Origin of the sequence: Variovorax sp. dw_954 (assembly GCF_018449755.1) — a bacterium.
Classification (GTDB): Bacteria; Pseudomonadota; Gammaproteobacteria; order Burkholderiales; family Burkholderiaceae_C; genus Variovorax.
In genome coordinates this window covers 1-56,162 of the sequence record NZ_JAAVVD010000037.1, presented here as the reverse complement: position 1 = coordinate 56,162, position 56,162 = coordinate 1, and the positions used below count along the sequence as shown (strand labels likewise).

General features: G+C 62.8%; 48 protein-coding genes and 7 pseudogenes. 21 read left to right on the top strand and 34 right to left on the bottom strand.

The window, feature by feature from the left end; genetic code table 11:
* Positions 1 to 728: 728 nt before the first annotated feature.
* Complete coding sequence (locus HB681_RS34870; RefSeq protein WP_213959465.1) at positions 729 to 1,628, bottom strand: LysR substrate-binding domain-containing protein; 900 nt, start codon at positions 1,626 to 1,628, stop codon at positions 729 to 731.
* Between the two features lie 100 nt (positions 1,629 to 1,728).
* Between HB681_RS34870 and HB681_RS34865 the strand changes: the two genes are divergently transcribed.
* Both HB681_RS34865 and HB681_RS34860 read left to right on the top strand, forming a co-directional pair.
* The gene (locus tag HB681_RS34865; protein WP_213959464.1) at positions 1,729 to 3,141 is read left to right on the top strand and encodes an MFS transporter; all 1,413 of its coding nucleotides are present in this window, start codon (positions 1,729 to 1,731) and stop codon (positions 3,139 to 3,141) included.
* Between the two features lie 20 nt (positions 3,142 to 3,161).
* Positions 3,162 to 4,265 carry a M14 family metallopeptidase gene (locus HB681_RS34860; RefSeq protein WP_213959463.1) on the top strand — a complete coding sequence of 368 codons (1,104 nt, stop codon included), beginning with the start codon at positions 3,162 to 3,164 and terminating at the stop codon, positions 4,263 to 4,265.
* A gap of 548 nt (positions 4,266 to 4,813) precedes the next feature.
* Here the strand turns inward: HB681_RS34860 and HB681_RS34855 are convergent.
* Both HB681_RS34855 and HB681_RS34850 read right to left on the bottom strand, forming a co-directional pair.
* Entirely contained in the window at positions 4,814 to 5,158 is a 345-nt protein-coding gene (locus tag HB681_RS34855) for a hypothetical protein (protein WP_213959462.1), read from the bottom strand.
* A gap of 258 nt (positions 5,159 to 5,416) precedes the next feature.
* Positions 5,417 to 5,581, bottom strand: a pseudogene (locus HB681_RS34850) (IS3 family transposase); the annotation flags it as partial.
* A gap of 137 nt (positions 5,582 to 5,718) precedes the next feature.
* On the opposite strand from HB681_RS34850, the gene HB681_RS38545 reads away from it, so the two are divergent.
* Positions 5,719 to 5,850: a hypothetical protein gene (locus tag HB681_RS38545; protein WP_256735223.1), complete on the top strand. Its 132-nt coding sequence runs from the start codon at positions 5,719 to 5,721 to the stop codon at positions 5,848 to 5,850.
* Positions 5,851 to 6,048: 198 nt separating this feature from the next.
* Here the strand turns inward: HB681_RS38545 and HB681_RS34845 are convergent.
* The 5 genes and pseudogenes from HB681_RS34845 to HB681_RS34825 form a co-directional block, all read right to left on the bottom strand.
* Positions 6,049 to 6,325 (bottom strand): annotated as a pseudogene (locus HB681_RS34845) (transglutaminase family protein); the annotation flags it as partial.
* 483 nt (positions 6,326 to 6,808) lie between these two features.
* Complete coding sequence (locus HB681_RS34840) at positions 6,809 to 7,360, bottom strand: pyridoxamine 5'-phosphate oxidase family protein (RefSeq protein ID WP_213959460.1); 552 nt, start codon at positions 7,358 to 7,360, stop codon at positions 6,809 to 6,811.
* A 1,065-nt stretch (positions 7,361 to 8,425) separates the two neighbouring features.
* Positions 8,426 to 9,391, bottom strand: coding sequence for a 2Fe-2S iron-sulfur cluster-binding protein (locus HB681_RS34835; RefSeq protein WP_213959459.1), 966 nt, complete (start codon positions 9,389 to 9,391; stop codon positions 8,426 to 8,428).
* 28 nt (positions 9,392 to 9,419) lie between these two features.
* Positions 9,420 to 10,496 (bottom strand): aromatic ring-hydroxylating dioxygenase subunit alpha, encoded by a 1,077-nt coding sequence (locus HB681_RS34830; RefSeq protein WP_213959458.1) that lies wholly within the window; start codon positions 10,494 to 10,496, stop codon positions 9,420 to 9,422.
* 63 nt (positions 10,497 to 10,559) lie between these two features.
* Complete coding sequence (locus HB681_RS34825; RefSeq protein ID WP_213959457.1) at positions 10,560 to 11,936, bottom strand: MFS transporter; 1,377 nt, start codon at positions 11,934 to 11,936, stop codon at positions 10,560 to 10,562.
* A 199-nt stretch (positions 11,937 to 12,135) separates the two neighbouring features.
* On the opposite strand from HB681_RS34825, the gene HB681_RS34820 reads away from it, so the two are divergent.
* Positions 12,136 to 12,798: a TetR/AcrR family transcriptional regulator gene (locus HB681_RS34820; RefSeq protein WP_213959456.1), complete on the top strand. Its 663-nt coding sequence runs from the start codon at positions 12,136 to 12,138 to the stop codon at positions 12,796 to 12,798.
* 526 nt (positions 12,799 to 13,324) lie between these two features.
* Here the strand turns inward: HB681_RS34820 and HB681_RS34815 are convergent.
* Positions 13,325 to 13,687: an SET domain-containing protein-lysine N-methyltransferase gene (locus tag HB681_RS34815; protein WP_213959455.1), complete on the bottom strand. Its 363-nt coding sequence runs from the start codon at positions 13,685 to 13,687 to the stop codon at positions 13,325 to 13,327.
* A gap of 55 nt (positions 13,688 to 13,742) precedes the next feature.
* Between HB681_RS34815 and HB681_RS34810 the strand changes: the two genes are divergently transcribed.
* From HB681_RS34810 to HB681_RS38540, 4 genes are all read left to right on the top strand, one after another.
* A complete protein-coding gene (locus HB681_RS34810) occupies positions 13,743 to 14,339 on the top strand; it encodes a ParB-like protein (protein WP_345944807.1) in 597 nt (198 codons plus the stop codon).
* Positions 14,340 to 14,496: 157 nt separating this feature from the next.
* A complete protein-coding gene (locus HB681_RS34805) occupies positions 14,497 to 15,318 on the top strand; it encodes a GyrI-like domain-containing protein (protein ID WP_213959453.1) in 822 nt (273 codons plus the stop codon).
* A complete protein-coding gene (locus HB681_RS34800; RefSeq protein WP_213959452.1) occupies positions 15,315 to 16,334 on the top strand; it encodes a dienelactone hydrolase in 1,020 nt (339 codons plus the stop codon). The genes HB681_RS34805 and HB681_RS34800 overlap by 4 nt, the downstream gene beginning before the upstream one ends.
* 143 nt (positions 16,335 to 16,477) lie before the next feature.
* A complete protein-coding gene (locus HB681_RS38540) occupies positions 16,478 to 16,768 on the top strand; it encodes a hypothetical protein (RefSeq protein WP_256735220.1) in 291 nt (96 codons plus the stop codon).
* Between the two features lie 283 nt (positions 16,769 to 17,051).
* On the opposite strand, the pseudogene HB681_RS34790 reads toward HB681_RS38540, so the two are convergent.
* Both HB681_RS34790 and HB681_RS34785 read right to left on the bottom strand, forming a co-directional pair.
* Positions 17,052 to 17,870 (bottom strand): annotated as a pseudogene (locus HB681_RS34790) (IS630 family transposase); the annotation flags it as partial.
* A 384-nt stretch (positions 17,871 to 18,254) separates the two neighbouring features.
* Positions 18,255 to 19,043: an alpha/beta fold hydrolase gene (locus HB681_RS34785; protein ID WP_213959450.1), complete on the bottom strand. Its 789-nt coding sequence runs from the start codon at positions 19,041 to 19,043 to the stop codon at positions 18,255 to 18,257.
* A gap of 302 nt (positions 19,044 to 19,345) precedes the next feature.
* Here HB681_RS34785 and HB681_RS34780 point away from each other — a divergent pair, with 302 nt between their 5' ends.
* The 3 genes from HB681_RS34780 (at position 19,346) to HB681_RS34770 (ending at position 21,617) form a co-directional block, all read left to right on the top strand.
* Complete coding sequence (locus HB681_RS34780; RefSeq protein WP_218628388.1) at positions 19,346 to 20,317, top strand: hypothetical protein; 972 nt, start codon at positions 19,346 to 19,348, stop codon at positions 20,315 to 20,317.
* A gap of 207 nt (positions 20,318 to 20,524) precedes the next feature.
* On the top strand, positions 20,525 to 21,037 hold the full coding sequence (locus HB681_RS34775; protein ID WP_345944806.1) for a glycosyltransferase: 513 nt from the start codon (positions 20,525 to 20,527) through the stop codon (positions 21,035 to 21,037).
* 136 nt (positions 21,038 to 21,173) lie between these two features.
* Positions 21,174 to 21,617, top strand: a complete 444-nt coding sequence (locus HB681_RS34770) for a DUF3597 domain-containing protein (RefSeq protein WP_213959449.1) — start codon at positions 21,174 to 21,176, stop codon at positions 21,615 to 21,617.
* 28 nt (positions 21,618 to 21,645) lie between these two features.
* Here the strand turns inward: HB681_RS34770 and HB681_RS38535 are convergent, their stop codons facing one another.
* Together HB681_RS38535 and HB681_RS34760 are read right to left on the bottom strand one after the other, a co-directional pair.
* Positions 21,646 to 21,990, bottom strand: coding sequence for a ferritin-like domain-containing protein (locus HB681_RS38535; RefSeq protein WP_256735219.1), 345 nt, complete (start codon positions 21,988 to 21,990; stop codon positions 21,646 to 21,648).
* A 394-nt stretch (positions 21,991 to 22,384) separates the two neighbouring features.
* Entirely contained in the window at positions 22,385 to 23,101 is a 717-nt protein-coding gene (locus HB681_RS34760; RefSeq protein ID WP_213959447.1) for an alpha/beta fold hydrolase, read from the bottom strand.
* 138 nt (positions 23,102 to 23,239) lie between these two features.
* Here HB681_RS34760 and HB681_RS34755 point away from each other — a divergent pair, with 138 nt between their 5' ends.
* Positions 23,240 to 23,698: a hypothetical protein gene (locus HB681_RS34755; protein ID WP_213959446.1), complete on the top strand. Its 459-nt coding sequence runs from the start codon at positions 23,240 to 23,242 to the stop codon at positions 23,696 to 23,698.
* Between the two features lie 1,057 nt (positions 23,699 to 24,755).
* On the opposite strand, the pseudogene HB681_RS34750 reads toward HB681_RS34755, so the two are convergent.
* Positions 24,756 to 25,748 (bottom strand): annotated as a pseudogene (locus HB681_RS34750) (IS110 family transposase); the annotation flags it as partial.
* A gap of 194 nt (positions 25,749 to 25,942) precedes the next feature.
* On the opposite strand from HB681_RS34750, the gene HB681_RS34745 reads away from it, so the two are divergent.
* The 5 genes and pseudogenes from HB681_RS34745 (at position 25,943) to HB681_RS34725 (ending at position 29,202) form a co-directional block, all read left to right on the top strand.
* Positions 25,943 to 26,338 (top strand): Ig-like domain-containing protein, encoded by a 396-nt coding sequence (locus HB681_RS34745; protein ID WP_213959445.1) that lies wholly within the window; start codon positions 25,943 to 25,945, stop codon positions 26,336 to 26,338.
* A gap of 85 nt (positions 26,339 to 26,423) precedes the next feature.
* Positions 26,424 to 26,678 (top strand): hypothetical protein, encoded by a 255-nt coding sequence (locus HB681_RS34740; RefSeq protein ID WP_213959444.1) that lies wholly within the window; start codon positions 26,424 to 26,426, stop codon positions 26,676 to 26,678.
* A gap of 481 nt (positions 26,679 to 27,159) precedes the next feature.
* Positions 27,160 to 27,429, top strand: coding sequence for a hypothetical protein (locus HB681_RS34735; protein WP_213959469.1), 270 nt, complete (start codon positions 27,160 to 27,162; stop codon positions 27,427 to 27,429).
* Positions 27,430 to 27,446: 17 nt separating this feature from the next.
* Positions 27,447 to 27,765: pseudogene (locus tag HB681_RS34730) on the top strand (IS30 family transposase); the annotation flags it as partial.
* Between the two features lie 753 nt (positions 27,766 to 28,518).
* On the top strand, positions 28,519 to 29,202 hold the full coding sequence (locus HB681_RS34725; protein ID WP_213959443.1) for a M48 family metalloprotease: 684 nt from the start codon (positions 28,519 to 28,521) through the stop codon (positions 29,200 to 29,202).
* 98 nt (positions 29,203 to 29,300) lie between these two features.
* Here the strand turns inward: HB681_RS34725 and HB681_RS34720 are convergent, their stop codons facing one another.
* The 14 genes from HB681_RS34720 to HB681_RS34655 form a co-directional block, all read right to left on the bottom strand.
* On the bottom strand, positions 29,301 to 30,044 hold the full coding sequence (locus HB681_RS34720) for a hypothetical protein (protein ID WP_213959442.1): 744 nt from the start codon (positions 30,042 to 30,044) through the stop codon (positions 29,301 to 29,303).
* Between the two features lie 32 nt (positions 30,045 to 30,076).
* Positions 30,077 to 30,808 carry a tetratricopeptide repeat protein gene (locus HB681_RS34715; protein WP_213959441.1) on the bottom strand — a complete coding sequence of 244 codons (732 nt, stop codon included), beginning with the start codon at positions 30,806 to 30,808 and terminating at the stop codon, positions 30,077 to 30,079.
* A gap of 29 nt (positions 30,809 to 30,837) precedes the next feature.
* Positions 30,838 to 33,855, bottom strand: a complete 3,018-nt coding sequence (locus tag HB681_RS34710; RefSeq protein ID WP_213959440.1) for a tubulin-like doman-containing protein — start codon at positions 33,853 to 33,855, stop codon at positions 30,838 to 30,840.
* Between the two features lie 73 nt (positions 33,856 to 33,928).
* Positions 33,929 to 34,888 (bottom strand): DUF4384 domain-containing protein, encoded by a 960-nt coding sequence (locus HB681_RS34705; RefSeq protein WP_213959439.1) that lies wholly within the window; start codon positions 34,886 to 34,888, stop codon positions 33,929 to 33,931.
* Positions 34,889 to 34,904: 16 nt separating this feature from the next.
* Positions 34,905 to 36,239, bottom strand: a complete 1,335-nt coding sequence (locus HB681_RS34700) for a caspase family protein (protein ID WP_213959438.1) — start codon at positions 36,237 to 36,239, stop codon at positions 34,905 to 34,907.
* A gap of 2 nt (positions 36,240 to 36,241) precedes the next feature.
* Complete coding sequence (locus HB681_RS34695; RefSeq protein ID WP_213959437.1) at positions 36,242 to 37,210, bottom strand: hypothetical protein; 969 nt, start codon at positions 37,208 to 37,210, stop codon at positions 36,242 to 36,244.
* Between the two features lie 301 nt (positions 37,211 to 37,511).
* Positions 37,512 to 38,051, bottom strand: coding sequence for a hypothetical protein (locus HB681_RS34690; protein WP_213959436.1), 540 nt, complete (start codon positions 38,049 to 38,051; stop codon positions 37,512 to 37,514).
* Positions 38,052 to 38,058: 7 nt separating this feature from the next.
* Positions 38,059 to 38,433, bottom strand: a complete 375-nt coding sequence (locus tag HB681_RS34685; RefSeq protein WP_213959435.1) for a winged helix-turn-helix domain-containing protein — start codon at positions 38,431 to 38,433, stop codon at positions 38,059 to 38,061.
* A gap of 283 nt (positions 38,434 to 38,716) precedes the next feature.
* On the bottom strand, positions 38,717 to 38,857 hold the full coding sequence (locus HB681_RS34680) for a hypothetical protein (RefSeq protein ID WP_213959434.1): 141 nt from the start codon (positions 38,855 to 38,857) through the stop codon (positions 38,717 to 38,719).
* Positions 38,858 to 39,047: 190 nt separating this feature from the next.
* A complete protein-coding gene (locus tag HB681_RS34675) occupies positions 39,048 to 41,012 on the bottom strand; it encodes a phage integrase family protein (protein ID WP_213959433.1) in 1,965 nt (654 codons plus the stop codon).
* A complete protein-coding gene (locus tag HB681_RS34670) occupies positions 41,009 to 41,287 on the bottom strand; it encodes a hypothetical protein (protein WP_256735218.1) in 279 nt (92 codons plus the stop codon). Before HB681_RS34670 ends, HB681_RS34675 begins: the two co-directional genes overlap by 4 nt.
* Positions 41,288 to 42,161: 874 nt before the next feature.
* Positions 42,162 to 42,569, bottom strand: coding sequence for a DUF2384 domain-containing protein (locus HB681_RS34665; protein ID WP_213959432.1), 408 nt, complete (start codon positions 42,567 to 42,569; stop codon positions 42,162 to 42,164).
* Positions 42,570 to 43,145: 576 nt separating this feature from the next.
* Positions 43,146 to 44,264, bottom strand: a complete 1,119-nt coding sequence (locus HB681_RS34660; protein ID WP_213959431.1) for a ParB/RepB/Spo0J family partition protein — start codon at positions 44,262 to 44,264, stop codon at positions 43,146 to 43,148.
* A gap of 233 nt (positions 44,265 to 44,497) precedes the next feature.
* Positions 44,498 to 45,739 (bottom strand): AAA family ATPase, encoded by a 1,242-nt coding sequence (locus HB681_RS34655; protein ID WP_213959430.1) that lies wholly within the window; start codon positions 45,737 to 45,739, stop codon positions 44,498 to 44,500.
* A gap of 514 nt (positions 45,740 to 46,253) precedes the next feature.
* On the opposite strand from HB681_RS34655, the gene HB681_RS34650 reads away from it, so the two are divergent.
* Both HB681_RS34650 and HB681_RS34645 read left to right on the top strand, forming a co-directional pair.
* Positions 46,254 to 47,597, top strand: a complete 1,344-nt coding sequence (locus tag HB681_RS34650) for a replication initiation protein (protein ID WP_213959429.1) — start codon at positions 46,254 to 46,256, stop codon at positions 47,595 to 47,597.
* A gap of 112 nt (positions 47,598 to 47,709) precedes the next feature.
* Positions 47,710 to 48,686 (top strand): annotated as a pseudogene (locus HB681_RS34645) (IS3 family transposase); the annotation flags it as partial.
* 32 nt (positions 48,687 to 48,718) lie between these two features.
* Here the strand turns inward: HB681_RS34645 and HB681_RS34640 are convergent.
* The 4 genes from HB681_RS34640 to HB681_RS34625 are packed head-to-tail and all read right to left on the bottom strand — an operon-like array spanning position 48,719 to position 51,547.
* A complete protein-coding gene (locus HB681_RS34640; RefSeq protein ID WP_256735217.1) occupies positions 48,719 to 49,756 on the bottom strand; it encodes a hypothetical protein in 1,038 nt (345 codons plus the stop codon).
* Positions 49,753 to 50,784, bottom strand: a complete 1,032-nt coding sequence (locus tag HB681_RS34635; protein ID WP_213959427.1) for a recombinase family protein — start codon at positions 50,782 to 50,784, stop codon at positions 49,753 to 49,755. Before HB681_RS34635 ends, HB681_RS34640 begins: the two co-directional genes overlap by 4 nt.
* A complete protein-coding gene (locus tag HB681_RS34630) occupies positions 50,781 to 51,038 on the bottom strand; it encodes a hypothetical protein (protein WP_213959426.1) in 258 nt (85 codons plus the stop codon). Before HB681_RS34630 ends, HB681_RS34635 begins: the two co-directional genes overlap by 4 nt.
* Before the next feature lie 44 nt (positions 51,039 to 51,082).
* A complete protein-coding gene (locus tag HB681_RS34625) occupies positions 51,083 to 51,547 on the bottom strand; it encodes a helix-turn-helix domain-containing protein (protein ID WP_213959425.1) in 465 nt (154 codons plus the stop codon).
* Positions 51,548 to 51,778: 231 nt separating this feature from the next.
* Here HB681_RS34625 and HB681_RS38530 point away from each other — a divergent pair, with 231 nt between their 5' ends.
* Together HB681_RS38530 and HB681_RS34615 are read left to right on the top strand one after the other, a co-directional pair.
* Positions 51,779 to 52,036, top strand: coding sequence for a hypothetical protein (locus HB681_RS38530; RefSeq protein WP_256735216.1), 258 nt, complete (start codon positions 51,779 to 51,781; stop codon positions 52,034 to 52,036).
* A gap of 11 nt (positions 52,037 to 52,047) precedes the next feature.
* Positions 52,048 to 52,257: pseudogene (locus tag HB681_RS34615) on the top strand (IS3 family transposase); the annotation flags it as partial.
* Positions 52,258 to 53,131: 874 nt separating this feature from the next.
* Here HB681_RS34615 and HB681_RS34610 read toward each other — a convergent pair.
* Both HB681_RS34610 and HB681_RS34605 read right to left on the bottom strand, forming a co-directional pair.
* Entirely contained in the window at positions 53,132 to 53,602 is a 471-nt protein-coding gene (locus tag HB681_RS34610) for a VOC family protein (RefSeq protein ID WP_213959424.1), read from the bottom strand.
* Positions 53,603 to 53,941: 339 nt separating this feature from the next.
* On the bottom strand, positions 53,942 to 56,162 hold a 2,221-nt coding region (locus tag HB681_RS34605; protein ID WP_213959423.1), incomplete at its 5' end, for an error-prone DNA polymerase.

Below are 56,162 nucleotides of genomic sequence, written 5' to 3'. Positions count from 1 at the left end.
CCAACCGCGACGTTTGATTCCGTGCCCATCTCCGCCCAGCTACCCTTGCACGGGCAGCCGGGCGGGCGACGCCACGCCCATCGTGTCGATGCCATCCATCCGCGCAGCGTCGCGGTGGTGGTGGGCGGCCGTCGCCGTGGCAAAGGGTCCTAGCGCGAGCACAGCCCGCCTGCGGAGAAGTTGGCCGGTATACGCCTTGTCATCGCCGAGAGCATCGCGCGCATCTACCGCCAGACGCCAGGCAACATCGGCCTCTTAACCTCGACCGATTCAGTCTGGTTGAGCGCATCCAGCCGGGCGAGTCGTCCGCTGCAGACGCTGGTCGCTGGCCGCGATGACCTGGCCTCCAGTATCCTGGCAAGCGGTGGATTGCTGCCATTCGGCCAGCGCTTCATACCGGACATCCGCGTTGCACCCTAGGCGATAGATGCGCCCCCGCGCAACCGGGTTCGAGATGATCGTGGGCCGACATGCGCTGGCGACCCGCACTGACCGAAGCGCATCCCGCGCCGGGCAGCGGCGCTTTCGCGCGAGCCGACTGACGCTTCATCCACGAGTCCCAGTCCGGCATGCCGCGCACCTGCTGCATGCGGCCTTCGACCGGTCCCTAGACTTGCACGACCTGGGCTCCATCATCGTGTTTGAGCTTTGGTCGGGGCACAGCGCGAGTTCACGGCCTCCTGTGGCCTGCGCCGAAATCGCGCGAAATTGTTCAGTCCCCCGGAATGCTACGCCTGCCGCTGCGCCGCGGCACGCTGGATGCATTCCATGAACTGGTGCGCCGCCGGCACGAGCCGCTGATTCCGGCGCTTGATGACGCACATGCTCAGGGCCGGCAGGTGCTCCGTCACGTCAATGCGCCGGATGCCATGGCGCTTGAACGACAGATCGACCAACGGCTCGACGAAGAGCCCCACGAGGTCCATCTCCCCCACCAACCCCAGCGCCACCGTGACCGAAGCGCCGAAGATCACGCGGGCTGGTGGTGCCAGCCCCATCAGAGAAAACAGCGGCGCTACGGATTCGAGGCCCACTTCGCTTTCGCCGGGCAGCATCCATTCGGCCGTGTGCAGCTCGCGCAAGGAGCGGCATTTGCGCATTGGATGAGCGGCACGCATCCCGACAGTCAGTTGAACCTGAAACAGCTCGATGCTCTCGAACTCCGCGTCCAGCCATTGCGGCATCACGTGCGCCACGGCGAAATCGAGGTCGCCGTTGCGCATGCGCGAAAGCATCCAGGGAAGGACCGCCTCGCTGAAGTGCACGTCGACCGCGGGCAGGCGGGTGTGGAATTCCTTGAACGCCGGCGCGAGCACGGTGAGCGCGGCCGACGGGCTCACGGCCACCGCAATCTTGCCGGTCGCGCCATCGCGGAGCTGGACGATCTCGTCGCGTGCACGGCGTATGTCGGCCAGCAGCAGCCGCGCGCGCGGCGCAAACGCCTCGCCGCAAGTGGTGAGTTGCACGCCCTTGACGCTGCGCTCGACCAGCGGCGCGCCCAGCTCGCGCTCCAGTTCACGCACGATCTTCGTGACCGCGGGCTGGGAAATACCCAGGACCCGGGCCGCGCCGCGAATGCTCGTCTGCTCGGCCACGGCCACGAAGGCCGTCAATTGGTTGGGCTTCATGTGAAAACCAAAAGTTATCTTTGAAGATCAATTATTGTCTTTTCACGATCAGCTCATTTCCCTAGTATCCGGCCGCGACAACTACTGAGACAAACACCCCATGACCAACGCATCAAGCGGCGCGCCCGTGAGCCGCCGGGCCGCTCCCCAGGCGAATACCGCAGCCCGCCAGGGCGAAGGCACTCCAGTGAGCCGGCGCCGGACGATCGTTGCCACCACCATCGGCAACGCACTGGAATTCTTCGACTTCACCGTGTACGGCTTCCTCGCCCTGGTGATCGGCAAGGTCTTCTTCCCGACCTTCAACTCCTACGGCCAGCTGCTGCTGACGGTGGCGAGCTTCGGTGTCGGCTTCGTGATGCGCCCGCTGGGCGGCATCGTGATCGGTGCCTATGCCGATCGAGCGGGGCGCAAGAAGGCAATGACGCTGACGATCTTCCTGATGGCGCTGGGCTGCGCGACGATCGCCTTCACGCCCGCCTACGCGCAGATCGGCGTGGCGGCGCCGCTGCTGATTGTGCTGGCGCGGCTGATCCAGGGCTTCTCGGCAGGCGGCGAGGTCGGCGCGTCGACCACGCTGCTGGTGGAACACGCGACGCCGGCCAACCGCGGCTACATGGCGAGCTGGCAGTTCGCGAGCCAGGGGCTGGGCATCCTGCTCGGCGCGCTGGTCGTCGGCGTGCTGACGGCCGCGCTATCGCCGCAGGCCATGGAAAGCTGGGGTTGGCGGGTGCCGTTCCTCATAGGAATGCTGATCGCGCCGGTCGGCATGTACATCCGCCGTCATCTCGAGGAATCGCTCGAGATCACCGAGGTGCCGCTCCACGCACCGCCACGCCGCAGCAGCCTGGCAGAGGTGTGCAGCCAACACGGCAAGGTCGTGCTCGCCGCCACCCTGAGCGTCATCGGCGGCACCGCGGCGGCCTACGTCGTCACCTTCTACATGCCCACCTATGCGATCCGCGAACTGGGCCTGCCGCCGCCGGTCGCGCTCTTCGGCGCCGCGCTCACGGGGCTGCTGTCCTTCGGGCTCGCGCCGTTTGTCGGCCGCTGGTCGGACCGCGTCGGACGCAAGAGGCTGATCGTCTGGAGCCGCGTCGCCCTCTCGTTGATGATCTATCCGGGATTCCTGTGGCTCAATGCGTCGCCGACACCGGCCGTGCTGCTCATTGTGGTCGGCCTGCTGAGCGCCACACTGGTCATCCAGACCGTGCCCGGCATCACGATGCTGCCTGAGATGTTTCCCAAGCGCGTGCGGGCCAGCGGCATGTCGCTGGTGTACAGCGTGGGCGTGGCGCTCTTCGGCGGCTTCTCGCCCCTCATCAGTGCCTGGCTCGTGAATGCCACAGGCAACAAGCTGGCGCCCGCCTGGTACCTGCTGGTGGTTTCGCTGGTCTCGATGCTCGGCTTGTTGTGGATGAAGGATTTCACCGGCAAGGACATCGACGCAGCGAGTGCCCATGAACCTGCAGGCAAGGACTTACACGCAGCCGATGCCCGTCAGGCTGCCTAGGATCGCATTCAAGGACTCTCATGACGATGTACAACAGCGCAGCCACCCGCCATTTCTCCGGCACATACGCCGAGGCACGGCGCAAATTCCTCGATGCGGCGGCACAGTGCTGCGCAACTATCGAATCGTTCGAACTCGAAGCACATCGCGGCCCATCGGGCGAAGCACTGGTCACCGATGTGGCCTGGCTCGGCAAGCCAGGTGCTGCCAGGTTGCTGATCATCAGTTCCGGAACGCATGGCCCCGAAGGGTTCTGCGGCTCCGGCTGTCAGGTCGCGACGCTGAATGACGCCGATCTGCTCGCGCGCATCGAACAGGCCGGCATCGGCCTGCTGATGGTGCACGCGGTCAATCCACACGGCTTCGCGCACCTGCATCGCACGAATGAAGACAACGTCGACCTGAATCGCAACCACATCGACTTCAATGCGCCGTTGCCGGTGAACGCCGCCTACGCTGAGGTCGAGCCTCTCGTGCTGCCGGCCGCTTGGCCGCCCACCGCTGCTGACAACGCGGCGATGGCAGCCTACATTGACAAGCATGGCAAGTGGGCCTTCCGCACCGCCGTCTCGGCGGGACAATACACCTCGCCCAGCGGCGTGTTCTACGGCGGAACGGCGCCATCGTGGAGCAATCGTACGATGCGCGGCATCCTGCGCAAGTACGGCGCGTCGGCGACGCACATCGGGTGGATCGATGTGCACACAGGCCTCGGCCCGTACGGGCACGGCGAGAAGATCTACGGCGGCAGGAACGACGCGGCCGAACTCGCCCGCGCCCGCGCCTGGTGGGGCGCCGACGTGTTCGCGCCTTTCGAGGCCCAGTCGGCGTCGGCCGACGTGTCGGGTCCGGTCGTGTCCGCGTTGTACGACGAATGCCCGCAGGCCAGCCCGGCATTGATGGGACTGGAATTCGGCACCCTGCCCCACGAGGAAGTCATGACACGCCTGTGCGCCGACAGTTGGCTGCGCTGCCATCCCGACGCCCCGGCGCAACTGCAGCGCACCATCCGCCAGGAACTGCGCGACGCCTTCTACTGCGACAACGACGAGTGGAAAGGCATGGTGCTCGGCCAGGCGCGCGCGGTACTGCTGCAGACCGTGTTGGGCCTCAAGACCGCGTAGGGGATGGCATCAAGAAACAGAGGTTTCGTGCGCTCGTCGATTTCGCGGCGCGGCTGGGCTGGAATCCGCCCTTCTGGCAACACCCCTGTCGGCAAGCGGCACTTATTCGCCCGCAATGCAAGCGTGGATCCGACTTCGCTGCGCCGACTGGCATCCTTGCGCGGGCGTTCATCCGCCGCGGCTGAAGTTCGAGCTTCGCGGACGAAGTGGCAGCGACAACTCGAGACTGATTGCTGCCGATGGAAATTGTTCGCCGAACGACAGCGACCATCGAAAGCTCACTTCCGCGCTTCTCCTCGCGAATTACCGGTGTGCCCTTAGTAACTGACCTTCGCCGACATCGTTGAGGAAATTCGAATCAAGGACAGTGCTGCGATCCGCTGGCGGCAACGGACGACCAAGTCTCGTCGCGCGTCGGCGGCCGCTTGCAAGTGTCGCAAACGGTGTTCGGGGCCCACTGCTTCCGGTGGGCACCGTGGGATGTTGGGATGCCCCGATTGCGGGCAGCCGGCCACGATGCCTGCTGCGGCGGGTTACGGGTGGTTCAGTCAGGGTTTTTTCGACATCGAGAATTCTTTGGCGCACCGCTCCCCTGCTTCTTTCTGACAGTTCCCGTTGACCCATGCGGCATCTTGCTCTCGCGGCGCGTTCCAATAGGAGCGCGCCATCCGACACGCCCAAGCAAGGCCGAAGTGCCCGCAGGTCTCTTCAATGTAGGCAATCATGTCGGTTGCAACCTTCGCACAGGTCGCTTGTGCGGCATCGATGCATCGTTCGACCTCGGATCCGGGAACAGAACGATTCTTGTCGACTTGGGCGTCTACGTCTTTAGGGAGTGCAATCACGAGCACAAAAACCAAAATGGAACCGAATCGCTGCAACGTAGTAGCCATAGCACGCACAGTCCCTCGCGACCGATCACGGATATTCAGCGATGCGGCTCTAAGCGCCAGCGCCGCTCCATCGGCCATTGCTTGACCCGACATTCGTTCGAACGCCCAGCCCGGCCGGCAACAACTTCTGGCGCCTCTACCCATGAGCGCGTCACCGGCTAAGCCTGCCCTTGAAAGAGCTCACAGGTTACCTTGGAATCGGGCACGCTCGAAATGCTCGTCGTGTTCTGATCTTGCCCCCGTATCTCAGGACACGGCCTATGCGCAATGTACCGCCGGTTGTTCAAGTTGAGCGCGGCGTGTCTGCTCAACCCGTTGCCGCCTGAACTCGCGCGGCGATTTCATCTTCAAGCTCGAGTGTGGATGGATCTCGTTGAAGTGCTCGAACGTAGCTGGCAATTGCGCCAGGACGGTCGGGGCGTCGCGAAGGCCCAACGCGCCACCTTCGATGCTCAATCCAGCGAGATGGAGGCCAAGTTCACGGCTGCCGTCAACGGTGCCATGAAGGCGGGCCTGGCACCGACCAAATCCTGGCCCTGGCGAAGTCAATTGTCGCTGCCGTGAACAACGCCTACGATGGCGCGAAGGAGGCGGCCAGGCAAGTCTCCGGCGCCCTGAGCGCCAACGTCGCAATGGTCACCGATGCCGCAGCGAAGAACTCGCATGCCGCACGCGCGACGGTCGGAGTCTGACCTGGGAATCGCGCGTACGGACGCCGGGTCCGACCGACCGGTCGGACCCCGACGTCGGCACTGGGAATGGGCAGCCGCCGCGAGACGGCACAAAAGCGAAACTGCCTGGTACTTGCTGAACTTTGCTTTGGCCGCAAGTGCAGCGCCAGTTCGGGCCGCCACAACCTCGTCAGTCAAGACCTTGAAGGCTTCCCGCGTGGTCGCGCCGAATGCGGGTGGATAGCGCAGCATCGCAGGCGTCGCGGCCGCGCGCAATCAACACCCGACCGATGCGCAGCCTGTTGTTGCGCGCATCGAAGGTGTACCAACGCTCGCCCAGATAAGCCTCGAACCACGCCGCAAAATAGCCTGGCGCGTAAGGCGGCTGCGTGCCGACGTCGCCAAGATAGCCGGTGCAATAGCGCGCCGGAATGTTCAGGCAGCGACAAAGCGCGATCGCCAGGTGCGCGTAGTCGCGGCACACGCCCTGGCCTTCGTTGTGGGCGCCCCGCGCGCGTAAGAACGTGGCGTTCTTCCACTTCGGGTGGGCAGCTTCAACTAAAGATCAGGAACCTACCCTAACCCTGCCCTAGCCTGTCTGAATGGCCAGCGGCGGCGCTCAGGCAACAGGCCGGCTCTCAAACGAATCAAGTCTCGCAGACGCCGCGTCCAGCCTTCCGCCGCTCCGGACGCTCGTCGAGGAAAAGGCTTGTCGGGCGTTTCGGCTTCCGTCCTTTGTCTGTGAAGCACTGACGATGTGGCCGCGAGGATTGGCTCTGGACTGCGCCTGCGGCGACGCCGTGATGTTCACCGGCCGCGTCGCCGCACCGTCGCCGCCAGCGTCATCCCCTGGACCTACTCGCCCTTCAAGCTCCAGGCAAAATGGGGATTCAGCTGACCTGAATCTCCGTCCGGAACACGGTCGGCGCGCTCGTGCTCATCACAGCCCTGTCGCGCGTGCTATTGAACCATAAGGCCTTCAAGAGGGTGAGGCTTCGGGCGACTTGGTGTGATCAGCAACCGGCCATTGCATCTCAGTTGCAGGGAGAACTTGATGTTTCCCTGTAATGCGCTCGACGGTCAGCGCGTACACCGTGACCCCGTCCAGGCGGGGATAGAAACTCTTCGGACGCGTTGAGTCGTTGCCGCGATACTTGAACATGAGCGCATCGAAAAACAAGGATTTACTCGGATCGTCATCGATGACGGCTGCGCGGCCGAAAAGCACGATGCTCTGATACTCGATGGACGTGTCGCACTCATAGCGACCATACGCAAACACTTGGCCAGGGAGTGAGACTTCGAAGCAAACCCGCGGATCGTGGCGAACGTTGTCCTGCAAGTGGCCACGCGCCCTCGTGTTGTGCAGCCAAATCTTGCCGTCGAGCCACACGTACAGCAAGGGGCAAACATATGGAAATCCGTCTTCGCCGACGGTTGCCAGATGACCACAGTAGCCCGTAGTCAGCAATTCGTCGACCATTGCTTGGGACATCAGCTTGTCGGCGCGGCGCACCGTCGGACTACTCATGGGCTTTCTCCTATGCCTCCCCGGTTAAAGACCGGTCGCGGACAGAAATCGTCGGCCAATCTTAGGCTAATCTTTGGCGCAGCACCTCGCAACAATCCGATCATTGCGATGCGCCACCGGCCTCCGGCGGAACGAGTGCACGGGAGGCGATGTCAATCCCGCGGTACCACTGATCAAGTCGTGGCGGGGCAATTTACACCCTGTCTCGCGTAGGACTGCGGTGCCGTTGTGAAGCGCTCGTCCAAGTGGCCGACGACAACGAGCGGCTAGGGAGCAGGCACGCCTCGCATTGTTGGTAGACGGACGATTCTTGTCTGCGCGAGCCCTGCGATCAGTCCTGCACTGCGATTGCGGCCAGCGCGAGAGGGCTGCGTCGGAGCGCTGTTATGGCCTTTTCCACCGCCGCGGCATCGCGGGTGGAGGACACCAATCCGGATCCCACTGCCGCCCTTGATTAACGGCTGAACGCCTTCTCCAAAGCGGGCGTGCCACACCGCGCGGCGATCACCCGATAGTCCGCTTCCCGCTCTGAATGTTGTCGAGCGGCACGATCGTCTGCGCGACCGCGTCAACGAGAGTTTTCCTTACTTCTGCGGCAGCCTCATCTTCAACGACGCGCAGATCCCCGAACGGCTTTCGGCAACACCGGTTGGTGCCTTGAATGCGGCCAGCACTTGGTCTGGATCGCCGTGGGCAGCCTGCTTCCGACTTGCACCGCGGGCCCTGCGACCGTGTCGTTAATCGACGTGCTACACCCGGGCATCGCGTGGCGAAATCCTTGAGAATCCTCGGCACCCCCAGAGCGAACAGCGAAGGCTCGCTTGAGGACAGCGCCGACGTCGGACTGAAAGACGCAACGCTTTCGGCTCCCGCTGGGCAGCAGGCTTTCAAAAGAGCGTCAAGGCGACATGCTGAAGTCCTTCTTTTTCGCGAATGGCAACGGCTCAACTATGCGATAACGGACCGAAAGTTCCTGATTTTCGTCCCGCGCAATGGACAGACTGCAGCCACAGTCACTGCTTGGGCGGCAACCATGATCCACTCGTTAGCGCATCGCCGCGCGCCTCAGAGGTCCAGTACCAGCATGTGCGACTTGGAGCGCGAGCAGCAGGGCGTGAACTGGTCGTTGGCGCCCTGCTCTTCCGGCGTCAGGTACATGTCCTTGTGGTCGGGTTCTCCTTCCAGCACGCGCGTCAGGCAGGTGCCACATACGCCTTGCTCGCAGGACGTGGCGACCTCGATACCGGCGGCGGCCAGTGCTTCGACCACCGTCTTGTCCTTCGGCACCGCGATGATCCGCCCGGAGCTCGCCAGCTTGACCTGGAAGCTCTCGTCGCTGTCGGACTTGGCGATCTCGGCACCGAAGAACTCGTAGTGCAGTTGTTCTTCGGGCCAGCCGGCCGCACGGGCCGTGCCCAGTACCCAGTCCATGAAGCCCTTCGGGCCGCAGACGTACAGATGCACGCCGGCGCGGCGCTCCGCCAGGACCGCGTCGAGTTGCAGTTTCTGCGCGGCTTCACCGTCATCGAAATGGAACGCCACCTGCGTGGCAAAGCCCGAGCGCTCGATGCGCTCGCGGAACGCCGCGCGGTCGGGCGAGCGTACGCAGTAGTGCATGTCGAACGGCGCGCCGGTGACGGCCAGCCGCTCGGCCATGCACAGGATCGGCGTGACACCGATGCCCCCGGCCAAGAGGATGCTGTGGGCCGAACCATGGGCCAGCGGAAAGTGGTTCTTGGGCGCGCTGATGTGCAGCAGGTCGCCCTCGGCCACTGCGTCATGCATGGTGCGCGAGCCGCCGCGGGAACCTGCATCGCGCAGCACCCCGATCATGTAGCGGTGCGACTCGCCCGGGTCGTTGCAAAGCGAGTACTGGCGTGTCAGCCCGCCTGGGAGTTGCACATCGACGTGCGATCCCGCGGAAAACGCGGGCAGCGGGCGGCCATCGTCGCGCACCAGCTCGAAACTGGCGATGTCGACCGCCTCGGTCGTCTTGCGCGCCACGCGCACCTGCAGGTCTGAAGCATTCACTGGGGTTCTCCGTGCGATGAGGATCGCGTCAGGCCGACACAGTCGCCGTCGCAGCCGTGTTCGACACCGCTGCGGTGTCCGCTTGCTCTGCGGCGAGGATGCGCTCGAGCACGCGGCGGGACTGGACGCCGCCCGAGTCGATGTTGAGCTTCAGCAATTGCCGCTCGGGATGCGCAAGAAGGTTCTGCTGCTGGCGTTCCAGCATCTCCAGATCCTCCGAGAAGATCTTGCCCTGGCCTTCCCGGATGCTGGCCGTGAGCGCCTTGTCGTTGGGATTGAAGTTGCGTGCCATCCCCCAGAAGTACCAGATCGAGGTCTCGGTCTCCGGCGTGATGAAGTCGACCACGATGCTCGAGGCCTTGACCTTTGGATCGGCGTTGTAGCCGCCGTGGCCGGCGTGGGCCACACCCACTTCGATCAGCACATGGCTCGGCGGCGTGAAGCGGCATATCTGCCAGCGGTCGACCGGCACGTCATCGGCCAGGTGGTTGCCGCGCAGCGCCATGCGCCAGAACGGCGGCGCCATGATGTTCTCCATGTGGCGCGCGGTGGTGACCACGTCGCCTTCCGTCACGGTCTTGGTCGGCGTCTCGTCGATCTCGGGCTGACCGATGCTCGAGGAGTGCACATAGGTCTCATGCGTCAGGTCCATCAGGTTGTCGATCATCAGGCGGTAGTCGCAGTGGATGTGGTACAGCCCGCCGCCGTAGGCCCAGTCCGGGCTGTCCGCCCATTCGAGCGCGTGCAGCGCGCCTTCGTCGGCGCGTGCCGGATCGCCGGGCCAGACCCAGATGAAGCCGTGGCGCTCGATCACCGGGTAGGTGCGGATCGCCGGGAAGCCGCGCACGCGCTGGCCGGGCATCGCCCCGGTCTTGCCGTCGCACCCCATTTCCAGCCCGTGGTAGCCGCACACCAGTTTTCCTTCGACGACGCGCCCGAGCGACAGCGGGGCACCGCGGTGCGGGCAAAAGTCTTCCAAGGCCGCCGCCACGTTGTCGGGGCCCCGGTAGAACACGATCGACTCGTTGCAGATCTTCCGCCCGAGCGGCTTGTCATCAATCTCATCGGGCATGCAGGCGACATACCAGGCGTTTTTCGGGAACATGGGAACTCCTTCATTCATCGGTGTGGAAGGCGCGGGCGTCTTGGGCGCACGCGCATGCGGGGATCAGTGGGCCGCGGCCAGGCGTTGCCTGCCGGCGTCGGCTGCGCCGCCGGTGTGCGCGCGCAAGGCGAGCACCGTGAGCATCGCGGCGAGCAGTGGCAGCGCGAAGGCGTAGTACAGGTGCGGTGGGCTCCAGCCCTTGTCGAGCAGCACGCCGGCCGTCAACGGCGCCAGGATCGCGCCGACGCGGCCAATGCCGATGGCCCAGCCCATCCCGGTGCTGCGCATCGCGGCCGGGTAGACCACCGGCGCAAAGGCGTACAGCCCCGCCATGGAGCCGAAGATGAATGCGCCGATCCCGAAGGCGATCGCGAAGGCCACCGTCAGGCTCGAGGTGAAGTAGCCGAATGCCGCCATGGCCAGCGCGGTCAGGACCATGCTGGAGGCGGTGAGCGAGCCGAGGTTCATGCGTGCGGCCAGCAGGCCGAACACGCTGCCGCCCACGATACCGCCGACATTAAGGAGCACGCCGCCCGTGATGCCCTGCTGCGCTGACAGCCCGGCCTGCACCAGCAGTTTCGGCGTCCAGCTGAGCGCGAAATAGAAGCTGAACATGAGCAGGAAGAACGCACCCCAGATCATCAGCGTCTGCGCCAGCATGCCCGGTGCGAACAGTGCCGAGAAACTGTTGCGGCCTGACGCGGCCACGTCGGCCTGCTCCAGTGGCAGTTGCGCCAGCGCGGGGCGGTTCATCTTGCCGAGCAGGGCGTTGAGTTTTTGCAGGGCGCCCCGGGGCCGCCTTGCAAGGAGGAAGTCGAACGACTCGGGCAGCCGCCACAGGACCACCGGGATCATCGCCGCAGTGGCGATCCCGCCGAAGATGAATACCGAGCGCCAGCCGTACTTGGCCAGCAACAGCGCGGCAATGCTGCCGCCGATGGTGGCGCCGATCGGATAGCCCGTCGCCTGCAGCGCGACCGCCGTACTGCGCCAATGGTCGGAAGAATATTCGGCAGTGATGACACCCACGCTGGCGAGCATGCCGCCTATGCCCACGCCGGTGAGCGCGCGCAAGGCCCCGAGTTGCCAGCTGCTCTGGGCAAATCCGGACGCGAACATTCCCAGGGCGATCACGACCAGACAAACCAGGATGATCGGCTGCCGGCCAAAGCGGTCCGCCCAGGGTGCCAGAAAGAGTGAGCCGGCGGCCATGCCGAACAGCCCGGCACTGAAGAGCACGCCGAGTTCGGCACCGCTGAGCTTCCATTCCGCTGAGATGGGTGCAGCAGTGAACGCCATCACCAGCACGTCGAAGCCGTCGAGCATGATCAGCATGATGCAGACCGTGACGGCCGCCCATTGGAACGGCGTCATCGTGCCCTCGTCCATGGCACGGCGCAACTCGCCGCCTCTGGCAGTGGCAGTGGCAGTGGGGTTCATTTCTTGTCTCCTTGCGGCATTGACGCCCGGTGCCGCATGTTGTGTTGATTTGTTGAGCGTGCTCAATATTAACCATGCTCAATATTTGCGTCAATGGGTTAAGGTTCGGCTTGTTTTTCGCAGGTTGTGTCAGCCGACATCGCCTGCGCGTATCGTCATGAACGCATCTCAGCCCATTTGCCAAGGAGTCCGGCCACTCATGCCCAAGCCCAAATCCGATCCGCTACCCCCGGTGGGCCTGCGCGAGCGCAGCAAGGTTGACAAGCGGCGTCGCATCATGGAAGCCGCGCGCGCCGTGTTCATCGAGCACGGTTACGACGCTGCCACCACGCGCGAGATTGCGCAGCGGGCCGAAGTGTCGACAGGCACCGTGTTTGTCTACGCCCGGGACAAACGTGACCTCCTGCTGCAGGTGGTCAACGACGAGCTCGATGCACTCAACGCCAGGGCGCAGCCGCTCACGGGCAAGCCCGGACCGCTGCTCGAGCGGCTGCTGGCTTACTTCAAGCTGCGCTATCGCTACTGGGCCAGCGAGCCACGCCTGGCTCGGCCGGCGCTGCGCGAGACGGCCGAGTTTTTGGCGCCCGGCCCTGCCTTGGGCGATGAGGCAAACCGCTTCTATGCACGCACACCCGTGACGCTGGGTCACATCGAAGAGATGGTGCGCGCCGCGCAGCTGAGTGGCGAAGTCGCGCGGGATGCTCCCCCGGGCGAGGTGGCCTCGCTCGTGTTCAGCCTGTATCTGATCGAGGTGCGGCGGTGGCTGCGCGAGGAGACGCCGCGCCTCGCGCCTGGCATGGAGCGCCTCCAGGTTGTGCTCGGCCTCTTCCTGCGCGGGGTGTTGAACCAAAGCCGATCTTAGGGCGGGGTCCCCGCCAGTTCGCGCGCGATACCTTTCATGCCTGCACTCTGGGCGTGCAGCCACAACCTTCCGTACGACTCCGGGCGTGGCGCGCCGCCCATCTCTCAGGCGCAGTGCTGCAGCCGACCGCAGCGCCCTTTGATGTCTTTTCGAGAACCCTTGAAATTCGCGCGCACCGAAACTACATTTCGATCCTGCTAAAGCAGCCTCACCCAACAAAGAAAGGAGCTCGATCGTGAATGCCCATCCTGTCACTCCCTCTGAGGGAAGTGGTCCTGTCGCCCGCAATGCTACGAGTCGGCGCAGTCTGTCTGCCGGCATGTCAGACCGCCAGACGCAGGCCTACCTGGTTGCGCGGGACGCCGTGCGCCGGGCGCAACGCTGCGCTCCGCTCTTCGACACGGTTGCGAAACGACATCCAGCCCAACTTCACTGAGATTCGGCGCTGCGTCATAGACGGTTGGAGGGAGGCACGCCCGCGGCGCGCTCGCGTTCCTCGTCTGCTGCTGCCGAATGGGCTTGCCGGTCAGGCGCTGCGTTCGCCATGCGCGCGTGCCGGCTCCGCAGACACAAGGGCGTCACCCGGACGCGCGGCTGGCGCCACCATGCTTCCGCGGCATGAGGACGTGCGACAAAAGCACTGAAAACCGGAAGCGCTGACGGCCGCGTCGACGATGAGGCCATAGTCCAGGAATATTTCCTCGCCTGCGAGCAGCGGCCTCAGCGAAAAGATCCTCAGCGTCAAACGCCCTCTGCCATCGATCTCCTCGGCAGCCTCGCAATTCGGCGCGCAGGAATGATTGATGTGCCGCGTTGCGTTGCCCCCGGGGCTTCCGTCGATCGTGTCGCCGATCGACTGCCCGAATAGCTGGTCGATCAACGCAACCACGGTCATCTCCTACTTTGCTGCTGTGGCTCTTGCATGATCATGCCCTTTCGATTCCTTGGGGAGCTTGCTATGTGAACTGAAGTTTCTTCATCCGACCCAAATGACGGTCGGCTTCAAGGAGGTTGCCAGGAAGCGCAAATCATGGGCCAAGCTGGCCGCCAAGGAACGGCGCGTAGCCATGAGTCAGCAACTGTTTCCTGCCATTGAAGGACCCCGGAAAGCCTTCTACATCCTGGACCACCACCATACGGCCGCCGCGCTGGTTCAGGAGAAATCCGAGTGCGTGCTGGTCGGTATCGTGAAGGATTTGTCGACCCTCGGAATGAGCAACTTCTGGGTCTTTCTGGACCACTACAGCTGGGTCCATCCCTACGACGAAACCGGCACGCGCCGGGAATTTGCCGACATCCCGGACACCTTCGAAGACCTCAAGGATGATCCCTACCGAAGTCTCGCAGGCGAGGTGCGGGATGCAGGGGGGTTCGCAAAGTCCGACGCGCCATTTCTCGAGTTCCTCTGGGCGAATCATTTGCGCGCCTCCGTCTCGCTCAAGCAGCTTCGGCGCGACCCCGGGAAAGCCCTGTCGAAAGCCATGGAGCTGGCCCGCTCGTCGAAGAGTCAATTCCTTCCCGGGTGGGCGGGACGCGATTGAGGGCACCTTGGGCGCCGTTCCTGGCCGGCGGCGCGGGTGGTTCCCGCTCGTGGCACGTTTGCTCCGGCGCGCCAACCAAGGACGCAGGCCGCGCGCCGATTTAATGTGCGCAAGGCCGGCTAAGTTTTAGGCTCGCAGATGGGGCAAACTGCTGGGCATGGACCCCGGTCGCAATGACGACGCCTACAGGGCACGCGTGGCACGCGCGGTCGCTGCCATCGTGGCGGACCCGCTGGCCGAGCATCGGCTGGAAGACCTGGCCCGGCTGGCGCATTTCTCGCCTTTCCATTTCCACCGTGTCTACTCCGGTGTGGTGGGCGAGACCGTGGCCGCCACGGTGCGACGCGTGCGTCTGGCGCAGGCCACGTTCCTGCTGGAGTCAGGTGATCAGAGCGTCCTTGACGTGGCATTGGCGGTGGGTTACGACAGCCCGCAGGCCTTCACCCGCGCCTTCGGCGAGTTCACCGGCCAGTCGCCCCGCGCCTTTCGGCAGCACATGGCCGACACGCCACTCGCCGTGTCCGGCATCCGCATCGTGGAGCAGCCGGCGCTGCGGTTGCAGGCGCTGCGACATCGGGGGCCTTTCGCCACCATTCCCCACACGCACCGGCGGCTGTACCTGCACGCGGGCAGCCGGACCGTCACCGGCCACTGGGGCTTGTCGTTCGACGCAAGCGAAGGCCCCGGCGGCTATCGCTACTACGCCGGCCTGGCCTCGTCCGAGCCGTGGCCCGCGGACGGCGAGGTCGAACAGCTTGACGTCCTCGGCGGCCTCTACGCTGTTCACCGCCTGGCCGGGCCCTACACCCGAATCAACGCCGCCGTACGTGCTCTGTATGCCCGTTGGCTGCGGGCCAGTGGCTACGAGCCGGACGAGCGGCCAATGCTGGAGCACTACCTGAGTTCGGCGCGCGAGGTCGCACCGGACCAACTGCGCACTGACCTGATGGTTCCGATCCGCGAGGCCTGCACTCCATGAAGCTGCACCGATTGCTTGGCCTCGCCGCTCTCGGCCTGAGCGCCAGCCTGGCCCAGGCCGCCGGCTTCCGCCTCATCGAGGTGCCTGCGGATGCGCACGGCCCGGCCCTGCGTGGGGCTGTATGGACACCCTGCGCCGCACCGGCGGAGAAGATCGCCCAGCCGCCGCTGGTACTCGACGGCACACAGGACTGCCCGGTGGCGGGCAACGGCCTTCCGCTGGTGGTCTTCTCGCACAGTAAGGGCGGCTCTTCGCTGTTGCACCACGACACCGCTGCGATGCTGGCCGACGCGGGCTTCGTGGTCGCGGCCATCAATCACCCGGGCCATAACTTCCAGGACATGAGCGGCCTCGGCGGCCTGGCGGTTTATGCCAACCGCCCAGCCGACATGCGGCGGCTGGTGGACTATATGTTGGGGGCTTGGCCCGGCCGCGCCGCACTGGACGCTAGCCGGGTCGGCCTTTTCGGCTTCTCGGCAGGGGGCTACACCGGCTTGGTCGCTATCGGTGCGCGGCCCGATTTCCGGCTGTGGGCGGACCGCTGCGCGCCGGATTCCACCATGCCGGCGTGCCAGGCCATCCGCCGCAACGAACAGCCCCCCATGCCGCCACGGGACGAACGCATCAAGGCTGCCGTCATCGTCGATCCCCTGAGTGCTTTCGACGCGACAGGCCTGCGGCCCATCGCCGTGCCGGTGCAGCTGTGGGCCTCTGCCCTCGGAGGTGATGGCGTGACCCCTGAGGCGGTGGAAGCCGTGCACCATGACCTGCCCACCCCACCCGAATGGCATGCGGTGCCGAACTCGGCTCACTTCGCTTTCATCGCGCCCTGCACTTCCGCCATGGCGCAGGCCATGCCGGACATCTGCCGCGACCCGCCGGGCTTCGACCGCGCAGCATTCCACGCCGACTTCAATAGGAAGGTGCTGGCTTTCTTTCAGCAATTTCTAACGAGGCTCCGCCTCAGACCGACGAGTGATATGGGCGCTTTCTTGGGGGCGGTTGCTTCAGAGTAAGGTGGCTCCGGTCGAGACCTGCCTGTTCGCCAACTCGGGATGTAGGCATCGATCGGGTCTTCCAGGCGAATGCGCCCTTCCTCCACCAGCATTATCAATGCGCAAGACGTGATGAGCTTCGTGCTCGAGAACATCCGGAAGATATGGTCCTCGCGCAGCACGATACCGGCTTCACGATCGGCGTGGCCATAGCAAAAGCGATCCACGACGCTGCGTCCACGCAACAACGCGGTGGCAACGCCTGGCAGAAACTGTTGATCGACCTGCGCTTTCATCGCAGCGTGCAGGGCATCGAACCTGGAATCGATCATGGCGGCTTTCGGTTTTGGGAGCGCCTACTCGAGTTCCAATCGCGATACGAGCAAACCGCCCGCTCGACGCCTCGCCGTCCGTCGATTCACCGTCCAACGGCAATGGAGAGGAAGTGCGGGTGAGCGGCCGCTATCTGCGCTTCCTATCGACCGGCGATGGCCGATCAGCGCCGACCGAACCACGAGTTCCTCCGGCAGAAAGACTGGCTGCTGCCGTTCGAATTTTTCTGACGAGCGACGGCGGTCGCAGCAAGGCGACATTCGCCGTTCGTCATCGCGAGCGACCGGTCTACCTCGGCACTTGAACTCGACCTTCGCCAAAATCACTGAAGAAATCCGAGCCAGGGAGGTTTCGCTGACGGGCTGCTTTTCCAATGTCGCGAAATGGCGTGCAGGACCCGTGGACTCAACCGCTGCCGCGGTAGCTGGCCGCCACCGGCCTCGTCCTTCGACAGGAGAACGGAATGACCTTCTGCAGGATGTCGCGAGCGCTCTTGGTCCAGATGAATGGCTTGGGGTTGGCGTTGTGATGTGCGACGTACTCATCAATGGCGGCGACGAGTTCGGGCACGCTGGTGAACACGCCCCGGCGCAGCCTCTCGGTGGTGATGTCGCGGAAGAACCGCTCGACCATGTTCGGCCACGACGCCGAGGTGGGCGTGAAGTGCAGGTTGAAGCGCTGATGCTTGGCCAGCCAAGCTTGCACGGCCGGATGTTTGTGCGTGGCGTAGTTGTCGGCGATCAGGTGCAGCGTCTTGTTCTTGGGCGTCTCGCGATCGATTTGACGCAGGAACTTCAGCCATTCGATGTGCGTGTGATGCTGCTGGCACTGTCCGATGACTTGGCCGTCCAGCACGTTGAGCGCGGCAAACAGCGTGGTCGTGCCGTTGAGCTTGTAGTCGTGCATCATGGTGGCCGCACGCCCCTTCTTCAGAGGCAGCCTTGGCTGCGTGCGGTCCAGCGCCTGCACCTGGCTCTTCTCGTCGCAGCACAGCACCAGCGCGTGCTCGGGCGGCGACATGTACAGCCCCACGATGTCTTCGAGCTTCTGCACGAACTGCGGATCACGCGAAACCTTGAAGCCGCGCACGATGTGCGGCTTCAAGCCGTGAGCATGCCAGTGGCGCATGACGGTGCTGGCACTGACCCCCAGCTCGGCAGCCATCTTGCGCGTGCTCCAGTGTGTGGCCGCCGCAGGCGTGCCCTGGGTCGTCAACTCCACCAACCGGCTGATCGTCGGCGCCTTGTATTTCGGGAAGGACATCCTGATGCCGCTAGCGTTGGCGTTGCTGCTCGGGTTCATGCTCGACCCGCTTGTCGTGCGGATGAAGCAATGGGGATTGCCCCCGTACGGCTCTGCCTGTTGGATGTGGAGGTGCGTTCCATTGGCAAGCGCGAGGTTCGTCTGCTTGAGTCGATGGCTTCAGACGTCATGGAAGCGTTTGCGCGAAGGCGCCGAGCAATGGGGTGAAGTCGTCGTCAACAGCGCCGATGACCACGCGGCGCCGCCGGCAGCCATCGTGGGGCAACTGGTGCCGTCGCAGAGTAGATGCCCCAGGCACCGCAGCACTTCGAAGCGAGAGCGGGTATCTGAGGGGAGGCGAACATTTCACTGGTAGCGCTGTGGATCCGGATAGATCAGCGGACCCAGCAGGCCGCGGCGGAATGGCTTCCAGCCATCCACGGGCTGGGCGAGACGATCTGCCAGCGCAAAGAGCACGGCCGGATGCGCACCAAGCCCGATATGACTGCCGATGACTTCGATATTCTCCGCGGCTGGACCTGGGCGCTCGACGCTGCAACGCCATGCCACAACGCCGTCGCTGCGACTGAAGATGGAGGTTGTGGGAACGCCGGGCGTGGGCTCAACCAGGCGCTTGCGCTCGGGGTCCTCTGCTTTCTTGCCGCTCACCGTTTCGTAGACAATCCATGCGTTCGTGTCGCGCGGCCCTCCAGAGAACGGACTTCCCAGGGTCACGATACTGCGCACGAGCTCGGGCCGCCGCGCTGCCAGTAGGCGCGCATAGACGCCGCCCAAGCTCCAGCCGACCACGCTGACAGAGCCGCCGCTGCTGTCGTGCACGGCCTCGAGTTGGTCGAGCATGCGTTGCTCCACTCCTCTGCGCGGACCGAGATTCCTCCCCTGCCCCCAGCCGTGCACGTCGTAACCACGATTGGCCAGGTACTTGCGTAACAAGGACGTCGAGCCGTCGCCTGCCAACAGTCCAGGGAGGACGATGACGGCGTGACCGTCGCCGCGCGGCGCAGCCTGGAGCAGGGGCCAGAGCGCAAGCGAGGTGCCCGCTTCCAGCAACGCGCGCCCTTCCGCAAGGAGGAGCCACTTCGACGGGGGCTGGTAGTGGTGCAGAGGGTGGATGGGGGCGAAAGTGGTCGGCATGATGAAGATTCAATGAGGACGCAGGAATGTCCGGTCGATCCCGGCAGTGCGTCGTCGGACATCGGCCCGACTCTTCCAGACTTCGCACCGACACATCCAATGCAGGAGCCACTTCACCGAGCCGGCGACTCTCGCTGCGGGCGCGAATTGCCGTCGGCTTTATTGCTCGTCGTTCACTGGCAGCACTGTAGCGCGGCAAAGCGCAAAGCAGGACCAGCGCGACGACCGGGACGGGGCACCCTCCTACGGGCGCGGATCGGACGCACCTTGACAGTGCACCACCCACAGTCTTGGAGCAGGCCATGTTGAATACAGATCCAGCCACCGACGCGGTCAGGCGTCCTGTTCCCGGGCATGACAAACCGGTTGCCGGCGATCTAACGGCCGGAGTCAGCGCAGTGTCGTGGGACGCGATCGTAGCCGGTGCATTGGGAGCCGCCGCTCTCTCCTTGATCCTTCTGATGCTCGGCATCGGTCTCGGTCTTTCATCGATTTCGCCTTGGACGAACCGCGGCGCGGGTGCCGCCGCCATCGGCATCTCGACCATTCTGTGGCTTACGTTCACGCAACTGGCCGCGTCGGGCATGGGGGGCTATCTGGCGGGTCGTCTGCGCAGCCGCTGGGTCAGCGTGCACAGCGACGAGGTCTACTTCCGGGACACCGCGCACGGCTTCCTTGCCTGGGCGCTGGCGACCCTTCTGACCGCATCACTCCTGGGGTCCTCGATCGGCGCGCTTCTCGGCGCCGGGGCCCAGGCAGGCGCGTCTGCGGCGGCCGGCACGGCCACAGTGGCCACTGCCGGCGGAGCTGCCGCCTTGGCATCCAGCGGCTCGGGCAACGGCGGAGCCCAGGGCGCGGGTCCGATGGGATATTTCCTCGATTCGCTGTACCGCAAGGATGCTGCCGCGACGGCACCGCCCGATGCAGCAGGCAGCCAGGAGCGCATGGGCCCGCCGCCGACGGCCGAAGTGGGACGCATCTTTGCCACCAACATCGGCAGCGGCAATCTGCCGCCCGCCGATCTCAAGTACGTCGCGCAGACCGTTGCGCAACGCACGGGTCTCAGCCAGGCGGACGCCGAGAAGCGTGTCGCCGACACCTACGCCGCCGCACAAGCCAAGCTGCGAGATGCCGAAACCGCAGCCCGCGATGCGGCCGACAAGGCTCGCAAGGCGGGCGCCTACGCGGTGCTCTGGATGTTCATCTCGCTGCTCATCGGCGCCTTCATCGCGAGTCTCGCCGCTACGTACGGTGGCCGGCGCCGCGACCTGTAGTCATATTGACTGGAGAACTTCATGCGTTCACTGCTGCTTCTGTTTCTGGGTGTGCCGATTCCGATCATCATCCTGCTCGCGCTGTTCATGCACTGAGCAGCGCATGATTGGCGTCGTCATTCCGGCTCACAACGAAGAGCGTCATCTCGACGATGCACTGCAAGCGCTTGAGTTGGCGCGCTGCGACCTGCGCTGAATGGCGAAGCGGTGGGGGTCGTGGTCGTCCTTGACAGCTGCACTGACCAGACGACCGCGATCGCAATGCGACATCGCGTCGACATCTGCGTGGTCAAGGCGCGCAACGTTGGCGCGGCGCGTGCCGCTGGCGCCCACGCCATGCTTGCCGCGGGCGCGCGGTGGCTTGCCTTCACCGATGCGGACACCAACGTCTCAGCGACGTGGCTGTCCTCGCAACTCGCGATCGGCGCGGATGCCGTGTGTGGCTCGGTGGAAGTGGTCGATTGGTCGCCGCACGGCGAGTACGCCCAGCTCATTGAAGCGCACTTTCTCGAAACCTATTTTGACCGCGACGGTCATCGACACATCCATGGCGCCAACCTGGGCGTCTCCGCGCCGGCTTATTTGCGTGCGGGCGGCTTCCAGGCGCTGGCTTGCAGCGAGGACAGGACTTGGTCCGCGCGCTCGAGGCCAGCGGCGCCCGCATCGCCTGGAGTGCGGCTCCCCGCGTCACGACGAGTGCCCGCAAGGACGGTCGCGTGAAGGGCGGCTTCGCGGATGGCTTGCTGAACGCAGTGGCGATTCGCCTATCGGGGATGAACGCCATGGAATCGTCCTTGCCGACGTGAACATACGTCCCCATTCCCCTGTCACTTTAACGCACTCACCAAGGAACATCATGGGCATTCTGAGCAACATCTTCAGCAAGATCTTCCCTTCCTCCCATGCTGCCGGCGCGCCCCCAGCGCCCCTAGCGCCACCGGCCGGAACCGGCGCCGCAGGCACTGCGGGAACCATCACGCCGGGCGCTGCTGCGCCACCGACGAGCGTCACGTCCACAGCCGCCGCAACTGTGCCAATGCCAGAGGTCGATGTCGAGAAGCAACTTGATGACATGGTGGCGAAATCTCCCGAGAAGCTCAACTGGAAGACCTCTATCGCCGACCTGATGAAGCTCCTGGGCCTCGACAGTTCGTTGCAAGCGCGCAAGGATCTCGCCAAGGAACTGCACTACACGGGCGACACCAACGACTCGGCCTCCATGAACATCTGGCTCCACCGGCAGGTGATGACCAAGATTGCCGCCAACGGCGGCAAGGTGCCTGCGGATCTCAAGGACTGAGTCTGGTTGAATTAATCCCTCGTCGGGATCAGGAGGCAACGGGCGAGGCGGCCACCAGGTGCTCGGTCAGGAACCACACCTGAAGCTCGTTCGTTCGCAACACGTTCGAGACGAAGACATCGTTGCTGCCATCATCGCCTGCATCATCGACCGAGTCGGCTGCCTCGCGCGTGGCGACGATGATCATCTCGTGCGCTTCGGCCAGACGACGAATTTGCACCGCGGCCGGCTCGCGTCCTCGCGGCGGCCGTGGGATCTTCGTGACCTCCGCGATGTCTGCGGCCATCGCAAGCGCGATGCCGCCGGACAGCTGCACGCGTTCGGCCAGGAAGTCCACCAGAAGGACCTGCCCTTCATAGTGCTGGTCGTACATCAAATGGAGCTGGTTGAAGGTCGGTCCGACCACCTGCCAATGAAGTGGCCTGCTCTGAACGGCGATGCCAAGAGTGCCTGCGTGAACCAGGCCAAGGCCGATCGCGACAGGGCCAAGGCCGACATCAAGGTCACCAAGCGCTGAAGAAGGTGCATCGAGCCGCGCTTGCGCGTCCCATGGCCTGAGGCCGCCTGACCTATCACAGCGTATCCTGCCCGCCACGGCACGCGTTACGCCGTGATGCGAATGTCCGGCATGGCGCAAGCGTTGTGACTTCGTGCCCTTAGATGCTCCTTGTGAGGCTGACGCGGGCGCAACATAATCAGGTTCAGCAACTGCATCAGAAAAACAGGGATGCCTTGACGTCTTGCTGCGCGGGGGCTCAGGGCAATCCTCATTCAGTCCGAGCGCCAAAGACTTCGCCGCGCGTCGAGGCTGCTGCTTGCGCAAGCCAGCCCCTCAGCAGATCGCGAAGCTGTTGCTGCCATTCGGGTTGCGACAGTTCGTGATCCGCCTGCGCGATCACCTCGCGCTGCATCGAGCGCGCACCATTCAATGCAGCGGCATAGTTGTCGCTGACGGCATGCGGCACAATCTGGTCCAGCGCGGATTCGATCAGGAGCGCTTCGCCGCGGAACCGTGCACACGCTGCGAGCGCCTTGTTGTGTCGGGGCTTCAGCGCGCGCTGCCGGTATTGCACGAGGTCTTCCTTGTCGAGAAGTTCCTTGGGAGTGGCCCAACCCTCGTCCCGGTAGAGCGCTGGCGACCGCAGTAGCAGCCAACGAACCGGGCGCATGGCGCTGACGAATGCCGCCAGGTACCCGCCGTAGCTCACGCCGATGAGTGCGCCCGCCTGGCTGTCCACACGCGGCGCCGCGGCCAGCGCGTCGTACGCCGTCAGCATGTCGCGAAGATGATCAGCGCGCGAGGCCGATTGGCGCCGTTCCGTCGATGCCGATGTTCCGGGCAGATTGAGCGTGTGGCAAGTCCAGCCGAGGTTCTCAATGTCTTGTGCGACAGACCGGTAGAACGCCTGCTGGTCGTCGTCCCATCCAGGTACTAGAAGGACTCCTGGGTGGCGGGACGCCTGTCTGTTGGTCATGCCCAGCATCGTCGGGGTACGCGCTCGCGGCGGTGTAAGGCGCCGGAGCGGGAACACGCAAGGGATTGCGCTTCTGATGCTGCTCCCAGGGATTCGTCCCACAGTCGGTGCCTCCGGACTCTGACGGCAGATGCGTGCAAGGCGTCCATGGTTGCCGTGTTCGTGTTGCTGGAGGCGTTCATTGCCTTGTTCAATTGGAACGGGGACCGCGTTCTCCTCGAGCGCTATATCTCGAAGAAGACCGAGCGCGAATTCCACAGTTCCAACCTGCGCGTGAGACTCGGGATGTCACCGACCATCCAGATGCGCGACGTCTACTTCGGCAACGCCAAGTGGTCCAAGGACGAGCGCGCCATGGCCAAGATCGAGATGCTGGAGTTCTCGGTCTCTTTTTGCGCGACCTCCCCGATAGGGTCCTCGTGCCGCGCGTGGCGCTCACACGCCCGAGAACTTGTCTTCGAGCGCCTGCCCGACAACCGCAAGAACTGGATCCTTTCCGACCCGTCCGATACGTCCCCCAGCAAACTGCGGATCAGCGCGCTGTCCGTCGAGCACGGAAACCTGCGCTACATCGACCATGGCGAGTCCTTCTCGCTCGACATCTAGGGCAGCACCTTCGATGCGGCCAGCCAAGAGAAGGTGTAAGACGCCGATGCGAAGCCCGCCAACAATCGCTACACGTCGCAGTACGACTTCAAGGGCAAGTACCTCGGCGATGACGCGATCGCCGGGCTCATCCCAATCCCAGGTGCCGATACCGCGTCCGCCCGACAAGGCCAATTGCACGCGTTGTTCGCTGGGCCTGCTGCGTGGTCTCGGTGCACGGGACGAGGACGCCGCCGACGCCATTGGGAGCATCCTCGTCGTCGATGGGACTGTGGCTGTACGCCCAATACACCTCTCCGCGCACGCCATTGAGCGTCATCAGGACACTGGTTCTCATGCCAGGTCGCGCCGCCCCCCGGCCATCACCTGCTGGTTCTGCGGGCCCACCACATCCCAGAGCTCCTCCCAGACCTCACGCGCTGGGCGTCCGAGCGAACCCGGATGGCGGATCGAAATGAGCGAATTACGAGCGAGCGATTCGCGATGGCCCGACCTGCCCGAGCGATGGCGCTGCGCAATCGAACTCAATGCGACCGACGATGGACACTACGGCAGCACGCTGGAGTTGCGGTTGGACGGTGTCCTGAAATGCCGGATGGTGATGACGCGCGTCGGACGCGACACACGTTGGAGGCCCATCGTCGCACCGCGGAACGAGCGGAACGGTGGATTGCGGAACGGACAAGCCGACATGCGGACGGCATTTAAAACCTCCTGGCGCTGGCCTGCGAGGAAGTCGGCTCCTCACCAGGCCATCCGGACGGTGCGCAATAGTTGTCCACCTCCTCATATGGTCGCCACTGTCAATAGCGCACTCCATGGTTTTGGGTTTGTGTGGGGAGGGGATCGATCGGGTGATGCGACACGAGCGTTGCAGCGACGATGAATCAGACTAGACTTATATCCGCGGATTGGTTACCAGCACTCCATCGATTCGTCGCGGGCCTGCCTCGCTCTAGAGTCGGGGATCTTCCTTCCGGTGTGCCCTGGTAGGAGCCTCGAGGGTTGCCCTATCGTTGCTCATATCGCATCACCAGATCGATCCGGGTTTCTCCGTTCAGGTTGACTCGACTTTCTCGCGCTGCGCCTGCATGCCAATGGCCCAGACGAAGCCGGCCAGCTCTCTTGCGACCGCGACGCAGGCCTTGTTAGCTTGCAAGCCACGCGCATTTAAAGCGGCAAACCGCTGAGTCAATCGCAGCTGCGCCGTCCAGGCCATCCTTCGTATTGGTTCGGACAACTCTTGTTGTCGAATCTGCGCCTGTTTGCCGATGCGCGCCTTGAAGCGATAGTTCCAGGCGGCCTCGGTCAGTAGCCGGCGTGCATGCGCGTTGCCGGTCTTGGTGATGCTGCCGCGGCTCGTGCGCTCGCCGCTGGAATGCTCTGACGGAACCAGCCCGAGATAACCCATGAGCTTGCGCGGATGGGCAAAGCGCCCGAGGTCGCCGATCTCGGCCACCAAGCCAATCGCCGTAATCGCGGCGACACCACGCAGTGCCTGCAGCGCACCGACCACCGGTTCGAAGCGCCAGCCAGCGATCGAGGACTGCAGCGCCTTCGTCAGCCGATCGACGCGATCGTCTGACGCCGTCACGGCTTGCCAGTATTCGGTGAACGCCGTCTGGGCGGCACCGGCACCGAAGTTCAGCGTCGCCAGCCACCGGTAGTAGGCACCGCACCACGAAGTCTTGCCCTTGTAGCGCACGTCGTGGCGCAGCAAGAAGCCCTTGAGCTGGTGTCGGGCCTGGAGGCGGCTGTTGACCGCGTCTTCACGTGCCCGCGACAGGTCACGGATTGCTTCGTCGTCTGGATCGGGAATCCACACGGCGCTCAACTGGCCCGCGCGTGAACACTCGGCCAATTGAACGCTGTCGCGTGTGTCGGTCTTGATCCGGTCGCCTGGACGCCGCGGGATCTGCGACGGGGCAATGATCTCGCAGGTGTAGCCCTTGGCCTTCAGGGCACGCTGCAGACCGAAGCCCGTCGGGCCAGCCTCGTACACGATGTGCAACTGCTCGGCGGTACCGAGCTTGGCCAGCACCTTCAGCAGCTTGTGCACGAAGATTTGGCATTGCCACAGGTCCCGGGGGCGGAGGCGTGTCGTAGTTTGCCAAAGCACGATGCGGCCTAAGGGTATCAACCTTGCGATGGCACCGGGCCCGCAGCACAGACAGAAAGCCCTGAAGCGCTTGCAAAGACGTGGTCCCAAAGGCTAACCTCACTCGCAACCACAAGGAGAACGCCTTGAAGCTGCACCCTCAGGCTTACGCCGCTGTCGTCCTGCTTCTTATCATGACGACATGGCCAGCATTCGCTCAGAAGACCTGCCAAATCGATTCCTTCCGCGGCGCCACGTTGCCTCAGGGCACTTCAACCAAGATGCATGTTATCAACAACGGCAGTGCCTGCGTCATGGCCAATTACGGCGAGGCAGCCGACAAGACCGGCGCTGCAGACTCGGGCAGCATCACCAAGCAACCGATGCACGGCAAGGCAGAATTCGTACCGCCCGAGGCGCGCTACACGCCCGAGCCGGGGTATGTGGGCGATGACGAATTCGATTATGAAGCTTTCGCAAGGTCGCGCACCCAGCAGGTCCGGCTCAAACTGCACGTCAACGTGGTCGTGACTGCGCCTTGACCACCGGGGCGGTAAAAAACGCTTATTGCCGCGGTAGGCAAGTGCCAAGCAGCATGCAGCTCTGATTTTTTGAGAGGGCAGGCCAGTGGACGAGGTCAGCCCGAGCCAGCGTTATGCAAAGGCCATCTGGGCTGCGATCAAAGAACGGCCGACGTCCGACGACATTGCGGGACTGGAATACCGCCACGTCGCGTTTGCGGTCTACTGCACGCGCCGCGCACGCGGAGAGAAAGTGTCAAGCCTGCTACGCTATCTTGACCCGGTCTTTGAAGCCGACGAGGCCGAGGCCGCCTACGCTGCGTACCAGTGGCTCAAAACATGTTTCGGCGAAGACGGATAGGCTGGGGCGCGGCGATCAAGCCATCGCCGTTTGCATCCTTCGTTGAACGTTCAGGACGGACCGCCATCAGCGCGGGGTTAGGGACGCCCATTACTGGGCACCCCCCGCACAGATCCGGACGTGCCCAATTAAGGCATCCGGCTGCTGCCGCGGGTGAATGATGGTCAGGCTACCCACCACGCGGATGAGTACCCTGCCCATACACGGTCCAGCCCCTGTGACACGCTATCGCGGCTCTGAGTCCGTCGCGTGCGTGGTTGTCCCGTGTTCCCCTCGGCCCCCGCCCTTGGCTCCACCCCACTCCGCAGTCGGTCGCCCGACCTTGTTCGCAGGCTTCGTCGCTACTATGGCGAGGTCTGACTTCTCCAGCCGTGCATCATCGGCTTCGGCTCCTCGCCTTCCCGATGCGGGCCGTCAGCCCAAACTGGCGCCGACGGTCAGACTGGAGATCTCCCGGTTCCCGCGCAAGGAGCGTGCGCACATGCCAGGGTCTACGACCACGCCGGGTCATCCGGGCGCTTGCGATGGCGCGCTCGGATATGTTGCCTTCCGCAGCTTGGACAGCGTCGGCACCCAGGATCACAATCCTGTCGCGGCTCAATGGCTGGCCTATGCGTTCCCCTACCTACGCTTCGCCGACACCATCGCGGATGCCTGCGCACGGCTCGGGGCCAATGCGGTTCGCTATTCCTTCATTGCGGTGGACTTTCACCACTTACTCCTTGCCGGTCTCCCGGCGCACCCAAGCTGAATTCGATTGCCGAGCCGATGCGCCAGAGCCTGACCTACGACCAGGGCAAGGAGATGTCGCGTCATGCGGATCGCGCTGCACAGACCGGCGTCAAGGTGTACTTCTGCGACCCGCATAGCCCGTGGCAACGCGGCACCATGCGAGAACACGGACGGCCTGCTGCGTCAGTACATGCCCAAGGGGACAGACCTGAGCCTGTTCAGCCAGGACGAGCTCGATGGAATTGCCGACAGCATGAACAACAGGCCTCGCGCCACGCACGCGTGGCACACGCCGCTGGAGGTGTTCGCACGGACACTGGCATCTTCCCATCAACCGCCAGAGTCAATTCAATAACGCCGTTGCGCTTCAGCCTTGAAACCGCCGCCAGGCGCGACCGTCGCAATGAATCATGGCGGTGCGTTGGTTGAAGCGCGTGATTTGGCCGGTGTGCCGCTGCAGCCCTTGATCGGCGAAGCTCACGCTCTGACTGACACGGAAGTTTTTCACGCCGAGCAACCTGCGAAGCGGGCTTGCGCGGCGCGGATGCTTGCTCGCCCCTCTTTGCGGTAGCCGAATCCGTCGTCATGATGTCAACGTGACGAAACCCTGCCGGTGGCATCATCGACGTCCAACTTCAAGGGGACCCGATGATTGTCATTCCCGATGTGAACAAACGGTGCTCAGCGCTGCTATGGACTAGGCCACTACAGCTGCGAGCAAGCCATCCTTGAGGGCGTGAAGCGACGAAAGCTGATCTCCGCCAAGGCGAGCGCCACAGACGGAACCTACCGCAACCTCAAGCTGTGACTTTGTGCACGGTCGGGCCGCCTCCCTGAGCAGACCGCACCGGCCCGTCGCTATCCTTGGTCGAGAAGAAAAACGAGGAGAAGAATGAGGTTTCTTGGTATTCGCAGACTGAGTATTGGCGCCGCTCTTTGGGCCGCAGTATGGGCAGCAACAATTGCTACCGCTGCGCCTCCTTCTACGTCCGCTGTAGCCGCAACTGCAGGCCCTTCGGCAGCTGGTTATGTCGATCGGTACGACTGCTCCAGGGGTAGGTTCCTTGATCTGAGACCAGGTCAGTTCGTCGTAGCCGTCGAGTACGAAATGCAGGTCACCGCGGCGGGGCGAGAAAAAGTAGGCACTGCGCTGTGTCGGGCCGCTGTGGGAGCGTGGGTCTACAGATACAAGCGTGGGAACGACGCCGACTGGGTGCACCGCGGTTTGCAAGCCAAGGTTGTGGGGTATGTTGACGGTAATGCTTACCAAGCTGCATGGGATCGCGACAAGGGCCGCATGTTTGTTGCGGTGAACTTGGCGGACAGAGCCTCTATCGAGGAGTTGGTTTTCACCTTTGGTCATGAGCTTGGACATGCGGTGCTTCGGCACCCTTCCCGGCCAAAGGACACCTCCGCTAGAACTGCTTTAAGTGGAGCGGGCGCCGGAGCCGCGACCGGATATCAGATTGGCAAACGATTGCCGGGCGGCACCGAAGCCCAGGTAGCCGGGACGCTTATCGGAATTCTCGCTGGAGGACTCTCAGCTGACAGCCATGCACACAAGGTCCGTTGCAATCAGACGCCCCAACTGAAGCAGAATGAGATCGACGCCGACGAGTTCGGTGTTCGTGTCCTCTACCATCAAGGCTACACGCTCGTCCAAGCGAAGCTCGCGGCGATGACTTTGCTGTCAACAAATTGGCAGGAAGCTGATTGCACTGATGACCATCCGGCTACCAGTCAAAGAGTTCGGTTGGTCGAGAAGCTAGAGCCCTTGTCCGATGACGACTGACGTCGCACTGAAGTTAGACCGGCATCCCCGTCTTCAGTCGTTGTGCGCGATCTGCGCGGCCAACTGATTAACCCCCTCAACCATCCGCTCGACGCCGCTCAAGGCAACACAACTGCCTTTTTCCACCGCGAGCGTAGGACCTGGAAGCGGACATCATCGTTCAGTTGGTTGAAACGCGGCTCGCGATCAATGCGTTGCCAGTCGTCAAAACCATTGGCCAATGCTGCCGACAAGTACCTCAGCGATCTATCTGCATCGCCTCGCTGCATCGCGTCCACCGCCTGCCCGTACTGAAGCTCTGGCGATTGGGAACCTTGCCGAGCAGGTTCCGCATCGGCTCGAGGCGGCGAACCCATGCGTGGCAACGACGCTGCCGGTGCCGGTGCCCGTGCGATCGCTTTGGCAACGGCTTCCCCGGGCGGAATCGGTAGGTACGGTTTGGCAATGACGGGCGCCGATGCGGGCTGCGCAACGCTCGCCTGAATCGGCCCCTTTTCCGCTGTTGCGCCGGCGACCGATGTCTCAGTGGCACTGCTGCGCCGGTAGTAGATGCGATCGCCAGTGATTGGCAACGAGAAATACATCCGGTCCTTGCCCTCGAAGGCAAAGACGATATCGAAGCCGATCTCCGTCTCCAGTGTCACCGCATCGCCGTCCGCTGCAATGCTGTTGAGCTTCAGTGGCTCCATGCTGCCACCGAAAGCGATGCGGTTCCGCGAAACAGTCAGGTCCGGGCCGATGGGCACACCAATGCCATACATGCGGAACTTTTCGGCGACCCAGTGACCCTCGATCATCCCAGGGTCGGGCCTCTGTCCGCAGCCTGCCGCGGCCAGCAGCATGGCAATCCATAGGGCCCGTACGTGCAAACGCATCACGCACTCTTGCGGTAAGAGCCCATCAGATTCTTGAACTTCGGCTCGTTGCGAATGGGATCCAGGTCAGGGTCCTTGTCCATGGCATCGAAATGCGAAAACCCAGCCATGAAAGCTGCTTCCAACTGCTTGAGAGCCTCGTCGGGTTGCTTTTGACGCAAGCGCACGATGGCCAGGTTGTAGTAGATCAGGGACTCGGAGGCATCGCGCTCACGGGCCTGCGTCAGTTCCTTCTCCGCTCCCGCGAGGTCGCCCTGGCCCATCTTCGCCACGGCGGTCTTGATCATCTCCAATGCTGCGGCGCGGGCGGCCTTTCTCTCTGCCTCCGAGAATTCGCCCTTGCCCAGTTGCTTGTCGGCGTCCCTGCGCGCTTGGGAGGTTTCGGTCTCGCTCGGGGAGATACCCGGGGCCGCAACAACGAACGTGGGCTGAGCAACCGGCTCTGGCGGCGTTGCTCGTGCGTTCGCCGCCGGCTTGGTTGCGCCTCCGAACGCATACCAGCTGCCTCCGCCCGCGAGAACCAGGACCGCAGCCGCCACGGCCAATACCGCGCCAATCTTGCGGCCCCCTTTCTCGGCGGCGTTGCCACCTGCGCCGCCTTTGTCCATCAATTCCAGCGCACAGCCGCAATCGCTGCACTTGGGATCGTTAAGCATTGTCTCGCTGGTGATGAGTTCTCCACGATTGGCGACCGAGCAATCACCCACGGATTTGCATTTGTATTTGTACATCTTCTCTCTCAGGTTGAATGAAGTTCGGCTCAGGCCGTGGCTTCCTCGCGCATGCCGATCAGGTCCTTGATGGCGGGGATCAGGGCGCGCAGCTCTGTGTACTGGGCGTCGTCAGCGTTGTGGCCCGATTGCTCCAGGCGCTCATTGGCCACCGCGACGAACTGCCGGTAGAGCGCATCTTTTCGCTCCCTGTGCGCGTAATTGGCTGCCAACTCCGCCTTCACGGCGCTGTCCACCTCTTTCTGCAAGACCTCGGTCTGCTCGGCATCCCACACCTTGGCCCAGTCTCCCCCGCCGCTCAGGGCATTGATGCGCATGAATCCGTCCTGGTCCTTAGACTGAATGATCCATTCCTTCAAGCCCGTGATCGGGTTCTCGCGCACCTTCACGAAGTTCAGCAAGCGGGCCAGCAGAAGGTAGGGCTTTCGTTGGCGCCGGGACTGCAGTTCAAGGCCCGTGGGGGCGAACAGCGGAGGCAGCCTGCTGCCGTCCCCTTCGCCGTGCAACAGGACGGCCTCGTCCGGGATCTTGCACAGCCCGTCGTAGTGCGTCTTGAGGAATGCGAGTGTGTCGACAAATCGCGCCGGCATCAGCGAGGACACCTTGATCACGACCACCTCGTTCGTCAGCGTACCTTCGACGACAGCGGCGTCTGAAGTGCCCGCGTCCTTCTGGCGACCAAAAAGATCGCTCAGGTTCTGACGGAACTCTCGCTGCTGTTCGCATTCGGGGAGCATGACGCAGATGGCCTGCTGCAGCCCCGCGCTCGCGGCTTCGTTGCCCGGGACACGGCGTTCAACCTCGGCCTTGTTGAAGGGCACCATGTTGCCGGCTTCGCGATACAAGTCCGCCACAAAGCTGCTCAGCGCCTGCGAATTGGCAGCGTACTGGCGAGACAGTCGTTCCACGATGTTCACGTGCATCACGGGCGAGTTCTGAGCCAGCTCCGTGTGCGCTGCATCCGTGATCTCCGCTGCCTGCTGCGCCAAGGTCGTGATGAGGTTGCTCATGTTGACGCGCGCCGCAAGCTTTTCAAAGCTGTTCACCTCGCTGCCGGCCAGCGCAACGATGGCCTTGCGCACGCGCTGCGTCCGCTCGACTTGGCCTCTTTCATCCAGCGTCATGCGGCGAAGCAGATCCCGCACGGCTTCCATGTCGAAGATTCGCGTCTGGCAGACCTCTTCCCTGTCAGTGCGCAAGCGGTTGTTCTGTTCGTTGTGAATGGCTTCGGTCGCCTCGGTCAGCTGAACCTGAATCTGGTCGATCTTGCCGCGGAGCACCGTCAATTCATCCAGGATCAGGATGATCAGACGCTGACCGAACATGTACCCTTCACGCCAAGTGTTCTTCGAGAAGAGCATTTGGAGCTTTTCTCGCGCCTCCGCAAAGCGCGTATCGCGCTTGTCCGTGAACATGCGGCCCAATGTGCCGACACCGTTGAAGTCCTGGACGAGCCGCTGGAGGTCTTCCTCCAGTTTCTGCATCGCAATCACGACCGTCTGGGCCTTTTCCTCGTACTGCTTCTTGCGCTGCGTCAAGTTGTCCAGCACGGCGTCCACGAACTGGCGCAGTTGAAGCAGGGACAACTCTCCGGTGCTCCAACGGCCGAAGAAGTCCTTCTCGATTCGCCGCACGACATGGCGCGCCATTTCGAGACGGGCCTGCGACTTGACTTCGTAGAATTTGCGAACTCCGCCCAGGCGTCGGAAGGTGTCGTCGTACACGTCGGACAGACGGATTCGCAGCGCGCGTATCCACTCGGACTCCTTGATGGTCTTGTCCGACTTGATCTGCTCCTCGAGCATGGTGGCAACCTGCGGCCAGTACTCATCGATCAACTTCCAACCTGCCTTCGCGTCGTCATCCAGGATGCCTCGGTCGAGGGTCAGATGCGAGTCGCTGATCTGCAGACCCTCCAGGACTGCCGGCTTGCGGACCTCCGCTCCCCAATCCTTGTACAAGGGCTCGTCTGCGAAGCCCTCTCCTTGCCGGAAGTTGTTGAACATGAGTTGGCGCGTCGCCTGCTCGGCGAAGCCATACGCCAGGTATTCCTTGATCTCCTGTTCAGGCACGACGACGCGCTTGATACCGAAGCTCATGAACAGCTTGGCCCGGGCCGCCACGCCATCGTCCTTCTCGATGAAGTTCGTGTCGTTCTCGCCGTTCTCGATACGTGCCAGGGCCTCCCACCGCTTGTTCAAGGTCTTCTGGTACAGGAACTCCGCGATGATGTGTGGCACGTCCTCCTGGACCCCGAAGCGCACCCTGTTCTCATTGATGTTGTTGACTAGATAACAACCGTTGAAGAACTTGGACGCTTCCAGGCGGGAACCATCGAGCACGTTGACAGGGCGGTACCGGCGCGCCGCCATCGCGTTGAGCTCGGTCAGCGCGGCGTAGCCGTTAGCGTAGTAGGTGCCGAACCCCGCAACGGACTTGGCCCATGTCGAACCCTCGTCCGGCAGCAGCGCGTAGACCAGGATGCGATAATTGGCGTCACTGGGGCGCAGCCTGCGCAGCTGAGCAATCGTGTCGGCAATGAAGCCGCTTCCCGTGCCACCGGCCAGCCCGCAGATCACGTGGATCGTGGCTTGGGCGGTCTTGGTTCCGCTGCTCTCGAGAGCCTGGAGGCGATCTTCGAAAAGTTGCGAGATTTGGCGCGCATTCTGGGCAAAAACCAGTCGCCCGAGCTTTCGCTTCTGTGCGGCCCCCGCAGTACCCGCGTCGATGAAATCGAACACGCGCCGCGGCTCGATCCAGTCGCGCATTCCCGGGTACGAGTCCGGGTCCTTCAGGATCGGCTGCACCGCGCTGGCCGCGTAAATGCCCACCTGGGCGCGCGCGAGCGAGCAGTCCTGTCCGAGAACGGTCCACTTGTCCGTTTCGTGCAGGAGTCCCTCCGAGGTGTCGAGATAGACATATTCAAAGTTCGCTTCAGAAAGGCTCTGGCCGGTGGCATCCGTGTGCGTCCTGGCGATCTTTCGCATGGAACGGATCACTTTGCCGCCGGTACCGCCGAGGCCAACGATCAGGTGGTTGTTTGACATCTATTTTTCAGGGGTGGTTTGCTGGGGTGTCTCGGCGGACGTGCACGACGTGGAGGGGTGGGCTGGTTCCAACTCAGTCGTGGACGAGTTGGATCTTGAGCAGCAGCGGTTCCTTCTTCGACGCAACGCGGGGCTTGACCACATAGCTGGCCACCTGCTGCCCGGCAGCAGGCTGCGGGTCATCGGAGAAGACGATGGCCTTGGAGGCGAATGCAGGCGCGGCCGCCGCGTTGCAATTGCCAGTGGCCGTATTGCTGTCCTGCGCATACACGATGGCCTTGCTCGCGTAGCTGCCCGCGTCGGCCATGACGACGCCGCAGTCCGATGAACTCGCTGCCGCTGCCGTCTTGAGCGTGGCGGGCGAGGTGCCGACCGGCGCCATTTTGGGGAGCGGGGATGGGGCACGGGTCACGAGATCCGGCTCGATCTTCTGGAGGGCCGCATCCGGCTGAAAAACCTCGTCCTCGGACATCAGCACCAAGAGCTTTTCCAGGCCGGGGGGTCCTTGGAATTCAAAGGCGCCCTGCGATGGAAGAAACACCGTCCCCATAGCATCGACGGCTGCGGAGCGGCCCGCGCGCGGGTGCAGCATCGTGATCCGGCCGTTGGGATCTTCATTGAAGATGTAGACGAAGCTGGGACGATTGACTTTCAGTCCAAGCTGGAATTTGTCGCCCGTGGAAAACGTCCGCGTGGCCAGCGTGTCCTCGAGTGCACCGTCGCGCTTCTTGAGCCGTACGAAGTATGCCGCCCCGATGGGTAGGTCCTTGGCGCTCTTGAACGCAACCGCCTTCGGCTTTTCCGATGCCTTCCTAGCGGAGGTGGCAATGACAACGGGCTTGCCTTCGCTCTTGACCGGCGCCTTCGCGAGATCCTCGCTGGCGGCGGGCTTCTCCGTGGCAACGGCCTTGACCTCTCCGTCTTCGCCGAAGAACAGGGATTTCGCGGCGTAGGCCGGTTCTTCGGCGTGCGCACAAGCGGACATCACGGCGAACGCCATGATAAGAGCCTTGCTCAGTTTGCGTGGATGCATGAGGGTGCCTTTCGGATCAAAATTTGGCGAGGTTGTCGACTTCAGCCGGAATCGTCGTGAAGCGACGAGGGTTCTGCGGCAAGCCTTTGGTGACTTGCAAGACAGTCTTGGCGGTAAATGCTCGGGAGTCCTCGAATGCTCGAGGCACATCCCCGGAGTACTGTTTCAGGAACGCCAGGAACGACTGCGTAAAGTAGGAACCTCGCAAGGTTTCACTCTGATTGGCCTCCAGCGAGAACGTGCCGACGCCCGTCGGTGGTCCGTAAGATTGTTCGCCCGGCCCTGTTGCGGTGATGAAGCTGTAGTTCTTGCGCGTGGCAAAGTCGGACTTCCTGCCAGTCTGCACAGGCGCGTTGCGTTTGTCGTCTTCCACGACGGCGATGGCCTTGCTGGTGAACGACGCGCCGGTCCAGGATGCCTCCGACACTGACGATTTCTCGTAGCCGCCACCGTTGACACTGCGCTGGTACGCCGCGCCTGCGGAGGGCAGATCCTTCAGGATCTCGCCGCTGTAGCAGGTGTCGATGATGACCCTGGTCACCGCCGTCGGCCTCTGCGCCAGGTTCTGGACCAAAGTGTCCCGCACGGAAGTGTTCTGCAGCCTGAGCGCGTAGGAGGTCGCGTCAGCGGCCGGCGCCTTCGGGTCGGCAGAACCTGTGTCGTACGCAATGATCGACATGCGCCGCTCATCATTGCCGCTGGGTGTGGGCACGGGTTGAGTGCCGTGGCTCGAAATGTAAATGAACAGCGTGTCATTGGGACCCAACGCGCGATCCAGTTCCGAGATCGCTGATTCGATGTTGGCTTTCGTGGCCCGACCGCCGAGCAACGAGATGACGTCGTAGCCGTAGGCAGCCAGCGCCATACCCATGACGCTGGCGTCGTCTTCGCCCTGAATGGCCGAGATCTTCGGGCTGAGGAACTTGTTGATACCAATGACCAGCGCCCTCTTCTTGCCGGGCGCGTTGGCTTGAATCTGCTTTTTCCGCTTGTAAAAGTCAGCCAGAGCGGTGCCCGCCTCGCGTTCCCACCGCTTCTCCTGCACGTTCTCCGGATAGAACGGGGACGTGGATTGAATGCCGACGATCGACTGCGTAATGATGAAGGCCCGCTCAACCTCTTCCTCATCGCGATAGCTGCCGGCCAGGCGCAGGCGGCCCACGGAGTCGCGGCTTACGAGGGCTTGTCGCAACCCCTCGGCACGCAATCGCTTCTGCACGGCGCCCACGAGTTCCTGGGGAACCTGGTATCCCTGATACACACGCTGGTACCCCGGCATCGACTGGTTGGCGCAACCTGCCAGAACGACCGCCAGCGCGAGGGTCGCCAGTTTCGTTGCTGCTGCGCGCATCGCTACCTCACCTCGATCGTGCCGCTCTGCGAACTAGCCTGCGCGTCCTTCAGGGACACCGCATATTCAATGCGGATCTTCGAACCGACCGGGACTTCCTTGTAGACGGGCAGATTGATGCTCTCGACCTGCTCCCCGTTACCGAAGACCCGCTCTTCGTCGGGCTTGCCGGGAAACGGAACTTCTTCTTCCTTGCCCTCTGCAATGACAAACAGCTTGCGAGCGATCTTGACCTTGGCCTCCCCGCCGTCAGGGGTCAATACGACAAACCGGGCCTTGACGTCGGCAGTCCCACCCTGCTTTGCCGTCTGGGGCGCCTGCAGAGGGCGCACGAAACTGAAGTCGCCCTTGCTGGGCTTGTATTTGAACTCGCTGACGGCGGCGGCATAGTCGGCTTTGCGCTGGATGTTCGACTCGGGCACCCACGCCGGATTGTTCTGCATGCATTTGCCCGCGGCCTTGTAGTACGCGGTGGCGTATCCCAACGCGCCACCCGCAACTCCCCCAATAACGGCCGCCTTACCCATGTCCTGTTTCTTGCCCACCATGAACGATGTGAGAACGCCAGTGGCGACTCCGGCCAGTGCGCCTTGGGCCGTCAGCGAGATCTTTTCGGAGTTGATGCAGCTGTCCAGATCGGACGTGACCGACTGTTGCGCGTTGGCGCTTGCGAGACACAATCCGATCGCTACTGCGGCGACCGGGCCTTTGATCGAAGTCTCTGTCCCCCGCTTGCGCGAGGGCAGAACTCCCACCGGCGACGCGGACGAGCGGACGTCGGTTCGTCCAGCGCTCGCGAGCGACCGCAGAGCGCGGTGCAGGCACGAGGCGCCCTGATCGATCAGACCGGCATCAAGCGCTGGGCCAGGTTCCGCAAGCGGAACATGCTCGACCTTCACCCCTCCTGTGAACGAAAAGATCCTGACAGAGGGCAACGCCTTCGCTACATCTACACCGAAAAATCTCGACAATTCAGTTCTCCAGAATATTGCTATGCCTTTTCGCATCGGCCGTCGACCGAATCCGAAAGGTCCGTTTTCGTGCCATGTCTTGCGATCGATGCCAGCACTCATTGATTGCCAATTTGACAATTGTTACCAGAAGTGTAATTGCTCGAGGCGCCGCTCATGCGCGCAGGGCCGACCGTTTCGCAAGATCGTGAGAAAGTTCCGCCGAGCCGAGCCGAACCGCATGAGCGTGACGTGGCCAGCCCGAGCGATGGTTCTGGCGACTTTGGGTCGTTACTGACCCACCCGGATATGGGGGTGCGAGCTACGCTTGGCGGCGCGCAGCGATGCGATCACTCATGGCGATCACGCCCCGGGCTGTGTAGAGGACGAGCAAGATTCCCAGCAAATCCCCGATGAACATCGGTCCGATCCCTGTCCATAGATCCGGCATGAAGCCGGTGATCCAGAAAAAGATGTTGTGCGGGACTGAGTTGCAGATCGCCACGAACACCGACAGTTGGAAGAGCTTGCCAGGCGTGAGTCCCTGCAATGACGCAGGCAACTGCAACCATCGGCGACCGATGCACAACGCCGCTAGCGCCCCACCTGCGGAGAGGAAGGCTACGATGATGGAGTGCCAGGAACTCGCGAATGCATGGTTGGTCAGTAGGGTGCCGATCCACAAGCCAAGTGCCCCGCGCATTCCAAAAAGCAGAACGCTGATCAACCGAACCGCGGCTGGAACAAACACCCAATTGATCACGAGGCAGAGCCCGACGGACCCAAACAGGAAGTCATTGAACTTGAAAAGACCCACCCAAAGGGCGGCCGTGCCCAGCACCTGCAGAACCGCAGAGATCACAACCAGCTCACCCGTGCGCCGCAGCGCTCAGGCATTTGCCAAGTCGTGCGAAGTAGTCCTGTGCTGCCGAAGTGGGGAGCACATACTTGATTCGGCTGTCGTTCTGGTCTTCGCGCAGTTCGATCAGTCCCTTCTTTCGCAGCGACTTCAGGCGCCGATGCACCGTCGTGGGTGACGTGTCCGGAGCTAGCTCCATGGCGTGAAGGACCGGAACGCGCTCGCCCTTCGACCAGGCAATGGCAAGGCCGGTAAGGACCCGCTCCTCCATCGCGTCAAGTGTCGGCAAGCCGCGAATCGCGCTGACCAGGTTGACAAACTTCAGATAGGTCTCGGAAAGCTGCCGCGAATTTTTCATGGCATGGATGGGAACGGTCGCCTGCAAGTATGCCTTTTTTGAGTTGCCCGCGGTTTCGGCTTGCCGCGGCTGAATTTCAGCATACCGATCGCAAATCGACATGCCCGCCAATCACGATTGGCCGAGCACTCAACGGGCTCGGTCCGCAGCCGACCTTAACAGGCACGCCGCATCGGGTGCCCTCGGCCCAGCCCAGACCAGTTCGGCGAATACTTGCGGGGCTAGCCCAACTCGCGAAAGGTGCCATCCCCCTCGGCCAAATTTGAATCAGCTAGTCAAATCGGCGCCGGCACCTTACTGAGCGTCGTGCCTAGAGCCAGTGGACGAGAGCAACGATCGCAGCTCCGCCGATAACCGCGGCGAGGACAGCGATGACGTTGAAACGCTGCTCCCTGCGCGCGTGTTCCTTGAACTGATGCTCGATGTCGTGAAGGCTGTTGTCGAAAAGCATGGTTCATATGCTACCAAGTTCGCCCTTCGATCCTCGTTCCATTGATGAGAGCGACGGCACCCTCGCCTCGTCGTTGATGCGAGCCGCAACGGATCATGATCGTCAATGGCAGCGTTGCATCGCGGCCTGCCCGACCAGCGACAGCACAGCCCAACGCTGGTCCAGCCGGAGATAGTCACCTTCAGCAGCATCATTCTGGCAGAGGCGGCACTTTCCAGAATCCCCGCATCGCTTTCAAACGCTCATCGCGCTCGGTTGTCAGGTACAGGGAAGTCGTTCCCACGGAGGCATGCCCCAGGTTGTTCTGCACGATCTGCAGGGGCACGGGCGCCCGCCCTTCCCTGCCCTGCAGCGCATGCGAGCCGTGCGAATGCCGCAGCCAGTGGGTGCTGGCCTTTTTCAGCTGAGACGCATCGGCGGCATCGAGCCCCCCGGCGGCCTGCGCAAGGAACGCCTTGATCCCCTGGTACAGCCCCGAAGCCGACCACGGCGCAGGCCGTTTCAGTTCATCGTCGAAGCGACTCATCACGTGAACACCCCGGTTGCTCACCGCGCCCACCTGGCGGTCGAAGCCATGGCGAGCCAACTCATCGCCGAGTTCCTCGACCAGTTTGGCCGGCACCGGCACCTCACGGCTGCGGTTGCCTTTGCCGATCACGGCCAGCAGCCAATCTGTAGCCATGGTTCCATCGGCCCGGTATTCGACCGGCGTCAAGTCTTCACACTTCACGCTCGTGATCTCCGCCAGCCGCAGCCCGGTCGCGTAGAGCCAACGCATGCCACGCCGCAGGCGCCGGTCCGCCTCAGTCTCGCCATACTTCTCCAGCAATGCATCGATGTGATCCCACTGCGCGAAGGTGAGGGTCCGGCTGGACCCCAGCGGCCGCAGGGGCTGAACCGGCAGGGCCACCGCGACGAACGGATTGCCCATCAGGTAACCCTGACGCATCAGAAAAGCAAACAGGCTGCGCACCACGGTCAGCGAGTGCCGCAGCGTCACGCCATGGAGCGGTCCTTCGAGCGGGCGCCAGAGCGGCGACCAGCGTTGGTGGTGCCGTGGCCCGCACCACGCAGCCGGTGGATCGGCCAAAAAGTCCCGGTACGCCGTCGCATCCTCCAGCGTGAGCGAGGAGAGTGCCTTTTTCCTCTCCAGCACCGCCCACAGCAGAAGCCGCTCTGCTTCCTTGCGATAGGCGCGCTGCGTCGCCGACGGATTTCCTTTCGCGCCTGCGGCTTTCGAGGACAACCAGGCCCCGATCGCCTCGTGGTCGTTGCCGGCCGCGAGCAGGCAATTCTCCGGCCGCGCCCTGAACCGCCCCGCCCTGCCGTCGAGCTCAGCCGGGAGTACGAATTTCTCGTAGGGGCGGATCGCCGTCGCCGCCGGAACCACGGCCTCCAGCGTGGCGCTCGCCAATTTCATGCGCGGCTGCGCAACGTGTCGGCCGACCTTCAGGCCCAGGAGGGCCTCGTTGGCTTGCAGCCACTCGACCATGCGCGCGGCCTTGCCCTCCCCCACCCCCGGCACCAAGGCCCACCAGCGCGCGCCCACGCCGTTGATGCGCTCGACGAGTACCGAGAGGGTCGTCAGCCCGGCACGCTCGAGCCGCTTCGCCATGGACGGGTTGAGCCAGGCCGACACGCTGTCACTGGGCTTCGGATCCTGGGCCACTAGCCCCTGCAGCCAGCGCAGCGCTTCGAGTTGCCGCTCGACCACGCGCGCGCGGCGGGAAGGCCGCTGTGATCTCTTGTTAGCGCCCTGCCCTTCTCCCTCCCCTCCTCCCTGCCCTGCGCCCCTTTTTCCGGAGGGATAGGCGTCCTGGTAGGCCTCGAGTTGTTCCTCTTCAGAAAACTCCTCCAGCCCGTTGGCCGCGGCGAACTCGGCCAGGCTCGGCAGCGCGGGCGCCGCCTTGAAACGCTCGGCGTCCATGAGGATCAGCCGCGCGGTGCCGGGTTTGTTTTCGCGCCGCGCTGCGGCGGCGAACTGGTCGCGGATCGAGGCGATCGTGCGCCGGACCGTGCGCAGGTCCGTGTACTCGCCTTCCAGGTGCAGATACCGGTTCCAGCTCGCGTTCTCGTCCAAACCCTGGACGAGCGCGCGCATGAACGCGAAATGCCCGCTGTGGAGTTTGCGAGGCGCCTCGTTCTTCTTTTTCATCTGCAACGCGGGAGCGTGCCGAGGTGGTCCGGGCGGCCTTCGCGCGCCGCGGTCCAGAATTTCCACCACGGTACCTTCGGGGCCAGCGGCGGCAGCACAGGCAGCGTTTCAACCCCGCTGGCGCGCACTCGCCGGCGCCGTTCGACCTCCAGGACATGCGCCGCGCCAAAAGCCTCGCGGTCCCCATGCCTCGCGCGCATGCGCCAGCCCGCGGCCAGGCTCGCGAGCTGCAGGTCGTCGAATTCCAGAACGTTTTCAGAGGTCGGCAGATTCATCATCCTTCCAACGCTACCCGAGCAGATCACGGACAGTTGTGTCAAAAGACATTCTTGGTGCCCGACGTCGCCCGTCGACGCGGCGATTTTCGAGGTTTCAGCTGAGATGTCGGGCGTAACAGCGCCGCGCAGGACCCTCTCGCAGTTTGCCAAAGGCGACGCGCACATAGCGCCTCTTTCTCAACAGCATCTCAGCAGCGTCCCGATTTGTAGCAATTTGTACGTTGGCCGGATTTCACCGGCTGGTGGTCCCTGCCGGGCGGAGGCGAGATTCACGCAGATCACGGACGCTTCGAGCACTGCGCTCAAAACGCTTTTTCAAACCTCGAGTCCCGGCGTGCACTTGGCCGTCCCTCTTCCGATGCCGCATCAAGCGAGCTCAGACATCACTTTAACTTGCTCAGAGGCGATTTCCTTGATGATAAGAATATTTATCATCACTATAGAAACTCGATGGGAAATTGCGTGTTTGAACAGTCTTCTACCTAAAAGTCAATGAAATCAATGACTTGAGCGACCGCTCCCCTAATGTAAGCGAAGCGGTCAGTTGTCGGTTGTGCGAAAGTGAGCGCTTGATTCCCGTGCCCTCGTCGACGACTTTTGGCCATCATCGCCATGAATCCTAGTCTTGGGCAACAAGTCACCGCGGTACACGTCCACTGCACCCCTGCTCATCGACTTGGGCATTGAATACGCTGATCGTGATCAGGTTTTGCTGGGCGGCATCAATGCGACAGTTGCTGGTTCTCAAGCAAGGCGGTGTGTTCATCCAACGACGTATAGCGGGCTCACTCCCTGGCGATTGGCCCGGCCGCCGCGTATGACCATTCAGGGGTCAACATTCTGTGGACTTCTCCCTCATAGGGAATAGAAATCAACCAAGAGCTCCAGCACTGAGCGATTCGATGTAGTTCAGCACGTCGGTCGCCCTGCCCTGCGATACGAGCATCTCGGCCGTGGCGTAGCGGAAGACGCTGAGTGGTTCAGTGCGGTACCAACGAATCGACACCTGCATATCCCCGCTGACATCGAATGCCGCCTTCAGGACCCTCAAGCTGTCCAGAAGGAAGGTCTGAATCAAGGGCGAGGTCGGCGACAAACGCAAGGTGTTTCGATGCACTCCGGCCTGTGCGGCGAGCTGGTTTACGGGGACCCCCATCGCATCCGCCCACCTGGTTGGCGACAGCACATGTGCCGGCTGCGTCGGATCGTGCAAATAGGCGCTGAAATCCGCGTAGGCGTGGAGTTCGCGAGGATTGGCTATCGCGGATTCTTGAAGCATGGCTCTTTGCTAGCTGATCGATGCATGCACATTGTACGCACAAAGTCGGCACATTCCAAGCTGCCGTGGAGTTAGAGCGCGTGAGACAAACATGGATTTGCACGCTCCAGGCATCAACTCCCCCCATTGCGTTTGCATCCACCAAGGCGACAGCGTGCTGCGGGGGAGCCGCTGGCGGCCGGAGCGCCAGCGGCAAGATAGCAGAGCGACGGCTGGCTCGAACGGAGGTTGGCGCATCGGGGTCAGATGTCCCAAACTGCACCGGCTGCACTCATACGCTAGGCGCGGCTCACACGACAGATGCTTTTCTCTTCTTGAACTGACAGCGGCGCTATTCCGCCCTGCCCTGTGTGCGAGAAGTTCTCTCTCACCTCCCGGCGACTGTGGCGCTCTACACCAGGCCCGCTGAGACGCCCTCGCCATGGGTTTGCTCAGGACGCGGGGGTCCCGCTCGCGCCCATTGGGAGTGGAACCACAGCTTTGGAGGGACACGACGCAACCGCTATCGAGAGTTCGGGCCTTGCGTGAATCCCCTTCCAGCGCCCCTCCCGGTGGTGGCTCCTCGAGCCGCATTGGTCAACCTTTTCGGCCCAGAAATGAATCAACCGCCTTAGCCAACTTGCGCTGTTGTGCCTCATCTAGGGCGTATTCAAATGCGATCGTCGCCCTCCCCTTTCGGTCAAACGTCAATGAGGCCAAGCGCTTTCCTTGCTCGTCTTTCCATTCCGTCGAAGTAGGAGCCGAACGGCTATTCGTTATACCAGGGCCGGTAAGGGTTGAAAACACCGAAGCTGGACTTGGCATCGGCTTCGCGGTCGCAAGCTCTCGCGCGGCTGCCAGCAGGCCTTCGGGGTCTCTTTGGTGTGCATCCTTGAGTGCCGTCGCCCACCTGAATTGAAGATTCAGAGGAGATCCAAACGCTCGCACGACGTCCGCCGGTAATTTCGCGAGCGCCATTGCCTTGCTGATATTTCCCATATCGCGGTCGATGGCGGCCGCAAGCTGCTTCGCAGACGGGAATAACCCGAGTTCCAGCGCGCGCATATACATGAGGCCCTGCTCCCACGCCGACAGGTCCTCGCGCTCGCGATTCTCCCGTTCCATCTCCACGAACAGATCAGCGTCCGGCATATCCCTCTGAATGAGCGCTAACACGGGAATGCCCAACTCAAGACATGCGCGGTGCCGCCGATGTCCATAGACGATTTCCCAACGTGCGCTTTCTGCTGCCGGTGAGTTGAATGCTCGGACTTTGATCGGCTGCACATTGCCGCCCGCGCTTGCGATTTCCTGCTTCAGCCTCGTGAACATCTCTGTCGAGAAATGCGACTCGTCGCGGTTGGCCCATTTGGACGCAACGATCTGGGTCGGATCCAGCCGACGCGCCACATCTGCCCCCTCGAAGGCGTTGACTTGTTCGCGCAGGCGGACGACTTCCCGATGCACTTCCGACTGTTCCGTCATGAAAGCCATCATGCTGCCCGGACTTGTCTTGGGTGTGCCGATGCTCAGGCGAGTCGCTCCGACCGCTGCCATCGGCAGGACCGACGATTCGGGGGTGGCGATGACCCCGGATGGCTCGGGCGCGTTAGCCGACAACACCGGTGAGGCGCTGCCGGTCGACTCGACGGCAGGCGCTGCGGGTAGATTGGCGGTCACGCTGAATGCGCGTTTGACGAGGTCTTTATTGGCCATGAAAACGTTCCTTCGGTGACGCCCGGCGCACAGGAATAGAAGAAGATGATTTACGGGAGCGGGGAAAAAGGAACCCGATACCAGCCCCGCGCAGGAGGTTTGTACCGTACAAACCACCCTGAATCAGACCCAGATTAAGACGCGCTGGCGTGCCGGGGGAGGGGGTTTGTACGGTACAAACCCCTCCGTACAGGCCTCGCAGCCTGCTTTCGTGAATGAGCTCAAGTGCCATTTCAGACCTCGACGCGCAGGGGGTTTGTACCGTACAAAGCCCCCGCGCCACCGGGCAACTGACGCGTCCAGGCATTCCGAATCGAGACTTCGATGTGCTGAACAAACAGGTCATACGCATCTCGCGCGCGCTTGTACGTCTTGTCCTTTGCATCGGCCGCCTCGCTGTCGTACACAGTGCCAAAACCCGACGACTTCTGCGAAGCGATCGACGTTCTCGGAATCTCCAGCGGCAGCACTTTTTCCTTGTAGGTGGCGCCGATCCACTCCCTCACCGCGTCAGCGGTCGTCGACGCGCCCCGGCCTGCCTTTGGCGGCACCCGAGACAACAGAATATTGATGAAGTCGAAGTTCTTGGTTTGCCCGCGCGATTCGAGCATGGTTTCCGTCAGGTCGGAAAACAGCGACCAAAACTGCGTCGAAGAAGCAAAGTCCAGCGTCTCAGGCGGCAGCGGCATGATGATTCCGTTCGCGGCCATCAACGCATTGATGGTCAGATAAGAAAGGGCAGGGGGGCTGTCGATCACGATCACGTCATAGTCCGCACGCACGTCATCGATGCCTAAGTCCAGCACCTTGTAAAACTCGAACCCCGAGAGGCCCTCCTTGCTCTGCCGCGAAGGCAGCATGAACTCTGCATCGAAAAGCGAGCTGGCGGCAGGAACCAGATCCAGGCCGTCCCAGTAGGTGCTTCGAATCATCGGACGGACCGATGATGAACTTCCATCGGCAAGGGACATGATCGTGTCGGCGGCTGAGATCTCCACGTCCGGGAGAATCCCGAAGAGGGTGGTCAATGAGGCTTGGGGATCGGTGTCGATCACGAGCACCTTGTGCCCGAGCAACGTCAGACCCTGTGCCAAAGTCATGGCTGTGGTCGTCTTCGTTGTGCCCCCCTTGAAATTGGCGATCGAGATCGTGATCGCCTCGGCTCCCTCAGGCCTCAGTACTTCCTTTCGATAGTCACGAACCCACTGGCGCGTTTCCTCCAAGGTGAACACCCGCTTTCGGCCATTCGACACCAAGGTGCCCGAAGGCATATCCTTGCGGCTTGCGACACGATGCGCGAAGGAGCCCCGGGAGGTTGCCTCACATAAGGTGGCTACCTGGTCGGCACTGAACACGGGCGCTGCCTTTCGAACCATTGGAGCCAACATGGCCGAGCGAATGCTCGAAAGCATCGCTGCGGCGTCCACCGCCTGCTGGTGCACGGAAGCCAAGGTGATAGGGGATCGAATTTCCATTGGATGATCGTATTGATGTTTATGCGCGAGATTGTGCGTGTTGGACGAGTTTTGAGCAAACGCGCGACGTTTCGTCCAAAATGGCAGGTACTGTTCCTGAAAAAGCTCCAAGCCCGAAGGGCTGGTATTTTTATAAGTCCAATACCTTGAAGACCTTTAATACTTTAGGCGGAAAAAATCGTTTAACATCAACGACTTAGCTAAGATATCGGAGCAAACTTAGTGGCGTATGGAGCCTTTCCGGTATGGTCTTGAGTGGATACAGTCCCTTCCGGCGGACCTTCAGTGGCGTTGTGCAGTGGATACAGTTGGCGGCGGGCGCTGTAGTTTTCGCGGCGTACTGGCGCCGTTTTGGATGCCTCACCGGAGCATTTACAGTGAACGGAGTCCCCTCCCGCCCCGGTGATTGAAGCCCCCGACGCGGAGCTTTTCCAGTGAAACGACTGCGGAATCGATTGCTGCGACATGTGAATCGTTGTTTCACATGAACTGGGAGTTGCGCTAAAGTCCGCCCATGGCAGCCGACGCAATCAAGGAACATTCACCCGTACGGAGTGCAGTGCCCTTGCTCAAGCCAGTTTTCTCGCTGGCGTTGGTTCCCCAGAACAACAAGATCACGGCACTCGGTCGCCGCACCTGGAACGTTCTGCTTCACATAGCGCAGGACCAAGGCCTTGAACGCGAGACATTCCGGTCTGCGTTGACGGATATCGTGAAGGGGCTGGACTACAACAGCGGCGACATGAAGATCATCAAGACCCATCTTCGGTCGATGGTCTCAACTCTTGTGGAATGGCAGTCTCCCACCGCAGGGGAATGGCAGACTTGGGACGTATGCGGGATGCTCTCGCACGCCAAGCTCGTTAAAGAGCGCGGTCAGATCTGGGTCGAGTGGTCGTATGCGGTGAACATGCGCCATGAGCTTCTGGATCCCGAGATCTTCGCGAAGTTATCGCTCGACGTCATTTCGCAGTTGGGATCGCATCCTTCCGTCGCGCTGTACGAAATCTGCTCGCGCTATCTCGGCGTAGGGCAAACGGCCCGCAAATCATGGGCCTGGTGGCGGCCCGTTTTGCTGGGCCGCCCCGATGATGAACGGCTGCAAAAGTTGGAGTACCGCATTTTCAAGCGCGATACGTTGCGTCCTGCGATCGCCGAGATCAATGCTCTGGCCGATATCGAGATCGAGATGCTCGAATTCAAATCCGGTCGCTTCGTCTCGGACCTTCAGTTCACCGTCCGGAAAAAACCGCAGCGTGTTCTGGCGTTGCAGCAGCGATCCTCGGCCGAGCCGGTCGATGTCGGCGTTCTGGCAAGCGCAGAGCGGCTCGGGATCGACCATACACGTGTCGAACGCCTGATCGAGGAATACGGCGACGCCGCGGTAGCCACCGGCATAGATGCGGTCGAGAAGCGTGCGGCCAGTGCCTTCCCCGAACCCTTGCGTGACCCGCTACGCTATCTCAAGAGCGTGCTTCCCGGTCACGCGGCCGCGCAGGCTGAAACGCTCGTCCGGGCGGAAACGGTCAAGAAGACCGAATCCACCGCATTGCCTGCGAGCGAGCGGCTTGCTCAGTGGGAAAAGCGATGGCTGGCCGAGCGAATCGAGGGCATCGCGGCCGAAATCGCAGCTCTCCCGGCAGAACGCCAGTCCGAATTGGTCCGCGAACTTCAAGAGAGTCTCGTGCTCCGAAATGCTCATCCAGCTGTCATTCAGCGGTTACTCAGTAAAGGATGGACGCACCCCATGGTACGCCACGAGATGGTGAGCTTCTATGCGACGGCTGCTTACGGTCCCGCTTGGGACAAGCCGACCGACAAGCAGCTGCTTGCGATTGCCTCGGCAACTGTTTCGTAACGGCCGACTCTTGAGGTTTTCGCTGTCGAGAGGGGTGGGCGAACCTATCTGACCTTGCCCCCGAAAAACGTATCCCTTGCTGAGTGTTTCAATGCAAGCAAGGAGAACGGTAATGACGAAGACGACGAGAGCGCGCTACACGCTGGAGTTCAAGAAGGAGGCCGTGCGGCTGGTCGAAGGTGGCCAGAGCATCGCGGCGGCGGCGCGCACGTTGGGCGTGGTCGAGCAGACCCTGTTCAACTGGGTCAAGGCAAAGCGCGAAGGCAAGCTCACCGGGGCTGATAGCAAGGCGGTGAGTGCCGAGCAGATGGAGATCAGCCGACTGCGTGCGGAGCTGGCGCGCGTGAAGATGGAGCGCGACATCTTGGAAAAAGCCACGGCGTACTTCGCGAGAGCGCAGCGGTGAAGTACGCCTTTGTCCAACGCCACCGACGTGTGTGGCCGATCTCGGTGCAATGCCGAGTGCTGCGAATCAGTTTGGCGGGGTATCACGAGCACTTCGTTCGCAAGGCCAGTGGCGCGCAGCGCCGCCACCTGAGCGACGATGCCTTGCTGGTTCACATCAAGGCCATCCATGCCGAAACCCGTGGCGGCTACGGCTGGCCGCGCATCTGGAAGGAACTGCTGGCCCGCGGCATCCGCGTGGGCAAGGACCGTGTGCAAAAGTTGATGCAACACCACGGAATTCGCGCCCGAGGCAAGCGTCGTTTCAAGGTCACCACCGACAGTCGCCACGATCTTCCGATCTCGCCCAATGTGCTGAACCGCGAATTCACCGTGAGTGAGCCCGACAAGGTCTGGGTGGGTGACATCACCTACATCGCAACGGACGAGGGCTGGCTGTTTCTGGCGGTGGTGATCGACCTGTTCAGCCGCCAGGTGGTGGGCTGGTCGCTGCGCGAGGACATGACACGCGACATCGTGATCGACGCGCTGCGAATGGCGTGGTTCAAGCGCCATCCGGGAAAACAGGCCGGATTGATCTTCCACAGCGACCGAGGCAGTCAATACGCAAGTCACGACTTCAGGGACGTGCTCGCGGAATACGGCATCACCAGTTCGATGAGTCGCAAAGGCAACTGCTGGGACAAGGACTACGTCGCATACTGCACCCCTTCCGTTCAATCAGGTGGAAGCTTTGAGTCGAGGCGCCGCTGCGACAGCTTGACGCCTGGCTTTTTGCGAGGAGCGGCTTCGCCTTCGCCGGGCGGTTCGTACAAGGACTCGTTCTTGTCGCTGTAGGCGTGACCTCGCAGTAGGCCGCACCGCAGCCAGATCTTGACGGTGTGGGTGGTGAGCTGCAGTGAGTCGGCCATTTCCTGCAAGGTCAGCATTCCGCGCTCACGCAATCGGTCATAGCGTGGCGTGAGATGGTAATCGCGCGCCAAGCGCGCGATTACTCGTGCGTTGAACGTCGCTCCGCCCCCCGGTGTCAAGCCGCGGGCATTGAGGATGTCGGCGATCTGCGCAGTGGTGTTGTCGTTGAGCAATTGATCAATCTCGTCGATCACGGTTGATGGAGTGATTCGCTGCTTCCAGGCACACAGGGGCAGCGGCAGGTGCAGCGTTTTGCGTGCACCTCCCTTGAAGCGGATTTGCAAGACGATTTGTTCAGCGCGATTCAAGGTCACGTCCTCCAACAGCAGTCGGACCATACGCTTGCGATCACGATCATGCGTGGCGGGGTCGCTCCACAGGCGCGGGAAGTCCGAGGCCAGCGACAGGATCGTGCCGCGTTGCTCAGCCGTCAACACGCGTGCATCCTGCTCCTGGCGACGCGCGTACTCCTCGTGCGCATCGCTCAATGCGCGCAGCTTCTCATTCCACTGCGCTTCCAGGGAATCGGCGACGAGCCGGTTGTCAGGATCCACGCGCATGTAGCGGCGCTGCGCAAGCTCGCATTCGTATTGCGCACGTTCGACTTGGGCGCGGCGCAGGCGATCGACCTCGTCCAGACGCGACTGCAGTTCGCATTGAACGGCCAGCGCCACCTCGAGTGCGACCGGATTCACCGCGTCCACGAGCAAGGCACCGATGGCCTGATCGACGCCGGCGCCTGGCACCCTTTGACAGACGGCTTCGCCGTGCTCGATTCTCTCACGCTGACAGACGTACTCCGGGAACAATTGGCCATGGCGATGGTGATAGCCGACCGTCATGCGCCTGCCATAGCGCCCGCACACAACGAGTCCTTGCAGCAACGCGGGTCCCTCGCGCGGCGGTCCGCGGCGCCGATCGGCGCCGATGGCCTGCGCGCTCTCGTGCAGGCGTTGTTGGTTGCGCTCGTATCCCAGGAGATGTAGCCCGGATGCGAATCTGGAATCAGCGTGACCCACTCATCCTGGGGTAGGCGTTGCAAGCTCGTACCGCCGTCCACGTTCCTGCGCGTTTGGGAGCGCCCATAGGCGAAGGCGCCGGCATATCTTGGGTTGTGCAGGGCGCGAAGCACCTGGCTGTGGTCCAGAGCACCCCACAACAACTCCCCCTTGTGCACTCCCTTGGCACAACGTCGTGGGAATGCAAGTTCCTCGGTGCGCGCGAACCGCACCGTGGCGCAGGCCGAACCGGTGCGAGCGAATGTCGCGAACAGCCACCGCAGGCAATGCTGCACCTGCTGATCAGGATCGAGAACGACGGTGCCCTCGCTGGTGTAGATGAGCCCCACGGGCGGGCGTATCTCCAACTCCCCGCGGCGAGCCTTGTTCAAGATGCCGCCTTGCAGGCGCGCGCGCAGTACGTGCAATTCGGCCTCGCTCATGGTGCCCTTCAGGCCAAGCAGCAGGCGGTCGTTGAAGTGTGCTGGGTCGTAGACACCATCCTCGTCGCAGATCAGCGTGGCGGTCAACGCGCAGATCTCAAGCAGCCGATGCCAGTCCATCGAGTTGCGTGCCAGTCGAGACACCTCCAAGCCGAGCACGATTCCAGCATGTCCCATGCCAACTTCGGCCACCAGGCGCTGGAAGCCCTCACGATCTGACGAGGCGCCCGACTGGCCGAGGTCGCTGTCGATCACGATGACGCGTTCGTCGGCCCAGCCCAGCGCCACCGCACGTTGGCGCAAGCCATACTGGCGCTTGGTGCTCTCGGTGTTCTCGAACACCTGTCGCAGCGTTGACTGGCGGACATACAGGTAGGCATCGCGCTTGAGGTGACTGGCCTGCACCTTCTGATGGAGATCGTTCATCATGCGAGGGCCTCCTGACGGGCGAATAGAACCATGCTGGCCAGGAGCATCGCGACGTCCCTATGCAATTGCAGCGGGCAGAGCTCTTGGATCTCCGGCAGCAGTGCAGGCGACGGCGGCAATGGCGACGCCACGCACTGGCTCCAGGCCTGCATCCATGCGCTCATGCCGCGCCGCATGAACAGGGCCAAGCCCTGCGCCTGCGCACCAAACCGTCCAAGGGCCTGGCGTCGCAACTCCTCGTAGCGGGCGATCAAACCGTCGTTGCGCGGCGCACGTGAATGCATTGCGGCGACATGGTTCAGCGCTGTTTTTTTTTGCGCAGCAACTGCCGCTCGATGCTGCGAGGGTGCACCTGCACGCCGAAGCGCTGGTGCACCCACTCGGCCAGATGCTCCGCGCGAACAGCGGGATCGGTAGTGCGCGCCTCGGTGACGAACTGCAGCACCGTGGGAGTGAGCTTGTGGCCGCCATGCGGTCCGCTCTTGTGCGCGATCAGACCTGCCAGGCCACCTGTCTCGAAGGCCGCCTGCGCCTGGTAGAACGACGGGCGCGAGAAGCCACAAGCCTTGGCCGCCTCGCTGATCGGACGCTTGTCGACGTTGACCAATCGCAGCATCTCGTACTTGACCTGCAGCACGTCGTCGGGATCGAAGAACTCGCTGCTCTCGAACAGCGTATGCGTGACGCCGCCCGGGCGGGGATTGAGCGTGGCGTGTTGCCGCAGGACCGCTTGCTTGTCGTGCTTGCGTTGACTTGCCGGCATGGACGCTCCTCGGGTTGCGTGGATCGCATAGTGTAAATATGATTATGTGCATATCTACGGCAGTGTCAAGGCACTCCATGCGCCGTCTCTGTGAGCTGAGCCAGATTGGAATAAGTACTCTGCGCCCACGCCCGACATAAATCTCGAGAATTCGCAAAATCCTCTTTACAGATTTCACATATTCTTCTTTACGTGGTGCGCGCCCGTTCATGACTTGAGCATCCCGATGAGATGGACCAGATCGAGCAGCTCCTGGACCCGAAACGAAGACCGCCCTGCGGCCACGACATTGAAGGGATCCTCGGGCACAAGGTCAGTCCAGCTCGCAGGCAGAGAGCGCAAACAGCCAGCGGCGTCACGAAACCACGCCCTGTCCTCGCGCCAATTCTTGCCGCGCATGACCAGATCAAATTCCTGGCGAAACAGCGGATGGTGCGGGTGCGTTACCCGAAAAGGTCTGCGCTCAACGCCGCCATGCGGCGCAGTTGACTGCTCACTCCAACGCCTGCAGCGAGACGCTGTTCGGGTCGTTGAAGGTGGAGCGGTTGCACGGACAACGCTTCAAGACCAGGCGCGAGGCGAAGGACGAGGCCATCGATTGGCTGCTCTGGTACAACCGCGCTCGACTGCACTCGACGCTGGCCTACGTCAGCCCGATGCAGTTCGAGCAGGAATGGCTTGCCAATCAACCACGGCAAGCCAACTCATGAACTCGGCTATGGGGTACGGATTCCAGGGGCAAGGTCAATCAGCCAAGACTACATTCCCAGAAGCTGGCCCCCTGGGACGATGCTGTCGCCCGGGCCCATCCAAAAGCACGTGGAATGCGCTGAACGACTTTGATGAGAGTAAAAGGCGCAAGCGTTGGTGCGCCGAGCGCAGGGAAGGGAAGGGAAGGGGAGGGGAGCAGAGCTGCGAACGCGTGTCCGCTACTGTCCCATCCCGAGCAACTGACCCATCGAACAACGGGAGGGACCGCCTGCGGGCTTGGTAGGTTGAGGTCGTGAAAGCACCACTGGCGTACGACGACAGAACATCGTAATTCGCGAGTCGTAACAGGCGCCCCGAGCATGGCGCGCACTGCAGCAGTGTCGTCCACTGCGGCAATCAACGCTCTCCTTTCGGCCATGGGGGAACGCTACCTCATTTGGTCGCACGCCAACGGATGATTGAGCAAATGCTCAGCGATGTGAATCTCGCATTGCAGGTCTACCGTGACCTCATAACGCGATGCACCGGGCCTCAAGATGGGCCCGGTCATGCCGTTGCGTGTAGATGAAAGAGGGCAGGGGATGAATTCGAAAAAGCGATTACAGGACAAGCAACCTGGATTCGCCATCACATCCTCGACGAAGAACTCGCATCGAGCCAGTTGCCAGAACACGTGCAGACGAAGAGGAAGGCTGCCAGCAAACCCGCGCACTGGTGAGCTACAGCCGACCATCAACTGCCAACCAACTCAGCGTCCAGAAAAGCTGCCACTCGACGAAGCTCTCCCCCCACACCCTGCGGCCCGGGCGGTGCAAACCGCCAACTTCCAAGGCGAAATCGCTTGAGCACCGCAAGAATTTTCAACCCATGCGTTCAATCGAGTCGCGTCCTGGTCGTCAGTCCGCTCGCCTTGTCCCATTGTTCAGGCGTCAATTTCTCCACGGTAACGCCGAAAGTCCAGATGTGGCCCTCCGGATCTTTCGCGCGATAGGTCCTATCTCCGTAGAACTGGTTTTCTGGCGCCTGCAGGATGGTCGCGCCGGCAGTACGCGCGTGAGCGCAGTGCGCATCGACGTCCTCACCTTGAGCGAGTTGCACATGAATGGACTGGGTGTTCTTTCCGCCGGTGGCGCGTGGACTCTTGTGATCATCGCTCCACTCGCCACCGACCATGACGATGGAACTGCCGTACTTCATTTCCGAATGAGCGAGTTTGCCATCGCCGTCGAGGATGACGAACAGTGGTTCAAATCCGAATGCGGCTTCGAGCCAGCGGTAAGCGGCCTTCGGTTCTTGATAGGACACAGCGCTTGATAGGCCCTTGGTACGGTAAGCGTCAGTCATTCAGTTCTCCTTTTTCAGCATCCGCATTGTTATCGACTATGAGAGTGGAAGCGCGCACAGTCGTCCGCCTGGGCCAGCGCCCCGCGAACTGCCGCGCTTGATGGACTCCGCCTGGGGCTCATGCCCACGCGCATCGCTGCGATGATCGCCGGGCATGCCGCTCTTCCGGGGCAACTCGAGCAGTCCTCATCGTGTGAGCACTCGTTGTTCTCGTCCGCCAGAGTTCTTCCATTTGCGAGTGTCTATCTCATCAGATTCCGTTCTGTCGTATGCCTCTCAGGATTTCCCCGACGCGCGGGCATCGGCGCAGCGTCTCCCTTGCGGCGCCAAGGTGAGGCCTTATCTGAAGTCCCGACTCGAATCACGCAGCCGTCCCAGCAGCCGGTCGTGATTGACCAGCTTCTGGGCGACCAGCGAATGCACCCCTTTCTCGGACTGCCACATGCCTTGGACGCTGAGCAACATCGATCCCCTGAGGGCCGCGCGCTGCGCCTCGGCCACGCTCGGCCAGACGATGATGTTGACCGTGCCGGTCTCGTCTTCCAGTGTTGCGAAGATGACGCCGCTGGCCGTGCTGGGCTGCTGCCGGTGCGTCACGATGCCGCTCGCGCGCACCAGCTCCTTGTCCCGCGCGTTGCGCCGAAGGTCGTCCGCCGTGCGGATGCCCCAACCCGAGAGCCTGGGGCGCAGCAGTGCCAAGGGGTGGCGACGCAATGTCAGTCCCATCGACGCATAGTCGTCGGCAATGTCGAAGCCTTCCGAGGGCGGGCGGAACTCGACAAACGCCTCGAGCGTCGGCGCATCGCGCAGGACCTCGGTCGGGCGTGTCTCGACACCGATGGCTTCCCAGACCGCGTTGGGCCGGTGGCCTGCGAGGCTGCGCAGCGCATCGGCTGCCGACAGGCAGCGCAGGTCGTGCGCATCCAGACCGGCTCGTCGTCCCATGTCCTCCACACTGGTGAACGGCGACTGTGCGCGCTCGGCCATGAGCCGCAGCGCCACGGCCTCGCGCATGCCCGAGATCCGGGACATGCCCAGGCGCACCGCGCGCAAGGGTTCCTCGAAGCGCGCATCCCAGCGCGGGAGCGAGCCCGATGCCTGCTGTGCCTGGACCTCCTGGGTCTCCTGCGCCTCCTCCTCGAGCGTGCTGAACCAGTCGCTCACCGTCACGTCGACCGGCCGCACCACGACGCCGTGCTCGCGCGCATCCCGTACCAGCTGCGCCGGCGCATAGAAACCCATCGGCTGGCTGTTGAGCAAGGCGGCCAGCAGCGCGTCCGGATGGTGGCGCTTGAGCCAGCAGCTCACATAGACCAGCAGGCCGAAGCTGGCCGCGTGGCTTTCCGGAAAGCCGTAGCTGCCGAAACCCTCGACCTGCTTCGAGATGCGTTCGGCGAACTCCTGCGAGTAGCCCTTGGCCAGCATGCGGCTGACGAGCTTCTGCTGGTGCGGCTCCAGGCCACCTCGCCGGCGCCATGCGCCCATGGCGCGGCGCAGCTGGTCGGCCTCGCCGGCGGTGAAGTCGGCCGCCAGCATGGCGATCTGCATCACCTGCTCCTGGAACAGCGGTACGCCCAGCGTGCGCTCGGTCGCCACCTTGATGTCCTCGCTCGGGTACTCGATCGCCTCCTCGCCGGCGCGCCGTCGCAGGTACGGGTGCACCATGCCGCCCTGAATCGGCCCGGGCCGCACGATCGCGACCTGCACCACGAGGTCGTAGAAGCGCTCGGGCTTCAGGCGCGGCAACATCGACATCTGGGCGCGGCTCTCGATCTGGAACACACCGACCGTGTCGGCCTTCTGGATCATCGCGTAGGTGAGGGCGCATTCCGCTGGCACCTGCTGCATGCCGAAGGGCTGGCCCCGCTTGTTCCCGACGAGGTCGAAAGCACGATGGATCGCGCTCAGCATGCCCAGGGCCAGCACATCGATCTTCAGCAACCCCAGCGCGTCCAGGTCGTCCTTGTCCCACTGCACCACCGTGCGGTCGTCCATCGCCGCGTTCTCCACAGGCACAAGCCGGCTGAGCTTGTCGCGCGCAATCACGAAGCCGCCCGTGTGCTGGCTCAGGTGCCGCGGAAAGCCGCGAACCTCGTTGGCCAGGGCGAGCCACAGGCGCACCTCGCGTACCGACGGATCCAGGCCGCACTCGACCAGGCAGGCATCGCTGATCCATTCCTTCTGCGTGCCATAGGCGGTCTTCGCGAGCCGCTCGACCGTCTCCAGCGCAAAGCCGAGCGCCTTGCCCACATCCCGCAACGATGACTTCGTCCGGTAAGAGGTGATGACGCCGGTGATCGCCGCGCGGTCGCGCCCGTACTTCCTGTAGATGTACTGCATCACCTCCTCGCGCCGCTGGTGCTCGAAGTCGATGTCGATGTCGGGCGGCTCCTTGCGCTCGACGCTGATGAAGCGCTCGAACAGCACGTTCATGCGGGCCGGGTCGACCTCGGTCACGCCAAGGCAGTAGCAGACGGCCGAGTTGGCGGCCGAGCCACGGCCCTGGCACAGGATGCCGCGCCCCCGCGCCCAGTGCACGATGTCCGCGACCGTGAGGAAG

Excerpts from the sequence above, each read along its gene's own strand:
- HB681_RS34870 (WP_213959465.1), bottom strand. The coding sequence starts at position 1,628 with ATGAAGCCCAACCAATTGACGGCCTTCGTGGCCGTGGCCGAGCAGACG.
- HB681_RS34865 (WP_213959464.1), top strand. The coding sequence starts at position 1,729 with ATGACCAACGCATCAAGCGGCGCGCCCGTGAGCCGCCGGGCCGCTCCC.
- HB681_RS34860 (WP_213959463.1), top strand. The coding sequence starts at position 3,162 with ATGACGATGTACAACAGCGCAGCCACCCGCCATTTCTCCGGCACATAC.
- HB681_RS34855 (WP_213959462.1), bottom strand. The coding sequence starts at position 5,158 with ATGGCTACTACGTTGCAGCGATTCGGTTCCATTTTGGTTTTTGTGCTC.
- HB681_RS34840 (WP_213959460.1), bottom strand. The coding sequence starts at position 7,360 with ATGAGTAGTCCGACGGTGCGCCGCGCCGACAAGCTGATGTCCCAAGCA.
- HB681_RS34830 (WP_213959458.1), bottom strand. The coding sequence starts at position 10,496 with ATGTTCCCGAAAAACGCCTGGTATGTCGCCTGCATGCCCGATGAGATT.
- HB681_RS34825 (WP_213959457.1), bottom strand. The coding sequence starts at position 11,936 with ATGAACCCCACTGCCACTGCCACTGCCAGAGGCGGCGAGTTGCGCCGT.
- HB681_RS34820 (WP_213959456.1), top strand. The coding sequence starts at position 12,136 with ATGCCCAAGCCCAAATCCGATCCGCTACCCCCGGTGGGCCTGCGCGAG.
- HB681_RS34805 (WP_213959453.1), top strand. The coding sequence starts at position 14,497 with ATGGACCCCGGTCGCAATGACGACGCCTACAGGGCACGCGTGGCACGC.
- HB681_RS34800 (WP_213959452.1), top strand. The coding sequence starts at position 15,315 with ATGAAGCTGCACCGATTGCTTGGCCTCGCCGCTCTCGGCCTGAGCGCC.
- HB681_RS38540 (WP_256735220.1), top strand. The coding sequence starts at position 16,478 with ATGGTCCTCGCGCAGCACGATACCGGCTTCACGATCGGCGTGGCCATA.
- HB681_RS34785 (WP_213959450.1), bottom strand. The coding sequence starts at position 19,043 with ATGCCGACCACTTTCGCCCCCATCCACCCTCTGCACCACTACCAGCCC.
- HB681_RS34780 (WP_218628388.1), top strand. The coding sequence starts at position 19,346 with ATGTTGAATACAGATCCAGCCACCGACGCGGTCAGGCGTCCTGTTCCC.
- HB681_RS34770 (WP_213959449.1), top strand. The coding sequence starts at position 21,174 with ATGGGCATTCTGAGCAACATCTTCAGCAAGATCTTCCCTTCCTCCCAT.
- HB681_RS38535 (WP_256735219.1), bottom strand. The coding sequence starts at position 21,990 with ATGTACGACCAGCACTATGAAGGGCAGGTCCTTCTGGTGGACTTCCTG.
- HB681_RS34760 (WP_213959447.1), bottom strand. The coding sequence starts at position 23,101 with ATGCTGGGCATGACCAACAGACAGGCGTCCCGCCACCCAGGAGTCCTT.
- HB681_RS34755 (WP_213959446.1), top strand. The coding sequence starts at position 23,240 with ATGGTTGCCGTGTTCGTGTTGCTGGAGGCGTTCATTGCCTTGTTCAAT.
- HB681_RS34735 (WP_213959469.1), top strand. The coding sequence starts at position 27,160 with ATGCCAGGGTCTACGACCACGCCGGGTCATCCGGGCGCTTGCGATGGC.
- HB681_RS34725 (WP_213959443.1), top strand. The coding sequence starts at position 28,519 with ATGCAGGTCACCGCGGCGGGGCGAGAAAAAGTAGGCACTGCGCTGTGT.
- HB681_RS34720 (WP_213959442.1), bottom strand. The coding sequence starts at position 30,044 with ATGCTGCTGGCCGCGGCAGGCTGCGGACAGAGGCCCGACCCTGGGATG.
- HB681_RS34715 (WP_213959441.1), bottom strand. The coding sequence starts at position 30,808 with ATGTACAAATACAAATGCAAATCCGTGGGTGATTGCTCGGTCGCCAAT.
- HB681_RS34710 (WP_213959440.1), bottom strand. The coding sequence starts at position 33,855 with ATGTCAAACAACCACCTGATCGTTGGCCTCGGCGGTACCGGCGGCAAA.
- HB681_RS34705 (WP_213959439.1), bottom strand. The coding sequence starts at position 34,888 with ATGCATCCACGCAAACTGAGCAAGGCTCTTATCATGGCGTTCGCCGTG.
- HB681_RS34700 (WP_213959438.1), bottom strand. The coding sequence starts at position 36,239 with ATGCGCGCAGCAGCAACGAAACTGGCGACCCTCGCGCTGGCGGTCGTT.
- HB681_RS34680 (WP_213959434.1), bottom strand. The coding sequence starts at position 38,857 with ATGCTTTTCGACAACAGCCTTCACGACATCGAGCATCAGTTCAAGGAA.
- HB681_RS34675 (WP_213959433.1), bottom strand. The coding sequence starts at position 41,012 with ATGAAAAAGAAGAACGAGGCGCCTCGCAAACTCCACAGCGGGCATTTC.
- HB681_RS34670 (WP_256735218.1), bottom strand. The coding sequence starts at position 41,287 with ATGAATCTGCCGACCTCTGAAAACGTTCTGGAATTCGACGACCTGCAG.
- HB681_RS34665 (WP_213959432.1), bottom strand. The coding sequence starts at position 42,569 with ATGCTTCAAGAATCCGCGATAGCCAATCCTCGCGAACTCCACGCCTAC.
- HB681_RS34660 (WP_213959431.1), bottom strand. The coding sequence starts at position 44,264 with ATGGCCAATAAAGACCTCGTCAAACGCGCATTCAGCGTGACCGCCAAT.
- HB681_RS34655 (WP_213959430.1), bottom strand. The coding sequence starts at position 45,739 with ATGGAAATTCGATCCCCTATCACCTTGGCTTCCGTGCACCAGCAGGCG.
- HB681_RS34650 (WP_213959429.1), top strand. The coding sequence starts at position 46,254 with ATGGCAGCCGACGCAATCAAGGAACATTCACCCGTACGGAGTGCAGTG.
- HB681_RS34640 (WP_256735217.1), bottom strand. The coding sequence starts at position 49,756 with ATGACGGTCGGCTATCACCATCGCCATGGCCAATTGTTCCCGGAGTAC.
- HB681_RS34635 (WP_213959427.1), bottom strand. The coding sequence starts at position 50,784 with ATGATGAACGATCTCCATCAGAAGGTGCAGGCCAGTCACCTCAAGCGC.
- HB681_RS34625 (WP_213959425.1), bottom strand. The coding sequence starts at position 51,547 with ATGCCGGCAAGTCAACGCAAGCACGACAAGCAAGCGGTCCTGCGGCAA.
- HB681_RS38530 (WP_256735216.1), top strand. The coding sequence starts at position 51,779 with ATGGACCAGATCGAGCAGCTCCTGGACCCGAAACGAAGACCGCCCTGC.
- HB681_RS34610 (WP_213959424.1), bottom strand. The coding sequence starts at position 53,602 with ATGACTGACGCTTACCGTACCAAGGGCCTATCAAGCGCTGTGTCCTAT.